The 57,671-nt window shown below is 62.6% G+C and carries 48 protein-coding genes (1 of these 48 running past the window's edge); 30 read left to right on the top strand and 18 right to left on the bottom strand.

The features are described 5' to 3' along the window. A protein-coding gene (locus N8H22_RS19365; RefSeq protein WP_264592120.1) for an AraC family transcriptional regulator crosses the window boundary here: on the bottom strand, positions 1–97 show its beginning. 905 nt of this gene lie to the left of the window's left edge; only the first 97 of its 1,002 coding nucleotides appear in the window; its start codon is at positions 95–97; the stop codon falls past the left edge of the window. Between the two features lie 136 nt (positions 98–233). Between N8H22_RS19365 and N8H22_RS19360 the strand changes: the two genes are divergently transcribed. From N8H22_RS19360 to N8H22_RS19350, 3 genes are all read left to right on the top strand, one after another. Next, positions 234–551 carry an Mpo1-like protein gene (locus N8H22_RS19360; protein WP_264592119.1) on the top strand — a complete coding sequence of 106 codons (318 nt, stop codon included), beginning with the start codon at positions 234–236 and terminating at the stop codon, positions 549–551. A 219-nt stretch (positions 552–770) separates the two neighbouring features. After that, positions 771–2,159, top strand: coding sequence for an adenylate/guanylate cyclase domain-containing protein (locus N8H22_RS19355; protein ID WP_264592118.1), 1,389 nt, complete (start codon positions 771–773; stop codon positions 2,157–2,159). A 223-nt stretch (positions 2,160–2,382) separates the two neighbouring features. After that, the gene (locus tag N8H22_RS19350; protein ID WP_264592117.1) at positions 2,383–3,270 is read left to right on the top strand and encodes a DMT family transporter; all 888 of its coding nucleotides are present in this window, start codon (positions 2,383–2,385) and stop codon (positions 3,268–3,270) included. A 127-nt stretch (positions 3,271–3,397) separates the two neighbouring features. Here the strand turns inward: N8H22_RS19350 and N8H22_RS19345 are convergent, their stop codons facing one another. Further along, positions 3,398–3,682, bottom strand: coding sequence for a SelT/SelW/SelH family protein (locus N8H22_RS19345; RefSeq protein ID WP_264592116.1), 285 nt, complete (start codon positions 3,680–3,682; stop codon positions 3,398–3,400). Between the two features lie 72 nt (positions 3,683–3,754). On the opposite strand from N8H22_RS19345, the gene N8H22_RS19340 reads away from it, so the two are divergent. Further along, entirely contained in the window at positions 3,755–5,938 is a 2,184-nt protein-coding gene (locus N8H22_RS19340; RefSeq protein WP_264592115.1) for a patatin-like phospholipase family protein, read from the top strand. A gap of 95 nt (positions 5,939–6,033) precedes the next feature. On the opposite strand, the gene N8H22_RS19335 is transcribed toward N8H22_RS19340, so the two are convergent. Both N8H22_RS19335 and recQ read right to left on the bottom strand, forming a co-directional pair. Then, a complete protein-coding gene (locus N8H22_RS19335) occupies positions 6,034–6,465 on the bottom strand; it encodes a MarR family transcriptional regulator (RefSeq protein WP_264592114.1) in 432 nt (143 codons plus the stop codon). A gap of 172 nt (positions 6,466–6,637) precedes the next feature. Then, the gene (gene recQ, locus N8H22_RS19330) at positions 6,638–8,761 is read right to left on the bottom strand and encodes a DNA helicase RecQ (RefSeq protein ID WP_264592113.1); all 2,124 of its coding nucleotides are present in this window, start codon (positions 8,759–8,761) and stop codon (positions 6,638–6,640) included. A 200-nt stretch (positions 8,762–8,961) separates the two neighbouring features. Between recQ and N8H22_RS19325 the strand changes: the two genes are divergently transcribed. From N8H22_RS19325 to N8H22_RS19310, 4 genes are read left to right on the top strand one after another with little or no spacing between them, the layout of a single operon-like run. Next, a complete protein-coding gene (locus tag N8H22_RS19325) occupies positions 8,962–9,549 on the top strand; it encodes a YecA family protein (protein ID WP_264592112.1) in 588 nt (195 codons plus the stop codon). A 16-nt stretch (positions 9,550–9,565) separates the two neighbouring features. Next, entirely contained in the window at positions 9,566–9,985 is a 420-nt protein-coding gene (locus N8H22_RS19320) for a YbaN family protein (RefSeq protein WP_264592111.1), read from the top strand. 44 nt (positions 9,986–10,029) lie between these two features. After that, positions 10,030–10,743, top strand: coding sequence for a cysteine protease LapG (gene lapG / locus N8H22_RS19315; RefSeq protein WP_264592110.1), 714 nt, complete (start codon positions 10,030–10,032; stop codon positions 10,741–10,743). 8 nt (positions 10,744–10,751) lie between these two features. Beyond that, a complete protein-coding gene (locus N8H22_RS19310) occupies positions 10,752–12,707 on the top strand; it encodes a LapD/MoxY N-terminal periplasmic domain-containing protein (RefSeq protein WP_264592109.1) in 1,956 nt (651 codons plus the stop codon). Between the two features lie 44 nt (positions 12,708–12,751). Here the strand turns inward: N8H22_RS19310 and N8H22_RS19305 are convergent, their stop codons facing one another. Together N8H22_RS19305 and N8H22_RS19300 are read right to left on the bottom strand one after the other, a co-directional pair. After that, positions 12,752–13,096, bottom strand: a complete 345-nt coding sequence (locus tag N8H22_RS19305) for a tryptophan synthase subunit beta (protein WP_264592108.1) — start codon at positions 13,094–13,096, stop codon at positions 12,752–12,754. A gap of 61 nt (positions 13,097–13,157) precedes the next feature. After that, entirely contained in the window at positions 13,158–18,431 is a 5,274-nt protein-coding gene (locus N8H22_RS19300; RefSeq protein ID WP_264592107.1) for a retention module-containing protein, read from the bottom strand. Between the two features lie 434 nt (positions 18,432–18,865). Between N8H22_RS19300 and N8H22_RS19295 the strand changes: the two genes are divergently transcribed. From N8H22_RS19295 to N8H22_RS19285, 3 genes are read left to right on the top strand one after another with little or no spacing between them, the layout of a single operon-like run. Then, complete coding sequence (locus tag N8H22_RS19295; RefSeq protein WP_264592106.1) at positions 18,866–20,218, top strand: TolC family outer membrane protein; 1,353 nt, start codon at positions 18,866–18,868, stop codon at positions 20,216–20,218. A 27-nt stretch (positions 20,219–20,245) separates the two neighbouring features. Next, positions 20,246–22,396, top strand: coding sequence for a type I secretion system permease/ATPase (locus N8H22_RS19290; protein WP_264592151.1), 2,151 nt, complete (start codon positions 20,246–20,248; stop codon positions 22,394–22,396). Between the two features lie 49 nt (positions 22,397–22,445). Then, the gene (locus tag N8H22_RS19285) at positions 22,446–23,798 is read left to right on the top strand and encodes an HlyD family type I secretion periplasmic adaptor subunit (RefSeq protein ID WP_264592105.1); all 1,353 of its coding nucleotides are present in this window, start codon (positions 22,446–22,448) and stop codon (positions 23,796–23,798) included. On the opposite strand, the gene N8H22_RS19280 is transcribed toward N8H22_RS19285, so the two are convergent. After that, positions 23,795–24,391 carry a DTW domain-containing protein gene (locus tag N8H22_RS19280; RefSeq protein ID WP_264592104.1) on the bottom strand — a complete coding sequence of 199 codons (597 nt, stop codon included), beginning with the start codon at positions 24,389–24,391 and terminating at the stop codon, positions 23,795–23,797. The genes N8H22_RS19285 and N8H22_RS19280 overlap by 4 nt on opposite strands. A gap of 89 nt (positions 24,392–24,480) precedes the next feature. Here N8H22_RS19280 and N8H22_RS19275 point away from each other — a divergent pair, with 89 nt between their 5' ends. Beyond that, positions 24,481–25,152 (top strand): glutathione S-transferase, encoded by a 672-nt coding sequence (locus N8H22_RS19275; RefSeq protein WP_264592103.1) that lies wholly within the window; start codon positions 24,481–24,483, stop codon positions 25,150–25,152. Between the two features lie 9 nt (positions 25,153–25,161). Here the strand turns inward: N8H22_RS19275 and N8H22_RS19270 are convergent, their stop codons facing one another. Together N8H22_RS19270 and aceK are read right to left on the bottom strand one after the other, a co-directional pair. Then, positions 25,162–25,290, bottom strand: coding sequence for a PA1414 family protein (locus N8H22_RS19270; protein ID WP_264592102.1), 129 nt, complete (start codon positions 25,288–25,290; stop codon positions 25,162–25,164). Between the two features lie 221 nt (positions 25,291–25,511). Further along, complete coding sequence (gene aceK / locus N8H22_RS19265) at positions 25,512–27,233, bottom strand: bifunctional isocitrate dehydrogenase kinase/phosphatase (protein ID WP_264592101.1); 1,722 nt, start codon at positions 27,231–27,233, stop codon at positions 25,512–25,514. A gap of 159 nt (positions 27,234–27,392) precedes the next feature. Between aceK and N8H22_RS19260 the strand changes: the two genes are divergently transcribed. After that, entirely contained in the window at positions 27,393–28,307 is a 915-nt protein-coding gene (locus tag N8H22_RS19260) for a DMT family transporter (RefSeq protein WP_264592100.1), read from the top strand. Between the two features lie 70 nt (positions 28,308–28,377). Here N8H22_RS19260 and cysK read toward each other — a convergent pair whose 3' ends face one another. Beyond that, positions 28,378–29,352: a cysteine synthase A gene (cysK, locus tag N8H22_RS19255; RefSeq protein ID WP_264592099.1), complete on the bottom strand. Its 975-nt coding sequence runs from the start codon at positions 29,350–29,352 to the stop codon at positions 28,378–28,380. Between the two features lie 127 nt (positions 29,353–29,479). Here cysK and N8H22_RS19250 point away from each other — a divergent pair, with 127 nt between their 5' ends. From N8H22_RS19250 to N8H22_RS19235, 4 genes are all read left to right on the top strand, one after another. Further along, a complete protein-coding gene (locus N8H22_RS19250; protein WP_264592098.1) occupies positions 29,480–30,553 on the top strand; it encodes a DUF748 domain-containing protein in 1,074 nt (357 codons plus the stop codon). A 142-nt stretch (positions 30,554–30,695) separates the two neighbouring features. After that, complete coding sequence (locus N8H22_RS19245; protein WP_264592097.1) at positions 30,696–31,544, top strand: MoxR family ATPase; 849 nt, start codon at positions 30,696–30,698, stop codon at positions 31,542–31,544. A 52-nt stretch (positions 31,545–31,596) separates the two neighbouring features. Further along, the gene (locus N8H22_RS19240; RefSeq protein ID WP_264592096.1) at positions 31,597–31,995 is read left to right on the top strand and encodes a GFA family protein; all 399 of its coding nucleotides are present in this window, start codon (positions 31,597–31,599) and stop codon (positions 31,993–31,995) included. Between the two features lie 46 nt (positions 31,996–32,041). Continuing rightward, entirely contained in the window at positions 32,042–33,220 is a 1,179-nt protein-coding gene (locus tag N8H22_RS19235) for a VWA domain-containing protein (RefSeq protein WP_264592095.1), read from the top strand. A gap of 43 nt (positions 33,221–33,263) precedes the next feature. On the opposite strand, the gene N8H22_RS19230 is transcribed toward N8H22_RS19235, so the two are convergent. Genes N8H22_RS19230 through N8H22_RS19220 form a run of 3 tightly spaced genes read right to left on the bottom strand, consistent with a single transcriptional unit; the run spans position 33,264 to position 35,055 of the window. Then, positions 33,264–33,779, bottom strand: coding sequence for a DUF2937 family protein (locus tag N8H22_RS19230; RefSeq protein ID WP_264592094.1), 516 nt, complete (start codon positions 33,777–33,779; stop codon positions 33,264–33,266). Further along, positions 33,773–34,555 carry a class II glutamine amidotransferase gene (locus N8H22_RS19225; RefSeq protein ID WP_264592093.1) on the bottom strand — a complete coding sequence of 261 codons (783 nt, stop codon included), beginning with the start codon at positions 34,553–34,555 and terminating at the stop codon, positions 33,773–33,775. The genes N8H22_RS19230 and N8H22_RS19225 overlap by 7 nt, the downstream gene beginning before the upstream one ends. Before the next feature lie 29 nt (positions 34,556–34,584). Then, complete coding sequence (locus tag N8H22_RS19220; RefSeq protein WP_264592092.1) at positions 34,585–35,055, bottom strand: MFS transporter; 471 nt, start codon at positions 35,053–35,055, stop codon at positions 34,585–34,587. Between the two features lie 210 nt (positions 35,056–35,265). Here N8H22_RS19220 and N8H22_RS19215 point away from each other — a divergent pair, with 210 nt between their 5' ends. Further along, on the top strand, positions 35,266–35,706 hold the full coding sequence (locus tag N8H22_RS19215) for a universal stress protein (protein ID WP_264592091.1): 441 nt from the start codon (positions 35,266–35,268) through the stop codon (positions 35,704–35,706). 90 nt (positions 35,707–35,796) lie between these two features. On the opposite strand, the gene N8H22_RS19210 is transcribed toward N8H22_RS19215, so the two are convergent. Beyond that, positions 35,797–36,489, bottom strand: coding sequence for a hypothetical protein (locus N8H22_RS19210; protein ID WP_264592090.1), 693 nt, complete (start codon positions 36,487–36,489; stop codon positions 35,797–35,799). Positions 36,490–36,670: 181 nt separating this feature from the next. Further along, positions 36,671–38,584 (bottom strand): ATP-binding cassette domain-containing protein, encoded by a 1,914-nt coding sequence (locus N8H22_RS19205; RefSeq protein ID WP_264592089.1) that lies wholly within the window; start codon positions 38,582–38,584, stop codon positions 36,671–36,673. Between the two features lie 216 nt (positions 38,585–38,800). Between N8H22_RS19205 and N8H22_RS19200 the strand changes: the two genes are divergently transcribed. Beyond that, a complete protein-coding gene (locus N8H22_RS19200; RefSeq protein WP_264592088.1) occupies positions 38,801–40,723 on the top strand; it encodes a transglycosylase SLT domain-containing protein in 1,923 nt (640 codons plus the stop codon). Between the two features lie 40 nt (positions 40,724–40,763). Here N8H22_RS19200 and N8H22_RS19195 read toward each other — a convergent pair whose 3' ends face one another. The 3 genes from N8H22_RS19195 to yegS form a co-directional block, all read right to left on the bottom strand. Next, a complete protein-coding gene (locus N8H22_RS19195; RefSeq protein ID WP_264592087.1) occupies positions 40,764–41,564 on the bottom strand; it encodes an MOSC domain-containing protein in 801 nt (266 codons plus the stop codon). A gap of 47 nt (positions 41,565–41,611) precedes the next feature. Further along, a complete protein-coding gene (locus N8H22_RS19190; RefSeq protein ID WP_264592086.1) occupies positions 41,612–42,544 on the bottom strand; it encodes a chemotaxis protein CheV in 933 nt (310 codons plus the stop codon). Between the two features lie 104 nt (positions 42,545–42,648). After that, positions 42,649–43,548 (bottom strand): lipid kinase YegS, encoded by a 900-nt coding sequence (gene yegS / locus N8H22_RS19185; RefSeq protein ID WP_264592085.1) that lies wholly within the window; start codon positions 43,546–43,548, stop codon positions 42,649–42,651. 378 nt (positions 43,549–43,926) lie between these two features. Here yegS and N8H22_RS19180 point away from each other — a divergent pair, with 378 nt between their 5' ends. From N8H22_RS19180 to N8H22_RS19130, 11 genes are all read left to right on the top strand, one after another. Beyond that, entirely contained in the window at positions 43,927–45,360 is a 1,434-nt protein-coding gene (locus tag N8H22_RS19180; RefSeq protein WP_264592084.1) for an undecaprenyl-phosphate glucose phosphotransferase, read from the top strand. A gap of 160 nt (positions 45,361–45,520) precedes the next feature. Further along, on the top strand, positions 45,521–45,958 hold the full coding sequence (locus N8H22_RS19175) for a low molecular weight protein-tyrosine-phosphatase (RefSeq protein WP_264592083.1): 438 nt from the start codon (positions 45,521–45,523) through the stop codon (positions 45,956–45,958). A gap of 14 nt (positions 45,959–45,972) precedes the next feature. Beyond that, positions 45,973–48,189 (top strand): polysaccharide biosynthesis tyrosine autokinase, encoded by a 2,217-nt coding sequence (locus N8H22_RS19170; RefSeq protein ID WP_264592082.1) that lies wholly within the window; start codon positions 45,973–45,975, stop codon positions 48,187–48,189. Positions 48,190–48,317: 128 nt separating this feature from the next. Then, complete coding sequence (locus N8H22_RS19165; RefSeq protein ID WP_264592081.1) at positions 48,318–49,394, top strand: glycoside hydrolase family 5 protein; 1,077 nt, start codon at positions 48,318–48,320, stop codon at positions 49,392–49,394. Positions 49,395–49,420: 26 nt separating this feature from the next. Beyond that, complete coding sequence (locus N8H22_RS19160) at positions 49,421–50,608, top strand: polysaccharide pyruvyl transferase family protein (protein ID WP_264592080.1); 1,188 nt, start codon at positions 49,421–49,423, stop codon at positions 50,606–50,608. 2 nt (positions 50,609–50,610) lie between these two features. Beyond that, complete coding sequence (locus N8H22_RS19155; RefSeq protein ID WP_264592079.1) at positions 50,611–51,840, top strand: oligosaccharide flippase family protein; 1,230 nt, start codon at positions 50,611–50,613, stop codon at positions 51,838–51,840. Positions 51,841–51,901: 61 nt separating this feature from the next. Next, positions 51,902–53,152: a Coenzyme F420 hydrogenase/dehydrogenase, beta subunit C-terminal domain gene (locus tag N8H22_RS19150; protein ID WP_264592078.1), complete on the top strand. Its 1,251-nt coding sequence runs from the start codon at positions 51,902–51,904 to the stop codon at positions 53,150–53,152. Between the two features lie 44 nt (positions 53,153–53,196). Then, entirely contained in the window at positions 53,197–54,450 is a 1,254-nt protein-coding gene (locus N8H22_RS19145) for a hypothetical protein (RefSeq protein ID WP_264592077.1), read from the top strand. Beyond that, entirely contained in the window at positions 54,410–55,288 is an 879-nt protein-coding gene (locus N8H22_RS19140) for a glycosyltransferase family 2 protein (protein WP_264592076.1), read from the top strand. Before N8H22_RS19145 ends, N8H22_RS19140 begins: the two co-directional genes overlap by 41 nt. After that, positions 55,278–56,045 (top strand): WecB/TagA/CpsF family glycosyltransferase, encoded by a 768-nt coding sequence (locus N8H22_RS19135; RefSeq protein WP_264592075.1) that lies wholly within the window; start codon positions 55,278–55,280, stop codon positions 56,043–56,045. The genes N8H22_RS19140 and N8H22_RS19135 overlap by 11 nt, the downstream gene beginning before the upstream one ends. Before the next feature lie 377 nt (positions 56,046–56,422). After that, a complete protein-coding gene (locus tag N8H22_RS19130) occupies positions 56,423–57,523 on the top strand; it encodes a polysaccharide biosynthesis/export family protein (protein WP_264592074.1) in 1,101 nt (366 codons plus the stop codon). Positions 57,524–57,671: the final 148 nt, after the last annotated feature.

The following is a 57,671-nucleotide window of genomic DNA, read 5'->3' as shown; positions in this document are numbered from 1 at the left end:
CCAATTCCGCGAACAGCGCCGCGCAATCGACGCCATCGACTTCCATCGCTCGAACGATCGCCTGCGCCCAGCTCGAGGATGTGGTGCGTTGATTCATGCTGCTCCGTCCATGACCTACTTTTACCGGTGCAGCAGGCCGCCGCACCCAAGGCTACTAAACTGGCACTCACGGTCACTGGCCGGCAAGTGCAGCGCTTCTAGACTGCCGCAACCAAAACAACAGGAGGTACGCCATGCGCACGCAAACCGCCGCCCGTTTCAGCTACTTTGCCGAGTTCTATCCGTTCTATCTGCAGGAGCACCGCAACCGCACCTGTCGTCGACTGCACTTCATCGGCAGTTCGCTGGTGCTGGCGATCCTCGCCTATGTGCTGTTCAGCCAGCAATGGCTGTGGCTGCTCGCCTTGCCAGTGGTGGGCTACGGCTTCGCCTGGATCGGCCACTTCGTCTTCGAGAAGAACCGGCCGGCGACCTTTCGCTACCCGCTGTACAGCTTTCTCGGTGACTGGGTGATGTTCAAGGAAATGCTCACAGGCCGCCTCCCGCTCTGACCGGACAGGCCATGCAACGGGTGTATGAAGTTTTTACCGTCTACGATTTGGCGGCGAGGCAACGCTTGGTTATGATCAGCCGGCCCGGAGCGCGCGCGAGCCAATCGCGGCGCGGGGTATAGCCGCCCACAAGGACCGTCAAGAGTCCGGCGAAGGGGCGCTTCAGTCAGCAAGGCGCATAGAAAAGGCGTCGACCATTATCAGGGATCGTAAGCACACATGACTTCCGCCATGGTTGAGCGCCGCAACGGCCTGGCCAACCGCACCTTGCGCGATTACTACTCCCGCGTGCTCGCCTACCTGGCCGGTGCCGCTACTCTCGCGGCAGGAACCTACACCCAGTTCTTTTCCCTCGACCTGTTATGGATGGTGCCCTACGCACTGCTCTATCCGCACGTCGCCTATCACCTGGGGTACCGTTTCAAGCGCGACCATCCGCAGCGTACCTCGCAGGTACTACTCAGTCTGGATGCTTTCAATGCCGGCTGCAGCATCGTCCTGTTCGGCTTCGCCGTGGTGCCGAGCCTGATGTTCCTGCTGACACTCTGTTTCAGCGCGCTGGTCATCGGCAGCCTGCGCCACCTGCTACTGGCATTGCTTGGCGTGGCGGTCGGTATCGGTCTGTGCAGCCTGGTAGTACCGCTCGAGTTCAGAGGCGCCACACCACCGCTGGTTTCGCTGGCGAGCATTCTGTTCACCTCGCTGTATGTCTGCGCCACGGCTTACTTCGTGCACCAGCAGGGTTTGCGCCTGGCGCAGGCGCGCCGCGACGTCGAAGCGGAACAAGCCAAAGCCGCCCGACTGGCGCGTAACCTGGCCAAGTACCTGTCCCCGCAAGTATGGGAATCGATCTTCTCCGGCAAGCGCAGCGTGCGCCTGGAAACCCAGCGCAAGAAACTCTCGGTGTTTTTCTCCGACATCAAGGGTTTTACCGAACTGTCCGAAGAGCTCGAAGCCGAAGCGCTGACCGACCTGCTCAACAACTACCTCAACGAGATGTCGAAGATCGCCCTGAAGTACGGTGGCACCATCGACAAGTTCGTAGGCGATTGCGTCATGGTGTTCTTCGGCGATCCGTCCAGCCAGGGCGCCAAGAAGGATGCGGTGGCCGCCGTGTCGATGGCCATCGCCATGCGCAAGCATATGAAAGTGCTGCGCCAGCAGTGGCGTGCGCAGGGCATCACCAAGCCGATGGAGATTCGCATGGGGGTCAATACCGGTTATTGCACCGTCGGCAACTTCGGCGCCGATACCCGCATGGACTACACCATCATCGGACGCGAAGTGAACCTTGCCAGCCGGCTGGAAAGCGCGGCCGAGGCCAGCGAGATCTTGATCTCCCACGAGACCTACTCGCTGGTCAAAGACGTGATCATGTGCCGCGACAAGGGTCAGATCGCCGTCAAGGGCTTCTCTCGCCCGGTGCAGATCTATCAGGTAGTCGATTTCCGCCGCGATCTGGGCGCCACCTGCAGCTTCGTCGAAGCCGAACTGCCGGGTTTCTCCATGTACCTGGACACCAACGGCGTGCAGAACTTCGACAAGGAACGGGTCATTCAGGCCTTGCAGCAGGCCGCGGAGAAGCTGCGCGACAAGGTCATTCTCTGACCTCGTCGGCTAGCCGGACGCAGGACAGATCCCGCGCTCGATCCGGCGACGATCGTTTGCATGATTGCACGCTTTCGAAATTCGACAGGTAGCACACCAAGGCTGGGCTGACGCAAAGACCGCTTCTCTGCGGTCCGAGCATGATCGCCAACCATAGATGCCCAGGTAACCGCATGCTTGCCCCGCAACACCCTTTCAGTCTGAGCCCGGCCGATCGCACCGCATGACGCCACGCAACGCTTTGCTAGCCATCCATCTCGGCGCGCTGATGTTCGGCCTTTCCGGAGTGCTCGGGAAACTTGCCGAGAGCTCGCCGCTGACAATCACCTTCGGTCGTGCGCTGTTCGCCGTGCTCGCCCTGCTTATAGTCGCGCTACTCCTGCCGAGCAGCGGCGCACGCCCCGACTGGCGCCGGCGTTGCGGCCTGATGGTCGGCGGCATGCTGCTGGGGGCGCACTGGCTGACATTCTTCATTGCGGTAAAAGTCGCCGGCGTCGGCATCGCCACGCTGGGGTTCGCCAGCTTCCCGGCATTTACGCTGCTACTGGAGGGCCTCCTCTTCCGCGAACGCACGCGCCTGATCGAGTACACCATGGTTGGACTGGTCTGCCTGGGTCTACTGCTGGTGACGCCGAGCTTCGACGCAGCCAGTGCGCCGACCACCGGACTGCTCTACGGGATACTTTCGGGGCTGTTGTTTGCACTGCTGTCGCTGCTCAACCGCGCCGTCACTCGCGGAATCGATGCGGTGCAAGCCGCGCTGTGGCAGAACCTGGCGATCCTCGTCGGTCTGCTGCCGTTCGCCTGGTCCAGCATTCCCGCGATTCCTGCGCAGGATTGGCTGTGGCTGGCGCTGCTCGGCGTGCTCTGTACCGGCCTCGCCCACAGCCTGTTCGTCGCCAGCCTGCGAGTACTCAAGGCGCGCACTACCTCGGTGATCTTTGCTCTAGAGCCGGTCTATGGCATCGCCATCGCCTGGTGGCTGTTCAGCGAGCAACCGACGCTGCGAATGCTGGCCGGCGGCGTTCTGATCATCCTCGCCAGCATCATTGCCAGCCGACTGAAGAGCGAAGCGGTCGCCGCAACGACACCATCGGCCAGGCCCCGCTGAGTTGACGCTGTAGCCGCGTCCAGTGGTGAGACAGGTCTGTAACGCGCGGCGGCAGGCATCGACTCGGCGCAGCAACTATCGGGCGTGCGGCGTCAAGCTGCCGCCGGCCCCGGGTTTGGCAAAGCCTTCAGCGCCGCTCGTTGTGTCCGAGGTCGCGGGTCGGGTCGATATGGTCACGCACCCGTTGCTTGAGCTCTTTGGCCTCCGGGAAGCCACCGTCGAGCTTGCGTTCCCAGATCTGCTCACCGTCACAGGTGATGCAGAACACGCCGCCGGTGCCCGGTACCAAAGACACGCAGCCGAGATCATCGGCAAAGGTCGAGAGCAGTTCCTGGGCGAGCCAGGCGGCGCGCAGCAGCCACTGACACTGGGTGCAATAGACGATGACGATTTCCGGTTTGCTGACGGGCATGGCGGCGACTCTGACTGGTAATGGGAGCGGCCTATAATAGCGGCCCTTGCTCCCTCACCCTCCGGATCTGCCATGCGTCGCCTGCTGCTTGCCCTGTTGTTCTGCCTGCCCCTGAGCGGTCTTGCCGACGCGTCATCACCGAAGACGGGGCTGGTGCTGTCCGGAGGGGCCGCCCGTGGCCTGGCCCATATCGGCGTACTCAAGGCGCTCGAGGAACAGGGCGTACGCATCGATGCGGTGGCCGGCACCAGCATGGGCGCCGTCATTGGTGGGCTATACGCCGCCGGTTACACGGTGCCGGAACTGGAGAAGCTGGCGCTGACGTTGAATTGGCAAGAGGTGCTGTCCGACGACCCAGCGCGCCGGGATGTACCGTTTCGTCGCAAACAGGACGATCGCGACTTTCTGGTCAAGCGCAAGCTCAGCTTCCGCGACGATGGCAGCCTGGGCCTGCCGCTCGGCGTGATCCAGGGCCAGAACCTTGCGTTGCTGCTCGAGCGCCTACTGGTCCATGCCAGCGACACGCGCGACTTCGACCAACTGCCGATCCCCTTTCGCGCGGTAGCCACCGACATCGCCAACGACGAGAAGGTGATCTTCCGCAGCGGCCACTTGCCGCAAGTCATCCGTGCCAGCATGTCGATCCCGGCGGTATTCGCGCCCGTGGAAGTCGAGGGCCGGCTGCTGGTGGATGGCGGCATGGTCGACAACATTCCCATGGACGTCGCGCGTGACATGGGCGTGGACCGGCTGATCGTGGTCGATATCGGCACCCCGCTGAAACCAAGAGACCAGCTGCTCACGGTGATCGATGTGCTCAACCAGTCGATTACCATGATGACCCGGCGTAATTCCGAGGAACAGCTGGCCACCCTGCGTCCCGAAGACCTGCTGATCCAGCCACCGCTGGCGGCCTACGGCTCCACCGACTTCGGCAGCGCGCAGCAGCTGATCGATGCCGGCTACCGCGCCACCAAGGCGCATGAGGGGCGCATGCTCGAACTGGCCGCCAGCGCCGGCGGCAATCCGGCACTGAGTCTGGCGCGCTCGAGCGACCCGCGCACTCCGCTGATCACGGCGATCCGCATCGAAAACGACTCCAAGGTCGGTGACGCAGTGATCCGCCGACATATCCGTCAGCGCCTGGGCGAACCGCTGGACCTGTCTGACCTGCAGAAGGACATGGGCACACTGTACGGCCTGGACTACTTCGACCGCGTCGAATACCGCGTGGCCCATGGCAAGCTAGGCAACACCCTGGTGATCAGGACCCGCGAGAAACGCTCCGGTACCGACTACCTGCGCCTGGGACTGAACCTGTCGGATGATTTCCAGGGCGACAGTGCCTTTAACATCGGCGCCAGCTACCGCAAGAACGGCATCAACGAACTGGGCGCCGAATGGCTCACTCGCCTGCAACTGGGCGACCGTCAGGAGCTGTTCAGCGAGTTCTACCAGCCGCTGGACGCCGGCTCACGCTGGTTCGTCGCGCCCAACGCCTTTCTCGAGGCACAGAACGTCGAAGCGATCCTCGAGCACGACCCCATCGCCGAATACCGCCTGCGCCGCTATGGCTACGGTCTGAATCTGGGCCGGCAGATCGCCAACAACGGCGAAATCCGCTTCGGGGTCGGTCAGGCGTGGGGCGAGGCGGACGTGCGCGTCGGCGAGCGCGACCTGCCCGACTTCAGCTTCAGTGAGGGCTACTACGAGCTGCAGTATTCGTTCGACACGCTGGACGACGTCGACTTTCCCCACGTGGGCGAAGACCTGGGCCTGACGCTACGCCAGTACACCCCGGGGCTCGGCTCGGACCAGCGCTACCGGCAATGGAACATTCACTTGGACAAGGCGCTCAGCCATGGGCCAAACACCTGGGTGCTGGGCGGACGTTACGGGCGCACCCTCGATGACACCGAAGTGGTGACCTCGAGCTACCTGCTTGGCGGCGCGCGCCAACTCTCGGGCTTCCGCCAGGACGCCCTGTCCGGGCAGAACATCAGCCTCGGCCGGGTGGTGTACTACCGCCGTATGACGCCGCGCGGGTTCCTGCCGCTGGATTTCCCGCTGTACCTCGGCGCCTCGCTGGAGCGCGGACGTGCCTGGAACAACGACAACGAGTTCGACAGCGGTTATATCAACGCCGCGAGCATATTCGTCGGCTACGACACGCCGCTGGGACCACTGAATCTAGGCTACGGCACCAACGACGAGGACGAGCAGGCGCTGTACCTGAATCTTGGTCGCAGCTTCTAGCGACCGGCGCGACAGCTGGAAATCGCAGCGCAGTACCGGAACCCTGCGCATCGAGGCTGGCTAATCCCGAATAGCCTGAAGGCCGCTGGCTGCCTTCAGCCCTTGTTCAGGTTGGCGAGAATGCGCGCATGCACCTGCTGGCATTTGCGCAGATCTTCCTCGGGAATGCCGGCGAATAGCTCCTCGCGCACCTGTGTCGAAATCGCTTCGATGCGTTCGATCAGCGGCAGCGCCGGAGCGCCGAGCGAGATACGTTTGGCCCGTCGATCCTCCAGAGAAGCCTGTCGATGGACCAGGCCCTGAGCTTCGAGACTGTCGAGCAGGCGGGCCAGCGTCGGTCCTTCCACTGCAACGCTCTGTGCCAGTTCCCGCTGCGTCGGTGCGTGATCGAACCGGGCCAGGTGCAGGAGCACCAGCCAGCGGGCTTGCGATAACCCAAGATCGGCCAGCCGCCGATCCAGTTCGGCGCGCCAGCCACGCGAGAGTTGCGCCAACTGCATGGCGAAGCGATGTTGCTCGGCGTACATGAAACTTGCATTCCTGCAAAAACTAATTATTAGCGAGCTAATCACAGCTTCTGTGTGCAGGCAAGCCTACCAAGGGCGAGCAACCCGCACCCGCAGCGCGCCGCAGCGACCCATACCCGCCACGGTACCGGGCACCGCGGCAGGCAATGGCGCTGCGACACGACGCAGTTGGTTACAACTCGAATTCGGCCTGCAGCGCCGCGCGCACGCAGTACAGCACCGACTCCGGCACCCGGCCGGTGAATTGTGCGGCGATCTCGGCCACCGATGGCAGCTCACCCTCGCCATCAAGAAAGGCTTCCTGGATTTCCCCAAGCAGCGCCTCCGGCAAGTCCAGTGCCTGCTCAAGGCTCAGCTGCTGCTGGCCGATCGCCTCGGCAAGCAGCGCGTACACGTTCTTCTCGCTGCAATCGAGCTGGCGAGCGATCTGCGCCGGCGTCATGCCGGCGCGCGCGAGGGTTACCAGTTCGTGGCGCAGATCACTGGGCGACTTCACAGCCACCGCGGTGCCCTGCAGCACCTCAAGGAAAGCTTCGCCGTAGCGTTCGAGTTTCCGAGCGCCGACGCCACTGACCCGTGCCATGTCCGACAGCGACCGCGGGCTGCTGCGCAACATTTCCAGCAAGGTGGCATCCGGGAAAATCACATACGGCGGCACGCCATGCTCCTCCGCCAGCCGGCGCCGCAACGCACGCAGGGCCTCCCAGGTGTCGCGCTCCTCGCTGCGCACCAGCTGGCTGGCGGCACTGGCGGTCGGTTTCGACGCCTTGCTCGCCAGCTCCCGGCGCAACTCCAGGCTGACCTCGCCGCGCAACAGCGGTCGACAGCGGTCGCTCAGCCGCAAACCACCGAAGCCTTCCAGATCGACATCGACCAGGCCACGCGCCACCAGTTGGCGGAACAGCGAGCGCCAGTCGCCTTCGGCAAGGCCCTTGCCGACGCCGAACACCGAAAGATGCTGATGACCGAGGCTGCGTACCTTGTCGTTGTCACGACCGAGCAGAACGTCCACCAGGTGGCCGACGCCATAGCGCTGACCGCTGCGGTAGATCGCCGAGAGCGCTTGGCGGGCCGGCTCGGTGGCATCCCAGGTCTGCACGCCGTCGACACAGTTGTCGCAATGCCCGCAAGGCTGCGGCAACTCCTCATCGAAATAGGCCAGCAGCACCTGGCGCCGGCAACGTGTTTCCTCGCACAGCGCCAGCATGGCATCGAGCTTGTGCTGCTCGACCCGCTTGTGACGCTCGTCGCCCTCGGAGTTGTTGAGCATCTGCTTGAGGAAGATCACGTCCTGCAGGCCGTAGGCCATCCAGGCATCCGCCGGCAGGCCATCGCGCCCTGCTCGCCCGGTCTCCTGGTAATAGGCCTCGAGCGACTTGGGCAGGTCCAGGTGAGCGACGAAGCGCACGTTGGGCTTGTCGATGCCCATGCCGAAGGCGATGGTCGCCACCATGATCAGCCCTTCCTCGTTGAGGAAGCGCTTCTGATGATAGGCGCGCAGGTCGTTGGGCAGGCCGGCATGATAGGGCAGCGCCGGGAAGCCCTGCTCGGTCAGGAAGGCGGCCATGTCATCGACCTTCTTGCGCGACATGCAATAGACGATACCGGCATCGCCACGGCGCTCGGCGAGAAAACCGAGCAACTGCTTGCGCGGCTGCTCCTTCGGCACGATGCGATAGAAGATGTTGGGGCGGTCGAAGCTGGAGAGAAAACGCTCGGCATTTTCCAGATGCAGTCGCTGGACGATCTCCTCGCGGGTGCGCTTGTCCGCCGTGGCGGTCAGGGCGATGCGCGGCACCTGCGGGAAATACTCGGCAAGCTGGCCGAGCTGGAGGTACTCGGGACGGAAATCGTGGCCCCACTGCGATACGCAATGCGCCTCGTCGATGGCGAACAAACCGATCTGCAGACGCTGCAGGAACGCCAGCATGCGCGGCTGCACCAGGCGCTCGGGCGCCAGGTAGAGCAGCTTGATCTCGTTGCGACGGATGCGTTCAGCAATGTCGCGTTGTTCCTCGGCGCTCAGCGTTGAGTTGAGCGCCACCGCCGAGATACCCAGTTCGTCCAGTGTCGCGACCTGATCGTCCATCAGCGCGATCAGCGGCGACACCACGACCGCCAGCCCCTCGCGCAGCAACGCAGGCACCTGATAGCACAGCGACTTGCCGCCACCAGTCGGCATCAGTACCAGCGCATCGCCGCCACTGGCTACCCGCTCGATGATCGCGCCCTGGTTGCCGCGAAACGCGTCGTAACCGAATACGTCTTTGAGGATGCGCTGTGCCTGGTCGAGCATGCCGGTCTCCGAAACAAGGCGCGCAGTATACGCGAGCAGTCGCCAGAGTTCAGGACGCAGCGGTCGGCCTTCGGCGTCCCTCGGCCGATTCACGAGCCACCCGGCGCGCCGGGTTTATCGTCGCATGTGGCCGCCGAAGTAGCTTGCATCCCGCGCCTCGTCTAGAATCCCGCTTGTCTTCCCCCCCAAGGTAGTTCCCGATGTCTTTCGCCGAGCAACTCACCCGCCTGCAAGTTTTTCTGGATGCCGATGACTTGCATGAAGAGGCGTTGGATTACATCGCCGCACATGGCTACCTGACGGCGCTGTGCATCTGCTCCGAACAGGTGCCGGAGCGCGAGTGGATCGACGCCCTGTTCTCCGAACCACCGAAGTACAAGGACGATACCGAGCGCGAAGCCATCGAGGCGACGCTGATTCAGCTCAAGGCGCATATTGCCCGGCAGCTGGCCAGCGACGAAGACATGGAATTGCCCTGCGAGCTGGACTTGGGCGAGGAGCCGGATGAATCCGACCTGCGCGGCTGGTGCATCGGCTTCATGGAAGGCGTATTCATGCGCGAAGAGGTCTGGTTCGAGGACTCCGAAGAGGAAGTCAGCGAGCTGCTGCTGCCCATCATGGTCGGCTCCGGCCTGTTCGACGAGCAGCCGGAGTTCGCCGAGATCGCCGACAGTCCCGAGCTGGTAGATGAAATGGTCGCGCAGATTCCGGAACTGCTCACCGCCCTTTATCTGATCTGCCACGCCCCCGAGGAAAAGCCGGCGCTGCTCAAGCCGCGCCGCCACTGATAACTGGGTAGCCGCCGTGGCGCACCGCGATATTCAGCAGCACCGCAATCCCATGGTGCGCTACGTGCTGCTGACGATCGGCTGGCTTGCGGTAACACTAGGGGTGATCGGCATCTTCCTGCCGGTGCTGCCCACCACGCCCTTCATGCTGCTCGCTGCCGCCTGTTTTGTACGCAGCTCGGAGCGCTTTTATGTCTGGCTGGTCGAGCATCCGCGGCTAGGTCCCTGGTTCCGCGATTACCTGGAAGGCAACGGCATCCCGCTCAAAGGCAAGGCCTACACCATCCTCACCATGTGGGTGAGCATCGGTATTTCTTGCTGGCTGGTGCCAATCCTCTGGGCGCGGATCGGCATGCTGCTCAGCGCGGCCTTGGTCACGCTGTACATCATCAAACAGAAAACCCTGCGCACGGTCCAAGCCAAACCACGCCAGTGAGCACGATCCTGCCACTCGGCCGGATTCGCTATGGAGAGCAGCCAATGCAGCCTTTGCAGCCTGGTCCTGCAAGCCGCCACCGCCCGCTGGTGATGTTCCTCGTGCTCGTCTTGCTGAGCACCCCGATATGGAGCCTGGCCCGCTCGGCGAGCTGGCAGCCGTGGGACTTCGAACGCATCTACCGCAGCCTCGAAAAACGCTACGGCGCGCTCGACGATGCGCTTCCGCGAATCGAAGCCTGGCAAGCATTACTGCAGCAGAGTGGTGAGCTCCCCGAGCTGCAGCAGTTGGCCGAAGTCAATCGCTTCTTCAATCGGCACATCCGCTTCAGTGACGATGTCTGGGTCTGGGAACAGGACGACTACTGGGCCACGCCCGTGGAATCGCTGATCCGCGGCGCGGGTGACTGCGAAGACTACGCATTGGCCAAGTACTTCACGCTGCGCCGGCTAGGCGTGCCGAGCGACAGGCTGCGTATCACCTACGTCAAGGCGCTGCGGCTGAATCAGGCGCACATGGTGCTGACCTACTACGCGACGCCCACCGCCGATCCGCTGGTGCTGGATAACATCGACGGCGCCATCCGCCCCGCCTCGCAGCGCCAGGATCTTCTGCCGGTTTACGCCTTCAATGCTGAAGGACTGTACGTACCGGGTGCCGGTGGCGGCAAACGTAGCGGAGATAGCAAAAGGCTGTCACGCTGGCAGGACGTCCTGCTCAGGATGCGGGCCGAAGGATTTGTTGTAGGTGAGGGCTAGGGGGAAGTATGTCGTTACTCAAGCAGCTGTTTCTCGCCATCTGCCTGTTTCTGGTGGTGGCTTTCGCGGGTAGCTTCATCGCCAGCGTCGAACATTCCCGCGAACAGTCGATCAGCCAGCTTCGCTCTCACGCTCAGGACGCGGCCACCGCACTAGCGCTGTCGATGACGCCGCACGTCGACGACCCGGTCATGCTCGAACTCATGGTCAACTCGATCTTCGACAGCGGTTATTTCAGCAGCATCCGCGTCGTCTCGCTCGACGACGGCAACGCGATCATCGAACGCACCAGCAACATCGCCAGCGAGCAGGTGCCGGCCTGGTTCGCCCGGCTGGTCAACCTGCCAGCCCAAGGCGGCGACGCGCTGATCATGCGCGGCTGGGAACAGGCGGCGCGGGTGGAAGTGATCAGCCATCCAGAGTTCGCTCTGGCCAAGGTCTGGGACAGCACCATTGCCACACTCTACTGGCTGCTCGGCTGCGGACTGGTCAGCGCCCTGCTCGGTGGCTGGCTGCTGCGTCGCCAGCTTAGACCGCTGGATCGCATGGTCGAGCAGGCACATGCCATTACCCAGCGCGAATTCGTCGCCTTGCCCGAGTTGCCGCGAACGCCAGAACTGCGCCGCGTGGTGCAGGCAATGAACCAGATGGTCGCCAAGTTGCAGATGCTCTTCGCCGAGGAAGCGGCACGCAGCGAACAACTTCATCAACAGGCCTATCAGGACGAGCTGACCGGCCTGGCCAACCGCCGCTTGCTGGACCAGCGTCTGGCAACCCAGCTTGCGCCCGCAGAGCATCATGGCACCGGCTACCTGCTGCTACTGCGTATCCATGACCTGAACGGGCTCAACCAGCGACTCGGCAGCCAGCACAGCGACCAGTTGATCATGGCGATTGGCGAACTGCTCAAGCGCGTCAAAAGCGAACGTGGACACCCCAACTGGCTGGCCGGCCGCAGCCGCGGTAGCGACTTCGTCCTGCTCGCCCCGGGACTGCACGAAGCGGAAGCCAGCCAGCTCGCCGAAACGCTGAGCGTCGATCTGGAAACCCTGCGCCCCACCGGCGCGAGCGACAGCGAACCCGTCGCCCACATCGGTTTAACCGAATTCCGTGTCGGCGACACACCCGGTGAAGTACTGGAACGAGCCGATCAGGCGTTGGCGTTGGCGCAGAGCGACAGTGCGCCGAACTGGCACGAATTCAGTCACCAGGCCCCTGTCGTACACAGTGAACACGGCTGGTATCAGCTCCTCGATGAAGCACTTGAACGGCGCACTCTGGCCATCTTCGTGCAACCCGTGGTGCTGGCCTCCAGCCCGAGCCAGCAGCTTCATCACAAGTTGCTGGCACGCCTACCGATCGCCAATGGCGAAATCCTTACGGCCGGCAGCTTCCTGCCATGGGTCGAACGACTGGGTTGGTCGGCACGCTTCGACCTGGTGATGCTCGAGCGTGCCATCGAGCATCTGCGGATTACCCCGGCAGCGCTGGCTATCAGCCTTTCCAGCACGACGCTGCGGGACGCCCTCAGCCTTGGACGAATCGTCCAGTTGCTACGCAACAACCGCGAACAGGCCAGTTGCCTGTACCTGGAGCTGGACGCGCGTCATCTGCCCGCAGCCACCGTCCTGCAACAATGCAGCCAGATGCTACGCGCGACGGGCGCCCATGTCGGTCTGCAGCACTTCGGCGGCGATTTCAGCAAACTCGCCAACCTGGCGCACCTGGGGTTGGTCTATCTGAAGATCGACGGGACCTATGTCCGCGGCATTGAGCGGGACGAGGACAAGCGTTTGTTCATCGAGGCGATTAACCGAACCACCCACAGCATCGACTTGCCGCTGATTGCCGAGATGGTCGAGACCGAGGAGGAGCGCATAACGCTAGCGGCGCTGGGCGTGCATGGTGTCATGGGGCATGCCGTGGGCGTGCCACACCCGTGGCCGGAGCAATCGGGATACTGATTGGCACCGATGGAGCCAGCCTTGCCGCGGCTGCGCAGTGAACGTTAGAGCAACGGCTGCTCGTCATCGTCGCCGAGCAGGCCGCCCAAGCCGCCGAGCCTAGCCCGCGTCTGCTGACGCGCACGTAGCTTGCGCTGGGCCGCCTCCGGCAGATCCGTGAAACGGATAACGCCACGATCGATCAGCACACTGATGAGGTCTTCCAGCACCCGCACCATCTCCAGGTCGGAGGCCTGCAGGCCGACCCGCTGTGCGTGCTCATCATTCTGCGCCGCGAGCCAGCTCAGCGCCTCGTCGCTGTCGGCCAGCATCGTTCCGGTCATGCCTTCGAAAGGCTCCGCTTCGACACGCTGGAGCTGTCCGCCGCGGTCTCGCTCGATATAGAGCATACAAATTCCTCAAATAAGCGAGCCCGCCACCCTCGCGAGTGGCGGGCTTGAGCAGTCAGGCTCAGGTATTGTCGACCTTGAGGGCATTGTCGGCGATCAGGCTGTCGATCACCGCGGCCTCGTCGGTCGTACCGTACAACACGGACAGATCCACACCGGCCAAGGTGATGTCCTGCACGGGTTCGCCACCGGGTGTCAGGCTAACCGAGATGGTCGTACTGTCACCGAAAGCAAAGGTGAGGTAGCTGTCCAGCGTCGCGCCATCGGAATCCACCCCCGCCAGCAATTCCGACAGATCGAGCACGTCAGATGTGGCGCCGGATGGATCGATATGGAAGTCGCTGATGGTATCGCTGCCGTTGTCACCCATACGCCAGACGAAGCTGTCACGACCGGCACCGCCAGTCATCGAGTCGTCACCCAGGCCACCGAACAGGATGTCCTCGCCATCGCCGCCAACCAGAATATCGTCTCCGGCGCCGCCACCGAGAATGTCGTCGCCCGCGCCGCCCTCCAGGTAATTCGCCTGCGCATTGCCGGTCAGCTGGTCGTTACCACTGCCCCCTACCACGCCCTCGATGTCGATATAGGTATCGCCGGCCGCCAGGCCGCCAGCGCCCGTGCCAGTTGCGAGGTTCACGGTGACGCCGATCTCGTCGGCACTGTAGTCGGCGATATCCATGCCGGCGCCGCCATCCAGCTCATCCGCGCCGGCTCCGCCGATCAGCACATCATTGCCAAGACCACCAATGAGTGAATCATCACCGCTACCGCCTACCAGGACATCGTTGCCGCTGCCGCCAACCAGAGAGTCGTTGCCCGCATTGCCGGCCAGGTAGTTGTTGGATGTGTCGCCGGTCAGCGTGTCATCACCGGAACCACCGATGAGACCCTCGATACCTGTGTAGCTGTCGCCAGCCGCAGTGCCATATGCGCCAGTCCCGGCCGCCAGGCTGGCCACGACACCTGCGGTATCGTCGCTGTAATCGACGACATCAAACCCCGCACCGCCAACGATGGAGTCACTCAGACTGCTTGCGGCAATGACATCGTCGACGGCCGAGCCGTTGAGCAGGAAGCTGGTCGTCGTTTCCTCGCCAACCACGTGCACATTGAGCGTCGATGACGAGCTGGGATCACCATCGCCGTCGACGGCAACGATGTCGAATGCCAGATCCTGATCTTGCGGAAGCACGGTTGTGCTGATCGTCGTGGTCGAGAAGCGCACCTTGCCATTGCCGGACACTCCGAACAGGTTCAGCTGGTTGAAGCTGATGGTCGGGTTGATAACCGTCTCCACATCCCCCGCTGCTATCACCACAGAGCCGTTTTCAGTCTGGCCAGTCAGCGAGTTGTAGGCAGTCCAGGCCACATTCAGGGAGCCCTTGACCGAGTTGTTTTCCAGCACTACCTGATCGACCAGCCGAATATTGGTCGTCGGCCAGTCATTGCCCGCTGTCCCGCTGGAGTGGAACTCCATCATGAACTGCTCGCCACGCGCGAAGAACTGGTCGTTGATCCCGAAACCCGGCGTCGATGAGTTGATTGCACCGGTGGTGCTGCTGAACTCGATCAAACCATCCGAGGTCTCGGCGAAGTACGGATTGTGGCCGGACGTCAGATCATTCAGCGCATACGTCTGCTCGGTGGAAGCCTCCGGCTGAAGAAGCGCGAACGTATAGGTGCCGTCCGCATTGACCGTCAGCGTGAAGACCGTCTCGTTCGTGCTCGTAAGCGCTGTAATGGTGGAGCTGACGAACTGCCCTGAGCCGTCGTAGTTGTGCACGACGGGCGAATAGGTCAAGCCCGAGATCGCCGGGCCGGTGATCTGGAATTCGCCCACCCCGTCTGCCCCGGGCACGACGGCGAAGGTGCCGTTGACCGTGCCGACCTCGTTGGGGATCGTCGCGGCGACGAAGGCTCCGAGCGCAGGGAGATCATCGACGACACCGATCACCAGATCGCTCGATGCGCTGGCAAGACCATCCGAAACGCTGACCGAGAACGTATCAGCCTCCTGCCCCGCCAGATCCTGCGTGGCATCGGTCAGTTGATACTGATAGCTGGCCACCCCGGTGTCACTGTCATAGCCAATGACCGTCAGGGTGCCATAAGCACCCGCGAAGCTGCTGCCAAGCAGATTCGCGATGTTCACGGTCTTGCCGTTGATGGTCACGCTCTGCAGGTCGTCCAGGCCATCGGTGTCGGCCAGGGTGAAGCTGCCGGAGGCGAACTCGCCAGCATCGCCGGCGGCCGAGCCGCTGCTCAGCCCGGCTTCTTCGACGAGGCTGTCGGTGGCCACCAGGCTCAGGGTCGGGCCGTCGTTGTTGCCGGTGATGGTGATGGTCAGCGTCGCGCTGGACGGATCGCCGTCGGCATCCTGCATGGTGTAGCTGAAGGTTTCGGTGAGGGTTTCGCCGTCGTCCAGGCCTTGCACCGCGGCATCGTTCGGGTTGATCAGGTAGCTGTAGTTGCCGCCGCCCAGGTCGGTGAAGGTGCCGTGTGCCGCCGTGGTGCTGGTCCAGTTGACGAAGCTGTTCGGGGTGTCGGCGCCCGGTTGGTCGTTGGCGTGCAGGTCGTTGCTCAGCACGTTGCCGGTGATGGCAGCGACGCTGTCCTCGCCCACGCTGGCGCTGTCGGCCACGGCCTGCGGGACGTCGTCGACGATTTCGATGACCAGGCTGGCCGGGGTCGAGCTGCCGGTGCCGTCGGTCACGCTGAGGCTGAAGCTGTCGGTCTCGGTACCGGCGCCATCGGTGGTCGCTTCGGTCAGTTCGTAGGTGTAGTTCGCCACGCCGGTGGCGGCGTTGTAGGCGGTGATGGTCAGGGTGCCGTGGGCGCCGGCGAAGGTCTCGTCCTGCAGGTCACCAATCGCCACGGTCTTGCCGTTGATGGTCACGCTCTGCAGGTCGTCCAGGCCATCGGTGTCGGCCAGGGTGAAGCTGCCGGAGGCGAACTCGCCAGCATCGCCGGCGGCCGAGCCGCTGCTCAGCCCGGCTTCTTCGACGAGGCTGTCGGTGGCGGCCAGGCTCAGGGTCGGGCCGTCGTTGCTGCCGGTGATGGTGATGGTCAGCGTCGCGCTGGACGGATCGCCGTCGGCATCCTGCATGGTGTAGGTGAAGGTTTCGGTGAGGGTTTCGCCGTCATCCAGACCTTGCACCGCGGCATCGTTCGGGTTGATCAGGTAGCTGTAGTTGCCGCCGCCCAGGTCGGTGAAGGTGCCGTGCGCCGCCGTGGTGCTGGTCCAGTTGACGAAGCTGTTCGGGGTGTCGGCACCCGGTTGGTCGTTGGCGTGCAGGTCGTTGGTCAGCACGTTGCCGGTGATGGCAGCGACGCTGTCCTCGCCCACGCTGGCGCTGTCGGCCACGGCCTGCGGGACGTCGTCGACGATTTCGATGACCAGGCTGGCCGGGGTCGAGCTGCCGGTGCCGTCGGTCACGCTGAGGCTGAAGCTGTCGGTCTCGGTACCGGCGCCATCGGTGGTCGCTTCGGTCAGTTCGTAGGTGTAGTTCGCCACGCCGGTGGCGGCGTTGTAGGCGGTGATGGTCAGGGTGCCGTGGGCGCCGGCGAAGGTCTCGTCCTGCAGGTCACCAATCGCCACGGTCTTGCCGTTGATGGTCACGCTCTGCAGGTCGTCCAGGCCATCGGTGTCGGCCAGGGTGAAGCTGCCGGAGGCGAACTCGCCAGCATCGCCGGCGGCCGAGCCGCTGCTCAGCCCGGCTTCTTCGACGAGGCTGTCGGTGGCCACCAGGCTCAGGGTCGGGCCGTCGTTGTTGCCGGTGATGGTGATGGTCAGCGTCGCGCTGGACGGATCGCCGTCGGCATCCTGCATGGTGTAGCTGAAGGTTTCGGTGAGGGTTTCGCCGTCGTCCAGGCCTTGCACCGCGGCATCGTTCGGGTTGATCAGGTAGCTGTAGTTGCCGCCGCCCAGGTCGGTGAAGGTGCCGTGTGCCGCCGTGGTGCTGGTCCAGTTGACGAAGCTGTTCGGGGTGTCGGCGCCCGGTTGGTCGTTGGCGTGCAGGTCGTTGCTCAGCACGTTGCCGGTGATGGCAGCGACGCTGTCCTCGCCCACGCTGGCGCTGTCGGCCACGGCCTGTGGGACGTCGTCGACGATTTCGATGACCAGGCTGGCCGGGGTCGAGCTGCCGGTGCCGTCGGTCACGCTGAGGCTGAAGCTGTCGGTCTCGGTACCGGCGCCATCGGTGGTCGCTTCGGTCAGTTCGTAGGTGTAGTTCGCCACGCCGGTGGCGGCGTTGTAGGCGGTGATGGTCAGGGTGCCGTGGGCGCCGGCGAAGGTCTCGTCCTGCAGGTCACCAATCGCCACGGTCTTGCCGTTGATGGTCACGCTCTGCAGGTCGTCCAGGCCATCGGTGTCGGCCAGGGTGAAGCTGCCGGAGGCGAACTCGCCAGCATCGCCGGCGGCCGAGCCGCTGCTCAGCCCGGCTTCTTCGACGAGGCTGTCGGTGGCCACCAGGCTCAGGGTCGGGCCGTCGTTGCTGCCGGTGATGGTGATGGTCAGCGTCGCGCTGGAAGGATCGCCGTCGGCATCCTGCATGGTGTAGCTGAAGGTTTCGGTGAGGGTTTCGCCGTCGTCCAGGCCCTGTACCGCGGGCAGCTCGTTGTCGAGCGTGTAACTGAAGCTACCATCGGCATTGAGCGTCAACTGACCGTAGGTGCCGGCGCTGGTACCGGCCGTAACGACACGGATTCCACCGTCCGCGCCTGGTTGGTCATTGCTCAACACATTTCCTTCCACGCTCGGCGCGTCCTCATCAATGCCAAACAGGTCATCGATGGCCAGTGGAACGCCGTCCACTGGCGCGGATGTCTCCTCCGCGCGCGCCACTTCCGGCTCGGGAAACTCCGGAACGCCGGCCAGCCCCTGGGTCGGGAAACCGATGCTCGGATCGATCGCTCCCCCGACCTCGTTCAGCAGCACGAAGGAATTGCCACCACCCGCCGCGCCACCACCACCGGCAGCCGGACCCGCTGCAGTGGCAGGCGCGACAAGGGTGGGGTCCTCGCCGGCGGCGATGGCGCGTTGCAACGCTTCGACATCAGCCAGTTCGGCGGCTGACGCTACGGCAGGTGCCGCCTCCGTACCACCCTCGGCGGCCACCAGCAGCTGCTCGTCCAGCAGCAGATCGGATTCGCGCCCGAGCATCAGCTCGCCGCTGCCGACCAGATCGACATCCACCGCACCACCGGCACCGGTGATCACACGGTCGCCGGCATACAGGCGATCCCCTTCGATTAGCAGCCGCCGCACGCCGTTCTCGCCGATAACGAACGCCTCGCCCACAACCTGCCTGACGGTACCGATCAACTTGGCCATGTTTCCTCCGAATCGCCTTTGCGGCTAACAGCACGAGCCGCCGTCACCGCGGACAGCTAGTGGCACTTTGCTTTCAAGATTCAGTTTCTTATATACAAAAACTATTATTCAGCTCATCGGGCGATCCCGTTCGTCAGCCAGTATTCGCTGCATCTAATTAATACCGTAGCACTGATTCTTTCACCTTCACGCTAGCCGATAAAAAAATTCATACACTGACCATGATCAATAAAACGCCCTGTTCATGCGGGATACACTAGATATCAATTCGCTATCAACGAAACTTTGGTAGGAGAATTTTTTATATCGGAAGCCTGAAAGGTTCTGCTTATACTCATTAAGAGCACGGCAGGATTAATTACGTGACAGACGCGCTAGTTATTAACTTTATATATGACTGACACCTTAACCAGACAAACAGGTAGGGCACGAAAATGCGAAAACTGACCCCCCTCTGGAGCGCGATGCTGATCGCCATGGCCTGTTCCGAAGCCCAGGCCATGAACCTTACCGAAGCCATTCAGAGCACCCTTACCAACCACCCGGAGCTGCGTGCGGATATCAACAGCCGGTTGACTGCCGATGAGCAGGCCAAGATGGCCAAGGGCGGGTATCTGCCGACCGTGGACATGCTGCTGGCCTATGGGCGGGAAAATACGGACAGCCCAAGCACTCGCGTCGGTGACAGCCACTCCGAGACGCTCAATGCGCGCAACGCGGAGCTGCGCCTGCGTCAGATGCTGTTCGATGGGTTCAACACGCCCAACGAAGTCGATCGCACCGAAGCCGTCGTCAATGCTCGCGCCTATCAGGTGCTCGGCACGACGGAAAGTCTCGCGCTGCGTACTGCGCAGGTTTATCTGGAGGTTTTGAAGCGTCGCGAGATGGTCGCCCTGGCCGAAAACAACCTGAAGGCTCACCTGCGGATCAATGACCAGATCGGCCTGCGCCGCCAGCGTGGCGTCGGCAGCGCCGCCGATGCAGATCAGTCCGAGGCGCGTCGCGCCCTCGCCGAGAACAACCTGTACACCGAGCAGGTGAACCTGGCGGATGCCGAGGCCAATTTTGTCAGCGTGGTGGGTCGCATGCCCGACGAGCTGGAAACACCCGCGTCACTCAAGGGCGAGATGCCGGGAGACTTGCTGGAAGCCCGCCAGCGGGTAGTCGCGAACAACCCGTACCTGAAATCCGCGCAGGCGGATGTCAACGCCGCCGAGAAGCAGTACGAGATCGCCAAGTCGCCGTTCTACCCGCGCTTCGATGTCGAGCTCGCCACCATGGCCAATGACAACATCAGCGGCGAAGAAGGCCACTACAACAAGTGGCGTGCGGCGGTGGTGATGAATTACAACCTGTTCAACGGCAATCGTGACAAGGCCCGGCTGCGCGCCACCTCACACCAGATCAACCAGGCCATGGACATTCGCAACAATGCCCTGCGTCAGCTGAACGAGAACCTCTCGCTGGCCTGGAACGCCATGGAAAATGCGCGGCTGCAGACGCCAAAGGCACGTGAGTACGCCGATTACACCAACAACGTCCGCCAGGCCTACCAGCAGCAGTTCGGCCTGGGCCAACGCACCCTGCTCGACCTGCTGGACAGTGAGAACGAGCTGTTCACCGCAAACCGTCGCTACACCGACGTGCGCTACACCGAGGAATACTCGATGTACCGCGTGGTAGCCGCGATGGGCGATCTGCTGCGCATGAAGAACGTCGTGATTCCAGCCGAGGCCACCGCGCTTACGGAAGTGAAGAGCGAAGCGCAGCTGCCCGATCTTCGCTAATCGCCTGGAGCACGCAATTTGACGACGATGGAGCGGGTAGCACCTTCGAGTGACCCGAGGCTCAGCCACGACGATCCGCTGCTGGATGGTCTGCTGATCCTGTGCAAGCAGCACGGCTGCGTGGCCAGCCGCGCCAGCCTGAGCGCCGGTCTGCCGATGCCCGAGCAGCGACTGTCGGCGGCGCTGCTTCCCCGTGCGGCAGCGCGCGCGGGGCTGCAGGGGCGCGTGCTCAAGCGCAAGCTGGGCTCGATCTCCGCGCTCAACCTGCCGGTACTGTTGCTGCTGAAGGACGGCCGTAGTGCCGTGCTCAGCAAGTGGGGGAACGAGCACAAGGCGCTGATCCTGCCCTGTGAAGCAGACGGTGGCGAACAATGGGTCGACATTGCTGCGCTGGACGCGGAATACAGCGGCCAGGCCTTCTTCGCGCGCCCGCGTCATGAACTGGAGGAAGCGCGCAACCCGCTGCTGCCGCGAGTCCACGCCTGGTTTCGCGATACGCTGAAGCTGTCGCGCTGGCTGTACGCCGACGCGATGCTGGCGTCGCTGCTGGTCAACATCCTCGGGCTGATGGTGCCGCTGTTCGTCATGCAGACCTACGACCGGGTGGTGCCCAATCAGGCCACCGCCACGCTCTGGGTGCTCGCCATCGGCCTGTTCATCGGCACCTCGTTCGAATTGCTGCTGCGCATCCTGCGTGCCCACTTGCTGGACACCGCCGGAAAAAAGACCGACATGGTGCTCTCTGCCACGTTGTTCGAACGCATCACCGGCATGAACATGAGCGCTCGACCGGCCACCGTCGGGGGATTCGCCCAGAGCATTCATGACTTTCAGGGCCTGCGCGACTTTCTCACCGCCGTCACGCTCACCAGCCTGATCGATCTGCCCTTCGCTCTGCTGATCATCATGGTGATCGGCCTGATCGGTGGCTGGCTGGTAGTGATTCCACTACTCGCCTTCCCGATCACCGCCCTCTTCGCCTTCATCATCCAGACGCGTCTTCGCGACACCGTGCAGAAGAGTCTGGCCCTGGCCGCCGAGCGTCAGGCACTGCTGGTGGAAACCCTCGGCGGACTGGAGACGCTGAAGGTCTGCGGCGCCGAAAGCGAGCGCCAGCATCGCTGGGAAAGCACCCACGGCGCCCTCACCCGCCTGGACAGCCATGCGCGGCTGCTCTCGGCCATCGCCATCAACGGCACGCTGTTCCTGCAGCAGTTCGCCGGCATGGCGACCATCGTCGGCGGCGTTTACCTGATCATCGCCGGCCAGCTCAGCGTCGGTGCCCTGGTGGCCTGCTACATGCTCGGCAGTCGCGTGCTCTCGCCGCTGGGGCAGATCGCCAGCCTGATCACCCGCCTGCAGCAGGCGCGACTGACCATGAAGAGCACCGATGCGCTGATGGCATTGCCGCAAGAACGCCGAGAGCGTCAGCGCCCGCTGGAGCGCACGCGCTTGAAAGGCGCGCTGGACATCAGCCAGCTCAGCTTCACCTATCCCGGCCTCAGCACACCATCACTGCGCGGGATCAACCTGCACATCGCCCCCGGCGAGCGGGTCGCGATCATCGGTCGCAGCGGCTCGGGCAAGAGCACACTGGCCCGGCTGATCATGGGGCTGCACACGCCCAACGAAGGGCAGATTCTGCTCGACGGCCTGGATCTGCGGCAGATCGACGTCGCCGACCTGCGCAGCCAGGTCGGCTATGTCTCCCACGACATGCCGCTACTGGCCGGCAGTCTGCGCGACAACCTGACCCTCGGTGCCCGCTACGTCACCGATGAACGCATGCTGGAAGTCGCGACGCTCACCGGCGCACATGAACTGGCGCGCCAGCATCCGCTGGGTTTCGACCGGCCCCTGGGCGAACGTGGCCAGCTCCTGTCTGGCGGCCAGCGTCAGCTGGTGCTGATGGCCCGTGCGCTACTGCTCGACCCGCCGATCCTGCTGCTCGATGAGCCGACCAGCGCCATGGACAACAGCACCGAGGATGCCCTGCGCCTGCACCTGCAAAGCTGGACGCAGGGCAAGACAGTACTGCTGATCACCCACCGCATGTCGATGCTCAGTCTGGTCGAACGGCTGATCGTTCTGGACAACGGCCATGTCGTCGCCGATGGGCCGAAGGCCGCGGTGATCGAAGCGCTGCGCAGAGGCCATATCGGCCAGGCTTCGGTATGAGCGAAAGACACATGAAGTTTCGTCACCCGTTGGTTTCCGGAGTCCCGGCATGACATTTCTCCCCTGGGTCTACTTCGCCAGAACTGCCCGCGCCAAAGAAGACATCGAGTACATGCCCACCATCCAGGGCGCGATCCTCGAGGATTCGCCCTGGCCCACCCGGCTGACGGTCTGGCTGGTGGCACTGCTGCTCGCCGCCGGCCTCACTTGGGCGCATTTCGCCGTGCTCGACGAGGTCACCACCGGTGAAGGCAAGGCGATTCCCTCGAGCAAGATCCAGACGATCCAGAATCTGGAGGGCGGAATCGTCGCGGAAATCTTCGTTCGTGAAGGCCAGGTGGTGAACAAGGGCGACATGCTGCTGCGTCTGGACGACACCCGTTTCCTCTCCAATCAGGAGGAGTCGGAAGTCGAGCGCCTCGCCCTGCAGGCCCACGTCGAGCGGCTCACCGCGGAGGCAGAAGGCACGCCACTGGTGCTCTCGGAGGCAATCACGCGCGCCCAGCCGCAGCTGGCCGAGGATCAGATGGCGCTCTATCAGTCGCGCCAGCAGCGCCTGCAGAGCGAGCAGAGCATCCTGCGCGAGCAACTGGCGCAGAAGCAGCAGGAAGTGGCGGAATTTCGCTCCAAGCAGCAGCAGTATCGTTCCAGCCTCGGGCTGATCCAGCAGGAGCTGAACATGTCCAGCCCGCTGGTGGCCGCCGGCGCGGTATCGGAAGTGGAGATCCTGCGCCTGCGCCGCAGCATGGTGGACGTACGCGGCGCGCTGGATGCAACCACCCTCGCCCTGCCGCGCGCCGAGGCCGCCGCGAAGGAAATCCAGAGCCGCATCGAGCAGTCCGAGCTGGCCTTCCGCGCCGAGGCCTTCAAGGAACTGAATGAGGCCCGCACGCACCTGCAGAAGATCACCGCCACCAGCGTGGCAATTCAGGACCGCGTCAGCCGCACCTCCGTCGTCTCGCCGGTGCATGGCGTGATCAAGCAGCTGAACGTGAATACCATCGGCGGCGTGGTGCAGCCGGGCAGCAACCTGCTGGAGATCGTCCCGCTAGAAGACAACCTGCTGATCGAGGCGCGCGTGCGCCCGCAGGACATTGCCTTCCTGCATCCTGGCCAGCGCGCCATGGTGAAATTCAGCGCCTACGACTACACCATCTACGGCGGCCTGGCAGCGAACCTGGAGCTGATCAGCGCCGACACCATCACCGACCGCGAAGGCCGCAGCTTCTATCTGATCCAGGTTCGCACCGACAAGAACTACCTGGGCTCCAAGGAGCATCCCCTGGTGATCATCCCCGGCATGGTCGCCACCGTGGACATCATCACCGGCCACAAGAGTGTGCTCGACTATATGCTCAAGCCGGTACTCAAGGCCCGTTACGAGGCACTGCGCGAACGCTAGCGCAGCGCCTCGCCTTCACCGTGATTGCGCCGATAGACCTCCTCGCCCATTGCCGCAATCTGCCCCTCGATCAACGCCTCGAAAGGTTTGAGCAAGGCGTCGAAGCGCTGCGTGCTTTCCAGCAGGTTCAGCGCGGTGACCACGGCTTCGATAGTCGACAGCGCACCAGCCGCAGGGGCCTTGCGCAGGCGGTAACGCGAGACCAGCCCCGGCGGCAGTGCCACCCTTGGCAGCGCCGCCAGCCACGGATTCACGTGCAGCAGCTTGCGCGCCTTGCGCCAGGTGCCGTCCGGAACGATCAGACGTAGCGGCTGTTGCGTCTCAGCCAGTTCGGTCAGCGAGATCGCGCCCTCTCCCGGAAACAACAGAAAGTTGCAGAGCGACTCGTCGCCAGGTTCGGCAAAGATCTCGCCGATGCGCAGCTCGGCGTGGCGCAGCCCCAGCGCAACCAACCGCGCGGTGTTCAAGGCATGCTGTGCCTCGCTCGGGTGCTGCAGGATCAGCACCTGCGTGCGACTTTCGAGCGACGGGATCAACGGGCACAGACACTGGGCTTGCGGGCGCTGGCAACGGGAGCAGAACGGACGCGACATGGTTCACCTCGGCGGCGGAGTCTGCCACAAGCGGGCGGACATCGGCAGAGCGACTATGCTTGCTGCCGCCAATCCCACAAGGAAATCTCATGGTCACGGTGCATCATCTGGAGCATTCGCGCTCCCACCGGGTGCTCTGGCTGCTCGAAGAGCTGGACGTTCCCTACGAACTCAAACGCTATGCACGCGATCCGAAGACACTACTCGCACCGGCAGAATTGAAGACTGTTCATCCGCTGGGCAAATCGCCGGTGATTACCGACGGCGAGCAGACCGTCGCCGAGTCCGCTGCAATTCTCGAATACCTGCTCGATGCCCATGGCGATGGCCAACTGCGTCCGGCTGCGGGATCGCCCGCCCACCTGCGCTACCGCTACTGGATGCACTACGCCGAGGGCTCGGCAATGCCACCGCTGTTACTCAAGCTCGTCTTCGATCGGGTCGCCAATGCGCCCATGCCTTTCTTCGCGCGGCCCATAGCACGTGCGATAGCGAGCCAGGCCAACAAGGCGTTCATCGGACCGCAGCTCAAGCTGCATCTGGACTATCTGGAAGATGAACTGGGCAAAAGTCACTGGTTCGCCGGCGACACGTTCAGCGCCGCGGATATCCAACTGAGCTATCCCATCGAGGCCGCAGCGGCTCGGGCGGGGTTGGATGGAAGCCGGCCCCGGCTGATGGACTATCTAGAGCGAATCCGCACGCGTCCTGCATACCAGCGGGCAGTAGAGCGCGGCGGACCACCAATACCCGGGCGGTGACGCCTGAGCTCAGCGCCGGCGCGGTCGCGATGCGTCCGTACGCTCGGTAGGCACCCGGATCGGCTGCATGCGTGGTGCTTCGATCAGCCCGAGGGCAACCGCCAGCCTCCACATCACGTAATTGAGCCGTGCTTTCATGGTCGAACCCTCCTGCTTATCAACGGGTCACAGCGCAGCCATGCTGGGCTTCATGGTTGAGCATAAGCCAAGTTGCCCGCCGGCGCCCGGACTCGCTGCGCTCATGGGCCAACACGACGCCGATATTGTTTTACCGGCCTTTTCAATTGCGACCAGCGGTAGCGTGGACCGTTCATCCTTCCCCGTGCCACGCGTCCGCCGCAGGTGCTGCTGTGGCGAGTTCAGTGGCTGGCTTCGCCCTTGCGCCGGTAAGGGAATACGTCGATGACTTTGCCGGTACGAATGGCGTCCTGCAGGCTCTTCCAGTAGTCGGCGTCATACAGCTCGCCGTGCAAACGGGCGAACTGACGACGCAGGTTGAGATCGGCGAAGAGAAAACGCGGAAACTCTTCCGGGAACACGTCGTTGGGCCCCACCGAATACCACGGTTCGGACGCCATCTCGTCCTCCGGATAACGCGGCGGCGGGATGTGGCGGAAGTTCACCTCGGTGAGGAAGCAGATCTCGTCGTAGTCATAGAACACCACCCGGCCGTGGCGGGTGACGCCGAAATTCTTCAGCAGCATGTCGCCAGGAAAGATATTGGCCGCCGCCAGCTGCTTGATCGCCAGGCCATAATCCTCCAGCGCTTCGAGCCGCTGCTGCTCGCTGGCATTTTCCAGGTAGATGTTCAGCGGCATCATACGCCGCTCTGTCCAGCAATGGCGCACCAGCACGGTGTCGCCCTGGACCTCGACAGTCGAGGGCGCGACCTCCAGCAGTTCGGCCAGGCAATCGGGATCGAACTTGGAGGTGGGAAAGCGGAAATCGGCGAACTCCTGAGTGTCGGCCATGCGCCCCACCCGGTCGACGCTCTTCACCAGACGGTACTTCTCCACCACCGTGGAATGATCGACGTTCTTGGTCGGCGAGAAGCGGTCCTTGATGATCTTGAACACGGTGTTGAAGCCAGGCAGCGTGAACACGCTCATCACCATCCCGCGCACACCCGGCGCCATGATGAAACGGTCGTCCGTGCTGGCCAGGTGGTTGATCAGCGCACGGTAGAACTCCGACTTGCCGTGCTTGTAGAAGCCGATCGAGGTATAGAGTTCGGCGATGTGCTTGCCCGGCAGGATGCGTTTGAGAAAGCCGATGAACTCCGCGGGGATCGGCACTTCCACCATGAAATACGAACGGGTGAAGGAGAAGATGATCGAGACTTCCGCCTCGTCGGTGATCAACGCATCGGCGACGATGCCCTCGCCTTCGCGGTGCAGCAGCGGAATCGCCAGCGGCCACTGCTCGTCGCGGGTGAAGATGCGGCCGATCAGATAGGCGCCCTTGTTGCGATAGAGCACCGAGGCGAACAGTTCGATGGTCAGTTCAGGATCCTTGCAGACCCAGTCCGGCAGGGAGTCGTTGAGCTGCGTCAGCAGGCGGCGCAGATCGCCGACACGATCGACGTAGGGCACGCTGAAGGCGAAGTCATCGAGTATCTGCTCCAGCACTCCGGCAAGATCCCCCCTGGGCAGGTAGCTTCGGGTTTGCGCGACCCGTTCGCGGGCACGAGCCGACGGTCGGGTGGTGTGGATGAACATGGTGCCGTCACTGATGCAGTCATGACTGAACAGCCCACAGAAGATCGAGTTGTACCAGGTTTCCGACAACTCATCGTCGAAGCGCGGGTTGATCTGCTCGATGTAGGCGCTCTTGATCTGCGGCCAGTATTCGACCTGCAGCAGCGGCGCCTTGTCGAAGGTCGCCAACAGATGATTGCGGGTTTCGCTGACCTTTTCCTCGTACAGGTTAATCCGTGCTGCCGAGGCACGCTGGGCTTCCTGCCATTGCGCCTGTTCGAAGCGCGCACGAGCGCCTTCGGTGATCAGGCGGAACTGCTCGCGGTAATCGTCGAAGCCGAGAAGAATCTGCCGGGCGATTTCGGCAGCCGGTTGCTGCTCCATGAGGGAATCTCTGCGGCAAGGGAGGAACGGCGAGCTTAGCCAGTGCCCCCGCGCAAGGAAAGTCGGCCGATGGTCAAGCCGCCAGTTTGAAAGTCGTTTCCGGCTTGCCGGTTGCCGGAGCACCGACAACACTTGTCGCTCCGCGATAGGAGCACCGGCATGCGCGCCCTCGACCTGTTCCGCCTCATCAGTCTGGCCGCCATCTGGGGCGCCAGTTTTCTCTTCATGCGAGTGATCGCCCCGGTGCTCGGGACCTTCCCCACCGCCTTCTTCCGCGTACTGCTGGCCACTCTCGGGCTGCTCATGATCCTGCTGATCCTGCGGGCACGCTGGGATTTTCGCGGCAAGCTCGGCCTGTGTCTGCTGCTGGGGACCATCAACTCGGGCATCCCGTTCGCCTTCTACGCACTCGCCGCCCAGCTGCTGCCGGCTGGCTATTCGGCGATATTCAATGCGACGACCCCGCTGATGGGCGTGCTGATCGGCGCGCTGTTCTTCGCCGAGGAGCTGACGCTGTCCAAGGTGATCGGTGTGCTCTGCGGCTTGGCCGGCGTGATCGTGCTGACGCGCACCGGGCCGGTGTCGTTCGATGCCGATCTGCTGATTGGCGCCCTCGCCTGCCTCGGTGCAACCGCGTGCTACGGACTCGGCGGGTTTCTCACGCGACGCTGGATCAACCAGCATGGAGGCCTCAGCAGCGAGCTGGTGGCCTTCGGCAGTCAGGCCGGCGCGGCGCTCTGCCTGTTGCCACTGTTCGGCCTCTCGGTGCTGCATGCGCCACCTGCCAGCTGGGGCGGCAGCCCGGTGTGGCTCAGCCTGATCGGACTTGGCGTACTCTGCACCGCCTTCGCCTACATCCTGTACTTCCGCCTGCTCGCCGATATCGGCCCGGTCAAGACGCTGACCGTCACCTTCATCATTCCGCCATTCGGCGTTTTCTGGGGCGCGTTGTTGCTTGGCGAGCCGCTGTCCTGGGCCTATGTCTACGGTGGTGCGCTGATTGCGCTGGCCCTGTGGCTGGTCCTGAAACAGGCGCCGGCCACACCGGTACCTGCAACGGGTGGACGGACATGAGCGCCCGTCGCGAGGGAAGCGGGCGGGTATCCGGCTGCAAGCGCGTGCACCCTAAGCCCGCCGCCGGGGATTACTGCACCAGTTCCTGCTCGCTGAACATGTCGGCGAACAGCATGGTCGACAGGTAGCGCTCGCCGGAGTCCGGCAGGATCACCACGATATTCTTGCCCTGCATTTCCGGCCGCTCGGCCATACGCACCGCCGCCGCCATCGCCGCGCCGCAGGAGATGCCACAGAGGATGCCTTCCTCACGCATCAGACGCAGGGCCATGTTCTTGGCCTCCTCGTCATCCACCAGTTCGACGCGGTCGATCAGCGACAGATCGAGGTTCTTCGGCACGAAACCGGCGCCGATGCCCTGAATCTTGTGCGGGCTGGGCTTGATCTCTTCCCCGGCCAGCGCCTGAGTGATCACCGGCGAGCTGGTCGGCTCGACCGCCACGCTGAGGATCTGCTTGCCCTTGGTGTTCTTGATGAACCGCGACACCCCGGTGATGGTGCCGCCGGTGCCGACACCGGCGACCAGCACGTCCACGCCGCCGTCGGTGTCGTTCCAGATTTCCGGACCGGTGGTCTTTTCGTGGATCGCCGGATTCGACGGATTCTCGAACTGCTGCGGCAGGAAATAGCGTTCAGGATCGGAGGCGGCGATCTCGGTCGCCTTGTCGATTGCACCCTTCATGCCCTTGGCCGGCTCGGTCAGGACCAGCTCGGCACCGAGTGCCTTGAGCACCTTGCGCCGCTCCAGGCTCATCGACGCGGGCATGGTCAGCATCAGCTTGTAGCCACGGGCGGCTGCCACGAAGGCCAGGCCGATGCCGGTATTGCCGGAGGTCGGCTCGACGATGGTCATGCCGGGCTTGAGCCGGCCACTCTCCTCGGCATCCCAGATCATGCCGGCGCCGATGCGGCATTTCACCGAATAAGCGGGATTGCGGCCTTCGATCTTGGCCAGAATGCTGACGCCCTTGGGGCCCAGACGGTTGATCATCACCAGCGGCGTGTTGCCGATGGAACGTGCGTTGTCGGCGTAGATGCGGCTCATCAGTGTGTCCCTGCGCGGAAGAAAACCAGGGCAGAAAGCCTATGCGCAGACCCCGCCGACGTCCAGCCGAACTCACCGTGCTGGCCGAAGGTCCATCCAAGACCTCCCCGAGCCATTCCGGATCGCCATGAAACGCCGCTACCTGCCCCTGTGGCTCCTGCTCATCCTCGCTGCGCTGCTGGTGCTGCTGCACCTGGCCCTGCCCGTGCTGGTGCGCAACTACCTCAACCAGTCCATGGCCGACATGGGCGACTACCAGGGGCACGTGGATGACGTCGACCTTGCCTGGTGGCGCGGCGCCTACCGGGTCGAAGGGCTGAACATCGAGAAGAAGGACAAACGGGTACAGGCGCCGCTGTTCAAGGCCCCGGGTATCGATATCGCCATCAGCTGGCGCGCGCTCTGGCAGGACCGCGCGGTAGTTGGCGAGGTGGAGTTCGAGCAACCGCAGCTGAACCTCGTCGATGGTGGCGACCAGGGCGAATCGCAGACCGGTGAGGGTGTCGACTGGCGCGATCAGCTCGACGCGCTGCTGCCGATCACGCTCAACGAGATCCGCGTGGTCGATGGCCAGCTGTCATTTCGCAACTTCACCGCGCAACCGCCCGTACACGTCTACGCCAGCGACATCCAGGCCAGTCTGTACAACCTGACCAATACGGCCGATGCGCAAGGCAGCCGGGTGGCCACCTTCGAGGGTACCGGCAAGCTGTTCAATCGCTCGCCCATCGAAGCCAGCGCGCGCTTCGACCCGTTCACCGACTGGGAGGATTTCGAACTCAGCCTGCGCGCCACGGATATCGCGCTCAAGCAACTGAACGACTTCAGTCGTGCCTATGGCAAGTTCGACTTTGCCGGCGGTAGCGGCGATCTGGTGCTGGAAGTCGAAGCCACCGACAGCCAGCTGGACGGTTACATCAAGCCCTTGCTGCGCAACGTCGACGTCTTCAATTTCCAACAGGACGTCGAGAACGAAGACAAGGGCTTGCTGCGTGGCCTCTGGGAAGCCGTGGTCGGCGGCGGCCAGGAAGTGCTGCAGAACCAGCAGAAGGATCAGTTCGCCACGCGCATCGAACTCTCCGGCAGCACCCGCAACGCCGATGTCAGCCCGTTCCAGGCGTTCATCGCCATCCTGCGCAACGCCTTCGTTGAAGCGTTCACGGCCCGCTTCGAGCGATCGCTGGAAGATAACGACCGCTGAATCTGGCCGAAACATCCAACGGCGATCATTCAGTGACTGAATGATCGCCTCGCGTTCACAGTCAGGTGTGCATCACTTATAGTCGGCCTCCTAAATTCCAACACGAAGCGCCTGCGTGCCAGGCCCGCCCAAGGAATCCGCAATGAAATTCGAAGGCACCCAGTCCTACGTCGCCACCGACGACCTCAAGCTTGCCGTCAACGCCGCTATCACCCTGCAGCGTCCGCTGCTGGTCAAGGGTGAGCCCGGCACCGGCAAGACCATGCTGGCCGAACAGCTGGCCGAATCGTTCGGCGCCAAGCTGATCACCTGGCACATCAAATCCACCACCAAGGCGCACCAGGGCCTCTACGAATACGATGCGGTGAGCCGCCTGCGTGACTCGCAGCTGGGCGTGGACAAGGTCCACGATGTGAAGAACTACATCAAGAAAGGCAAGCTGTGGGAGGCGTTCGAGAGCGACGAGCGGGTGATCCTGCTGATCGACGAGATCGACAAGGCCGACATCGAGTTCCCCAACGACCTGTTGCAGGAACTCGACAAGATGGAGTTCTACGTCTACGAGACCAACGAAACCATCAAGGCCACCCAGCGGCCGATCATCATCATCACCTCGAACAACGAGAAGGAACTACCGGACGCCTTCCTGCGCCGCTGCTTCTTCCATTACATCGCCTTCCCCGATCGCGAGACGCTGCAGCGCATCGTCGACGTGCACTACCCGAACATCAAGAAGGACCTGGTCAGCGAGGCGCTGGACGTGTTCTTCGATGTGCGCAAGGTACCGGGCCTGAAGAAGAAACCCTCGACCTCCGAACTGGTCGATTGGCTGAAGCTGCTGATGGCGGACAACATCGGCGAGGCCGTGCTGCGCGAGCGCGATCCGACCCGGGCGATTCCGCCACTGGCCGGTGCGCTGGTGAAGAACGAACAGGACGTGATGCTGCTGGAACGTCTAGCCTTCATGAGTCGCCGCGCCAGCAGCCGCTGACCCGCCGGTGTCTCGTGGGAGAGCCGGCCGCTCACTCACTGGAGGAACAACCATGCAAACGCATACCGGTAGTTGTCTGTGCGGCGTCGTGCGCTACCGCATCGACGCCCCCATCACCGAGCTGACCCATTGCCACTGCAAGATGTGTCGCAAGGCTCACGGCGCCGCCTTCGCCACCTACGCGAGCGTGCCGCTGGAAGCCTTCCACTTCATGTCCGGCAAGGACCAGCTGGGCGTCTACCACTCCTCCGAACACGTGACGCGTACCTTCTGCATCCGCTGCGGCTCCAACCTGTTGTTCGTCGACAACCGCGAGCATGAGGTCGGCGTCGCCGCCGGCACGCTCGACTCGCCGCTGCCGGTACCTGCGCAATCGCACATCTTCGTCGGCTCCAAGGCCGACTGGTACGAGATTCGCGACGGGCTACCCCAGCACGACCGTGATCTTTAACCCCATCGCCATCGCGCACCGCCAAGTGCGCGCCTGAGGTTCTGCCATGCTGCTTGGCCTGTTCAACGAAATGCGTGCCGCCAAGGTTCCCGTCTCGGTACGTGAACTGCTCGATCTGATCGACGCCCTCAAACACCGCGTGGTGTTCGCCGACATGGACGAGTTCTACTTCCTCGCGCGCACCGTGATGGTCAAGGACGAGCGCCACTTCGACAAATTCGACCGGGCCTTCGGCGCCTACTTCAACGGCCTGCAGAGCCTCGACCAGCATCTGGAAGCGCTGATTCCGGAAGACTGGCTGCGCAAGGAATTCGAGCGCAGCCTGACCGACGAGGAGCGCGCACAGATCCAGTCGCTCGGCGGCCTGGACAAGCTGATCGAGGAGTTCAAGAAGCGCCTCGAGGAACAGAAGGAACGCCACGCCGGCGGCAACAAGTGGATCGGCACAGGCGGCACCAGCCCGTTCGGCTCCGGTGGCTACAACCCGGAAGGCATCCGCATCGGCGATGCCGGCAAGCGCCAGGGCCGCGCGGTGAAGGTCTGGGACCAGCGCGAGTACAAGAACCTCGACGATCAGGTCGAACTGGGCACGCGCAACATCAAGATCGCCCTGCGCCGTCTGCGCAAGTTCGCCCGCCAGGGTGCGGCGGACGAGTTGGACATCGACGGCACCATCGACCACACCGCCCGCGATGCCGGTCTGCTCAACATCCAGATGCGCCCGGAACGGCGCAATGCAGTGAAGCTGCTGATCCTGTTCGACATCGGCGGCTCGATGGACGCCCACGTGAAGGTCTGCGAAGAGCTGTTCTCGGCCTGCAAAACCGAGTTCAAGCACCTGGAGTACTTCTACTTCCACAACTTCATCTACGAGTCGGTGTGGAAGAACAACTTCCGCCGCACTTCGGAGCGCACTTCGACGCTGGATGTGCTGCACAAATACGGCGCCGACTACAAAGTCGTGTTCGTCGGCGACGCGGCGATGGCGCCCTACGAGGTCACCCAACCCGGCGGCAGTGTCGAACACTGGAACGAGGAAGCCGGCTACGTGTGGATGCAGCGCTTCATGGAGAAGTACAAGAAGCTCATTTGGATCAACCCCTACCCCAAGGACACCTGGGGCTACACCACCTCAACCGGCATCATCCGCGAGCTGGTGGAGGATCGGATGTATCCGCTGACCCTGAGCGGGCTGGAAGAAGGCATGAAATTCCTCGCCAAATGATCGAGCCAGGACGCGTGGTGCGTCCTGACGTGTGTTCGACCGCTCAGCGATAAATCCGCGAGCGCCGGCGCTTCGAGCGAAACGGATAGCTGAGGGCGAGCAGCAGGCTTTCCACCAGCCAGGCCAGCAGCAGCGCACAGCTCAGCCCCCAGGCAATCGCCTCGGGCGCCAGCAGCACCTGATAGCGGTAGCCGGCGACGGTCTCCTGACGCAGCTCGGCATCGGCGCCGAACAGTACGTGCCAGCTGCGCACGTACCAGGGTTGCTGCATGGCCTGCCACTCACGTTCCAGCAACCGTACACGCTGCACCAGTGCCTCCAGACTGCGCGCATCGCTCTGGATCACCGCATCGTCACTGGCCCGGTAATGCGCCACCAGCGCGTCCAGATCGCCCTCGAAAAATCGCTGCGCCGTGTCGCGAAACCCCTGCAGTCCGCGCTGCGCTTCCTGCCGATGAGCCTCGACGCGCTGCCCATACGCATCGATGAACCCCGGCACCTGCACACCCACCAGCAAGCCGAGGGCGAACAGGGCCAGCCGCAGATAACTTCTCAGCATGTGCCTTCCCGGCCCTGGGCGACGCATTCTCCATGGCGCCACAGACTCCACTGCCCGGTTTCATGGATGGTCCAGGACTCGTTGTCGGTCAACGGCTCGGTTGCCAGCACGGTGACCACGTCCCTGGGCGTGGTCTCCGCCTGGAAATCCACCGTCAACTCGGCGTCCTTGAGCTGCGCAGGACCAAAAGGCGCACGTCGGGTGATCTGCGCCAGCTTGGTGGTGCAGAAGCTGAACAGCCATTCACCGTTGCTCAGCAGGCAGTTGAATACGCCCTTGCTGCGATAGTGCCGACAGGCGGCCAGCAGCGTCGGCAGTAGCGCTTCGGCCTCCACCCTTTCCGGAAAGTCGGAGCGAATCCGATTCAGCAGATCGCAGAATGCGGCTTCGCTGTCGGTGTCGCCGACCGCGCGATAGAACCCCTTGGGGGGAATGAACTCGGCCAGTTGCCCGTTATGCGCAAAGCACCAGTACTGCCCCCAGAGCTCGCGCATGAACGGATGGGTGTTCACCAGCGCCACCTTGCCGACGTTGGCATGGCGAATATGGCCGATCACCACCTCGCTCTTGATCAGGTACTGCTGGACCATCTTCGCCACTTCCGACTCGCAACTGGCCACCGGGTCCTGGAACAGCCGCAGGCCGTGCCCCTCATAGAAGGCGATGCCCCAGCCATCCTTGTGCGGACCGGTCTTGCCACCACGCTGCATCAGTCCGGTGAAGCTGAAAACGATATCGGTGGGAACATTGGCGCTCATGCCGAGCAATTCGCACATACGTTGGCTTCCCCTGGCTGTGCGGAAGGTTACAAACGCGGCTCGGTACGCATCTGGCGTCCCGGCTGCGGAAAATAGTCATCATCCTCGTCGGCCATCCGCTCGCTCAGGGTGCGCGGATCCTCGTCCTGAGTAGCGGCCGCTGCGGCCCGGCCACGTTTGAGACGTTGCTCGATCGGCCAGCGCACCGCCACCAGCAGCAGATAGAGCACGAAGGCAATCAGCCCGTACAGTGCGAGGTCGGCGACGGCACGCCAAGCGTTGTTGCCCACCTTGAGCAACAGGTCCATCGCGGTAATGGCCACTGCAGGGGCGAAGAGTTCCTTTGCCGGGTCGACGATGGTCGGCGTCAGCAACAGCACCGCCGCCACCAGCCGCAGCGGCTCACGCAGCCAACGCCACATCCAGCGTGTGGCACGAAACCAGACCAGCAGGCAGCCCAGCGCCGCCACACCGTAGACGGCCCAGGCAAGTGAGTAATCGGTGTCTAGCATCAACATAGGAATCTCTCGGTAAGCCAGCGCAACGGCTCGGCAGGCGCGGCCGTGCATGATAACAGCCCGCCATCGTGCCAGCAGGTGTCGGCGGCAACGGGACACTGGCGAAGCCGCCGGCAACGCCGTATAAACCCGCATAACGCAGGGTTTATCAAAAACCACCCCGTCGGCGCGACAAGCTTGTCCAGGCCGACCCGCTCAGGAGGAGTCATCATGCCCTACCAGCACATTCTGGTCGCCGTCGATCTGACCGACGAATGCCACCCGGTAGTCGCACGCGCCCAGGCACTAGCCACGACCACCGGTGCCAAGCTGACGCTGGTGCATATCATTGAGCCGATGGCGATGGCCTTCGGCGGCGATGTGCCGATGGACCTGTCGATGCTGCAACAGCAGCAGTTCGATCAGGCCCGCGAGCGGATGGCCGGCTTCGCCGATGTCTATCCGAGCCTGACCCCGGAGCAGCGCCACCTCGCTTATGGCCAGCCACGTCAGGAGGTGCATCGCCTGGCTCAGGAGCAAGGCTGCGACCTGATCGTGGTCGGCAGTCATGGTCGTCACGGTCTGGCCCTGCTGCTGGGCTCGACAGCCAACGACATTCTCCATGGTGCGCCCTGCGACGTGCTCGCGGTGCGGTTGAAGAAGCCCGAATAAGCGGCAAACTGCTTGGACGCGTTACGCGCGGGCTGGCCGAGTCAACGCGTGTAACGCAGCCTGCTTGTATCCTGCAGGCTGCGTTCGCGCTTAGAGCGCCTCTATTCCGTCACCGGCACTCATCACCAGCGGGCGGATTTTCTGCAACTGGGTTTCCAGCGAATAGGTCAGGCTCGACGCCATGGAAAAGAAGGTCAGGAACGCCTTGAGGTTGCAGTCACCTTCGCAGGTGTCGTGGATACGCTGCCAGAAAGCCTGATTGACCAGCTGCAACTGCTGGAACGACCGCACCAGCCCACGGAGTTCCCAGTCCGCATGACGCCCCTCGCGCAGGTTGAAATACTGGCGCGCCAGGTACAGCGACACCGCACGCAGCACGAACTCGCGATTGCTGGCGAACGGCAGATGCTGCTGGGCCATCGGCTTGAGCCGACCGAGCACCGGGCAGGCACTGGTGGCCATGATCACACCGAGCAGTGCCCGCAGCCCCTCCTCCAGCCCGACCAGCTTGGTGTATTCCCGCTCCGGCGTGCGCACCCAGACCAGTGCCTTCTGGATCGCCGGGAGTCCCTGGAAGTCCTCGATGACCCGATGCAGATCCACGGCAGCCGGACAATGGCTGAAGTCGTTCTGACTCAGCGGGCAGTTGCTGCAACGCTGGTGTTCAAGGCGTGTCCACTTTGGAGCCTGAGCAGCGACTTCCTTGTCATAACCACGATCCAGTTCGATCCGGTAACTGAAATCGTGTTCATCATCCAGGGTGATGCGGTATTCAATAGCCATCTATGCTCCATCGTCGTGACTGCAAACCGAAGCGAACTTAACCAGCCAACGCCCCGGTGGTATTGACCCACCTCATGGGGCTTCGCATCGAAGCGCTACGGACATCTTCAAGCACCAACCAACGCGCTCGCGAGCCCCTACCGGTGGAGAACGCTGGCCGGACGACCAGCGCCACACGCCATCACTCCTCCAGTTCGGCCCAACGCTCCAGCAGCTCGTCGAGCTCTTTCTGCAGCGCCTCGAGACGCTCGAGGGCTGCGCCGGTCACCGTAGCCGCCTGCTGATAGAAGGCCGGATCGGACACCTCCTTCTGCAAGGCCTCGATCGCTTGCTCCGCCGCATCGATCTTGCCCGGCAACGCTTCAAGCTCACGTTGCAGCTTGTAGCTGAGCTTCTTCTTGACCGGCGCCGGCTCGGCGACAGGCTGCGCGGTAGGCGCGGGACTCGGCGCGCTCTTGCCCTTGTCCTTCTGCTCGGCGCTCTCGCCCGCGCCCAGCAGCCGCGGCGAGCCTCCCTGACGCAACCAGTCCTGATAGCCGCCGACGTACTCACGCACTTCACCGTTACCCTGGAACACCAGGGTGCTAGTGACGACGTTGTCGAGAAACGCGCGGTCGTGGCTGACCATCAGTACCGTACCGGGGAAGCCCAGCAACACCTCTTCCAGCAACTCCAGAGTTTCCACATCGAGGTCGTTGGTCGGCTCGTCCAGCACCAGCAGATTGGCTGGCTTACTGAACAGCTTGGCGAGCAAAAGCCGTGCCCGCTCGCCGCCGGACAGCGCCTTGACTGGCGTGCGGGCACGCTGGGGGCTGAACAGGAAGTCGCCCAGATAGCTCAGGACGTGGCGATTCTGGCCGTCGATGGTGATGAATTCACGACCCTCGGCGAGGTTGTCGATCACCGTCTTCTCCAGCTCCAGCTGGTGACGCAATTGGTCGAAATACGCCACTTCCAGCTTGGTACCGATCTCGATGCTGCCACTGGTCGGCTGCAGTTCGCCCAGCAGCAGCTTGAGCAGGGTGGTCTTGCCGGTGCCGTTGGCACCCAGCAGACCGATACGGTCGCCGCGCTGGACGACCATGGAAAAATCACGGATCAGCGGTTCACCGCCCGGGTGAGCAAAGCCGACGTGCTCGGCGACGATCACCTGCTTGCCGGACTTGTCTGCACTTTCCAGCTGGAAAGTCGCCTTGCCTTGCCGCTCGCGGCGTTCGCTGCGCTCAACACGCAAGGCCTTGAGCTCGCGCACGCGGCCCTCGTTACGAGTCCGGCGGGCCTTGATGCCCTGACGAATCCAGACTTCTTCCTGGGCCAGCTTCTTGTCGAACAGCGCATTGGCGGTTTCCTCGGCAGCGAGCTGCTGCTCCTTGTGCACGAGGAAGCTGGCGTAATCACCATTCCAGTCGATCAGCCTGCCGCGATCCAGTTCGAGGATGCGCGTCGCCAGGTTCTGCAGAAACGCCCGGTCGTGGGTGATGAACAACACCGCGCCATTGAAACCGGTCAACGCCTCTTCCAGCCAGGCGATGGCACCGATATCCAGATGGTTGGTCGGCTCGTCGAGCAGTAACAGGTCCGGTTCGGACACCAGCGCCTGCGCCAGCAGCACACGCCGGCGCCAGCCACCGGAAAGCTCGGCCAGGGTGCGATCGGCCGGCAACTGCAGGCGGCTTAGCGTGCTCTCGACCAGCTGCTGCAGGCGCCAGCCATCCTTGGCTTCCAGCGCCTGTTGCACATGCATCAGCTTGTCGAGATCGTCCTGATCCTGAATGTTCATGCTGAGGTGGTGGTACTCGGCCAGTAGTTCGCCGACGCCTTCCAGCCCCTCGGCAACGACATCGAACACCGTACGCTCATCGGCGCGCGGCAACTCCTGCGGCAGTTCGCCGATCTTCAGTCCCGGCGCCCGCCAGATTTCGCCGTCGTCGGCAATGCGATCGCCCTTCACCAGGCGCAGCATGCTGGACTTGCCCGTGCCGTTGCGGCCGATGATGCAGACCCGCTCACCCCGCGCGATCTGCCAGGACACGCCATCCAGCAGCGGCGTCGTGCCGTAGGCCAGGGATACATCGGTGAACTTGAGCAGGGTCATGACTACCTCCGAAAAACAGGGCGCGCATTCTAGCAGATACCGGGCCTCGAGCCGGGTTTACCGCCGCCCGCTCAGCCCGAACGCAGAGGCTTTGGCACGGCATTCGTCGGAAGTGGAAATTTGTTCGGGGCGTCCGTCCAAAGCGCATTTAACTGACCGACTCGGCAGGCTAAGCTAGCGGCCGTGATCCATGCCTCATCTCTTCCCGGAAGTCTCATGCGCGGTCGACTCTCCAGCTTGCTGTTCTGCCTGTTGTTTTCTGCTTTAGCCGTTGACGTCTCTGCCGCCACTCTCACTCAGCAGCGCCAGTACTACGATGAAGCCAAGCGCGCCCTGGCCAAGGGCGACAGCGCGCCCTATCGTCGCTATGCCAGTGCCCTGCGCGACTATCCGCTGGAGCCCTATCTCGCCTATGAGGAGCTGACCGCTCGCCTGAAGAGCGCGAGCAATCAGGAGATCGAGAAGTTCCTTGCCGAACACGGCGATCTGCCGCAGATCAGCTGGATGAAACTGCGCTGGCTACGCTGGCTGGCGGCCCGCGGTGACTGGCAGACTTTCCTCAACTACTACGATCCGAAGCTGAATTTCACCGAACTGGACTGTCTGTTCGGCCAGTATCAGCTCGGTCGAGGCCTGCCCGAAGGCGATGCCACCGCCGAACGCCTCTGGCTGGTTGGAAAATCCCAGCCGGAAGCCTGCGATGTCCTGTTCGAGCAATGGGCGGCGAAGGGCAAGCTCACCGAGGAGCGCCGCTGGAAACGCATCAAGCTCGCGGTAGAGGCTGGCAACTACGGACTCGCCAGCTATCTGAGCAAGAGCCTGTCGAGCCTGCGGGGCTATGGCGAACTGATCGTCGAGGTGGCGCAGAAACCCGGGATGCTGAGCCAGACCGAGCGTTTCGGCAGCAGTCACCCGGCGATGGCCGATGTGGTCTCAATCGGGTTGCGTCGCCTCGCCCGGCAGGATCCGGAAAAGGCGCTGAAGCTGCTCGACGGCTACGCGCGCCGCCACGCCTTCTCGGCCGAAGAGAAGGTCGCGATTGCCCGGCAGATCGGTCTGACCCTCGCCAAGCGCTTCGACAGCCGCGCGCTGCAGGTGATGGCCGACTACGACCCCGAACTGCGCGACAACACCGTCAGCGAATGGCGTGCCCGCCTGCTGCTGCGCCTGGGGCGCTGGAACGACGCCTATGCGCTGACCCAGCGCTTCCCGGACGAGCTGGCCAAGAGCAACCGCTGGCGCTACTGGCAGGCACGCAGCCTGGAACTGGCAAAACCGAAGAGCAAGCAGGCCATATCACTGTATCAGCCGGTCGCCGCCGAACGCGATTTCTACGGTTTCCTCTCCGCCGACCGCATCCAGGCACCGTACAAGCTCAATCACCAGCCCCTGGCGCTACCGCCAAAGCTGGTACAGAAGGTGCGCAACACCGCGGGCATCCGTCGTGCGCTGGAGTTTCATGCCCGCGGACAGATCGTCGACGGCCGCCGCGAGTGGTATCACGTCAGCCGCCTGTTCAGCCGCGATGAGCTGGTGGCACAGGCCCGGCTGGCTTATGAGATGGGCTGGTACTTCCCGGCGATCCGCAGCATCAGCCAGGCGCAGTACTGGGATGACCTTGACATCCGCTTCCCGATGGCGCACCGCAGCACGCTGGTCAATGCGGCGAAGGCACGGGAAATCCATCCGAGCTGGGTCTTCGCCATCACCCGCCAGGAGAGTGCCTTCATGGCCGACGCCCGCTCGCATGTCGGCGCCACTGGCCTCATGCAGCTGATGCCGGCCACCGCGAAGGAAACGGCGCGGCGCTTCGGTATTCCGCTGTCCTCACCCCAGCAGGTGCTCAATCCGAACGTCAACATCCAGCTGGGTGCGGCCTATCTCAGCCAGATCTACGGGCAGTTCAACGGCAATCGCATACTCGCCTCCGCCGCCTACAACGCCGGCCCTGGGCGCGTTCGGCAATGGCTGCGCAACGCCGAGCACCTGTCGTTCGACGTCTGGGTTGAGAACATTCCGTTCGACGAGACGCGCCAGTACGTGCAGAACGTACTCACCTACTCGGTGATCTACGGACAGAAGCTCAACGCCCCGCAACCGCTGGTGGAGTGGCACGAGCGCTATTTCGAGAACCAGTAGGACTGGCTAGACGAGCGGCCGCTTAGCCGCTCCGCCCTGCTCACTCGAGAATTTCTACCGGCATGCCCACCGCCAGCGTTCCGGTCGCCTCGGCGATCAGATTCTGGCCAAAGAACACCCCACCCTCGCCCTTGCGATAGTTCAGCAGCGTGGTCAGCGGTTCGCGGTCCGCGCCGCGCTCGGCCGTCTGCGGATCGATGGTCGGAATGACACAGCGCGAACAAGGCTTCACCACCCGGAACGTCAGCTCACCGATACGAATACGCTTCCAGCTGTCTTCGGCATAGGGCGCGGCGCCAGCGATCACCAGATTCGGGCGAAAACGCAGCATTTCCAGCGACCTGCCAATCCGCGCGCAGAGATCATCCAGTGAGGCCTGACCGATCAGCAGAAACGGAAAACCGTCGCTGAAGGCGGTGCGCTCACCCGTCGCGGCATAGTCCTGATCGATCTGGATACCGCATTGCGCAGGCAGATAGACCAGCCGGCAGGCCCGCTCGAGAAACCGGCTGAGCCATACCGCGGCGGCATCGCCGGCATCCGGTACGCGCGTGCTGTTGCGCCAGATCAGCACGCCGCGCAACTCGCCGGCGGTCGGCACTGTCACAGTCAGGGTCGGCATTCCAGGCGCTTCGAGCTGCAAAGCCGAATCACCCAGCCAATGCGCGCGCAGCAGGGCCATGCGCGGCAGCACGCGCTGGGTCAGGAAGCGCCCGCTCTCGGCGTCCACTACCATCCAGCGGCGATCACCGACGAGTCCGAGCGCATCGCTGTGCGCCTGCTGCAGCGCTTCGCCGGCAGCCGACTTGAGGGGAAAACGGTAGAGCGAGGACAGATGCACGCTGCGCCTCCGGCGAGCCGAAAAGCGCAGCAGCATAGCAGAGCGCGTCAGCCCTGTTCGTCGCGCTGCAGACGCTCGCGGATGACGTCGACCAGTTTCTCCGGCTGGAACTTGGAGAGGAAATTGTCACAGCCGACCTTCTCCACCATCGCCTGGTTGAAGCTGCCCGACAGCGAGGTATGCAGTACCACGTAAAGATCGCGCAGACGCGGGTCATGGCGGATTTCGGTGGTCAAGCGATAACCGTCCATCTCCGGCATCTCGGCATCGGTGAAGACCATCAGCAACTTGTCGGTGAGCACTTCACCGGCATCGGCCCAGGCCTTGAGCTGGTTCAGCCCCTTGAGGCCATCGCTGGCGGTGTGAATCTTCAGGCCAAGCTGGGTGAGCGTGTCGCGCAGTTGCGCCAGAGCGACGCTGGAGTCGTCGACGCACAGCACTTCGCGGCCGCGCGCGCGCTCGAGAATCGGGTCAGCCAGGCGGTCGGCGGAGATGCTGGTGTTGTAGGGAACGATCTCCGCCAGCACCTTCTCGACGTCGATGACCTCCACCAGCTCGTTCTCGACCTTGGTGATCGCGGTGAGGTAATGCTGGCGACCGGCGGTGCTCGGCGGGGGCAGCACCTCTTCCCAGTTGAGGTTGAGGATGCGATCCACGCCACCCACCAGGAATGCCTGAATGGTGCGGTTGTATTCGGTGACGATGATGGTGCTGCGCTCATCCGGCACCAGCGGGCGCAAGCCGATGGCGCGCGACAGATCGATCACCGGCAGGGTCTGCCCGCGAAGATTCACCACCCCGCACACCGAGTTGTGCCGGTGCGGCATCAGGGTCATCTTCGGCAACTGGACGACTTCCTGCACCTTGAACACGTTGATGGCGAACTTCTGCCGGCCCGAAAGCCGGAACATGAGAATTTCCAGGCGATTCTGCCCCACCAACCGGGTGCGTTGATCGACTGAATCGAGAATGCCGGCCATTGCGGGCTCCTTGGAAGAGGTCTGGATATTGAGATATCGGCCACATTCCATTGCGCTTGATATCGCCGTGCAGCTTTTTCTCGCCGCAGCCGAGCGCGGGCGCGTCAGTTGCGCTGTAGCAACGGCGATTCGGGCGGCAAATGCATACGCAACGCCCGCGGCCGGACGCTGAAGTGCAGATGCGCCTGCGCTACCGGCTCGCCATCCAGATTGATATCGATCGGTTCCGGTGCCTCGACCTCCAGCCAGGCCACTCGCGCATTGACCGCAACGGCCTCGACGCCAAGCAGCCCACCGCTGAGCAACGTACCCAGCGTACCCACCGCATCCTCCGGCGCCGGCACGATACAGACATCCAGCAAACCGTCGTCGACCTGCGCCTGCGGGCAGAGCAGCTGCCCGCCGCCAGCCTGGCGACCGTTACCGATGCCCAGCGCGAGGAAATCGCCCTCCCACTCGAAATCCGGACCGCTGAAGCGGCCGTATGCCGAGTGGATCTCGGCGAAGCGCGTCAGCCCGGTCAACAGGTAGGCGCCACCACCGAGCACGCGCTTGAGATCCTCGGAAGTATTGGCCGTCACCTTCGAGCCGAAGCCCCCCGTAGCCATGTTGATGAAGACGCGCCCATTCATTTCGCCCACATCTATCGCTACCGCCGGTTCGTCGAGCAGCGCCAACGCTTCGAACGGTTGCAGGGGAATTCCGGCGGCACGGGCAAAATCGTTGGCGGTACCCAACGGCATCAGCGTCAGGCTGGCCTCGGCGCGCTGCTGCAGCATTGCCTCGGCCACCTCGCGCAACGTGCCGTCGCCACCTCCTGCGATCAGCCGCGTGTGGCCGGCAGCGAGGGCTTCATGGACCAGGCGCTCGGCATCGCCCGGCTCCCAGGTGACGCGCACCGACAGGTCCCAGCCGAGTTCCCGTTGCTGCTCGACGGCCGAGCGCACCTCATCGTTGAGGGACTGTTTGCCGTGCAGGATCAGCACGGCCCTGGGCTGGCTCATCAACGCTTCCTTCTTTGCGGTTCTGGCAGATCAGACCCGCATCTGTGATGGAAGTTGTCGCCTCCAGACACCTCTCAGGATTAATCCAAAACTTCGATAGGAAGTGCCATTGGTCGGTCGTCGAGGCAGGTCCAGCGTTTGCCATGCTGGCCGTCAGATTCACGACACACCTTAAAAATCAGTCAGTTACATGACAGAGCGGAATTTCTACAGATTTCCGTCACCACCGCTGCCACCAATGAACTCATTTCTCGGGGGACGGTCGGAGCCATTGTCCTAAATGAGGTTGCGATAGCCGCCTGCCATCAGGTTGCGCGTACCGCGGCGATTCGATTCGAGCAAATGAACAGCAGTTGTAGCTGAGGAAGGAGCCTTGTAATGCGTTTACAGTCCGTGGGAACCCTTGAGTACGCTCATCCCAGTTTCGTCGATTATTTCCTCGCCAGCGTTCGCCTGATTCATGGTCTGACGGCCATCTTGCCGGGCTTCCTGCTGCTGATGTTCCTGCAGGATCTGCCTGCCGCGGGCGGCACCTTCAGTGCGTTCCTGATGTTCTTCGGCGTTCTGAGCATCATCATCTTCCAGTCGGTCGGCATCTACAGTGAGGAAGTGTTCAGCACACTGCTGCGCTTTCGCATCATGCTATTGGCCTGGGCTGCCGCGTTCAGCCTGTTGATCTTCATGCATCAGGGCATGGGACTGTTCAGCTATCTCGATGCCAAGCACCTGGCGTTCTGGTTCATCACCAGCGCCGTGCTGTTCGGCGCCGAACGCCTGGCCATGCTGGCGTTGTTCCGTCGCCTGATGGCGCGCGGCATGTATCTGCAGAACGCGGTCATTCTCGGCGGCACCGAGAACGGTCAGCGTGTCGCGGAATACCTGCAACACAATCGCGACATCCGCACCGGCGTGCTCGGCTTCATCGATGATCGGCTGGAGCGGCTGCCGAACGAACTGGCCAATCTGCCGTTGCTTGGCAACACCCGCGATCTGGAACGCATGATCCGCGAGGAAAAGGTCACCCAGGTGCTGGTTGCCCTGCCCTGGTTCGCCGACAGCCGCATCGGCCAGGTGATCAATGAGCTACGCAAGCTGCCGGTGAACGTGCTGCTGGTACCCGACATGGTTGCCTTCCGGCATGCCAACAAACGCATCACCGAAGTGGCCGGGCTGCCCACGCTGATCGCCTCGGACCTGCCGCTGCGTGGCTGGTCGCCGATGTTCAAGCGCCTGGAAGACATCGTCCTGTCCAGCCTGGCGCTGCTCGCGGCGGCGCCGGTGATGCTACTGATCGCGCTGGCGATCAAGCTCGATTCGCCGGGTCCGGTGCTCTTCAAGCAGAAGCGCTACGGCTACAACAACCGGCTGATCGAGGTCTTCAAGTTCCGCTCGATGTACCACGAGAAGAGCGATGCCAACGCCGATCGCCAGACCACGCGCAACGACGACCGCATCACCCGTGTGGGCCGCTTCATCCGCAAGACCAGTCTCGACGAGCTGCCACAGCTGCTCAACGTGTTCCTCGGCAGCATGTCGATGGTCGGCCCGCGCCCACACGCCACTGCCACCAAGGCCGCAGGCGTGCTGTTCGAGGATGCCGTGGCCGAGTATTCGGCACGTCACCGAGTGAAACCCGGCATCACCGGCTGGGCCCAGATCAACGGCTACCGCGGCGAAACCGACACGCTGGAAAAGATCGAGAAACGCGTCGAATTCGACCTCGACTACATCGAGCGATGGTCGGTCTGGTTCGACCTTTACATCCTCTTTCGCACCGTGCCCGCGCTGCTTTTCAACAAAGACGTCTACTGATTCCGAACACGCCACTGGATAGCGGCACGGGCGGAAACGCCCGAGCCCAGCGGCGAGCGCGGCAGGAAGGAACTAATGAACCACGCCACCATCTCACCTTTGCGCTTCACCCAGGCAGGCTGCAATGCGACCGGCATGCGGCTCGCGAGGCTGAACCGCCATGTTTAAAAACATCTTGGTTGTCTGTGTCGGAAACATCTGCAGAAGCCCCACGGCGCAGGCGTTGCTGGCAGACAGACTTAGCGGACAGGGCCTGACGATCAGCTCGGCAGGCATCGGTGCATTAGTAGGTAATCCGATGGATAAGACCGCCCACGAAGTATTGCAGGAGCACGGGCTGGACCTTTCAGCTCACCGCGCCCGGCAGGTCGACAGCCACATGCTGCATGAGGCCGACCTGATCCTTGCAATGGAGCATAGCCATATCCAGCACATCCGCCAGATCGCGCCGGAAGTGCATGGCAAGACGTTCCTTATCGGCAAATGGCAGGACGAGCTGGAAATTCCAGATCCGTACCGCCAGGCCAAACCCGCACACGAGCACGTACACACTCTTTTGACGCAATCCGTTGAAAGCTGGCTTCCTTACCTGAGATAGAAGAAGGAACTTCGATGACAACCATGCCCCGCCCAATCTATGAAACCAAAGAGGACAAGGACATCGACCTGGCCCACCTCTTTGACACGTTCCTGAACAACCGCGCGCTCATCATGAGCATCACCGGCTTCTTCGCAGCCCTGGGCATTGCCTATGCGCTGCTGTCGACGCCGGTCTATCTCGCCAGCGCCATGATCCAGATCGAACCAAAGAACGGCTTGCCCAGCCTGACCGACGTGGTCAACACCAACCCACCGGTGTCGCCCGCGCAGACCGAGATCGCGCTGCTGAAATCGCGCTCGGTGGTCGGTGGCGCGGTGCAGAGTCTGAACCTGGACATCATCATCGAGCCGCATCATTTCCCGATCATCGGCGGCTTCATGGCGCGTCGCTTCGAACCGAAAGAGGAAGGCGAACTGGGCTGGTATCCGGCCGGTTTCGATTCCTACGCCTGGGGTGGCGAAGAGCTGAAGATCACCCAGCTGGACGTACCGGACAAGCTGCACGGTGAGGAACTGGTACTGGAAGCAGCCGAGAACAACGGCTTCATCCTGCGTGACCCGGATGACGAAGTCGTGGTTCAGGGCGTCGTTGGCGAGCCGGTGGAAACCGAAGAGTTCCGCGTCAACGTCGAGAAGCTGATCGCCCGTCCCGGCACCACCTTCACGGTAATCAAGAACCGCACGTACAACACCACCGAGAGCTATCAGCAGCGTCTCTCCGCCGGGGAGCACGGCAAGCAGTCGGGCATCGTCAACGTGACGCTGGAAGACACCGATCCGCAGGAAGCCGTGCGCGTTCTCGAAGAAGTGGCGCAGCGCTACGTAGAGCAGAACGTCGCCCGCAACGCCGCCGAAGCCACCCAGAGCCTGGAGTTCCTCAACGAGCAGGTGCCGGCTGTGCGCAAGCAGCTGGAAGCTGCGCAGACCGCACTGAACAAGTACCAGACCGGCTCCAAGACCGTCGACATCACCGCCGAAACCCAGTCGGTACTGGACCGCATCGTCGATCTGGAAGCGCAGATCTCCGAGCAGAACCTCAAGCGTACCGAGATGGAGCGCCGCTTCACGCGCCAGCACCCGAACTTCCAGGCGCTGATCAACCAGATCAACCAGCTGCAGACGCAGAAGGCCGAGCTGGAGAAGCAGATTGGCACCCTGCCGTCGACCCAGCAGGAACTGCTGCGCCTGAACCGTGACGTCGAGGTTTCCTCGGAAACCTACTCGATGTTGCTGAACAAGACCCAGGAGCTGGACATCATCCGCGCCGGCACCGTAGGTAACGTGCGCATCATCGACCACGCCGCAGCGGACCTGGAAAATCCGGTCAAGCCGAACAAGCCGCTGGTGGTCATCGTCGCCACCCTGCTGGGTGGACTGCTCGCCGTCGCCTTCGTCTACGTTCGCGAAGCGCTCAAGCGTGGCGTGGAGAACCCGGAGGACATCGAGCGCTCGGGCACGCCGGTCTATGCTGCGATTCCGTTCAGCGAGAAGCAGGCCGGCCTGGAAAAACGCCTGGCCAACTTCAAGCGTGACAAGAGCACGGCCTCGTATCTGCTGACCGTCAACGATCCCGCCGATCTCGCTACCGAGGCCATGCGCAGCCTGCGTACCAGCCTGCACTTCGCGATGATCGAGGCGAAGAACAACGTGCTGATGATCACCGGTCCGAGCCCGGCAGTCGGCAAGTCGTTCGTCACCACCAACCTCGCGGCAGTCATCGCCCAGTCAGGCAAGCGAGTCCTGCTGATCGACGCCGACATGCGCAAGGGCTATCTGCACAAGGTCATGCGTGCCGACGGCGGCAAGGGCCTGTCGGACATCCTCTCCGGCCGCATCACCCTGTTCGATGCCATTCAGAAGACTCAGCTGAACAACCTGCACGTGATCACCCACGGGCAGTTGCCGCCGAACCCATCGGAACTGCTGATGCACGAGAACTTCTCGCGCTTCGTCAACGAAGTCAGCGGCATGTACGACCTGGTCATCTTCGATACTCCACCGATCCTCGCCGTCACTGACGCGGCGCTGGTCGGCAGCCAGGCCGGGACCACACTGATGGTCACCCGCTACGCGATGAACGGCATCAAGGAGATCGAAGCCGCCAAGCGTCGCCTCGAACAGAACGGCCTGCTGGTTAAGGGCGTGATCTTCAACGCGGTGGTGCGCAAGGCGTCCACTTACGGCGAGTACGGCTACTACCAGTACGAGTACGTGAGCAGCAACAAGTAAGCGACCAGGCACTGCAGCCCCGATGGCTGCAGTGCCCTGGCCTTCGCACCGACGCCTTTTCTTTTTTCATTCGTCTCTGAGCATCACGCTCAGCGGACTTTCTTTTGCCGATCGACAGGTGCAACGCAATGAACGATCACCCCCATCAGCGCCCCGCCCGGGTGGCACGACTAGCCGCAGTGCTGGCAGCCGCGCTGCTCGCCCCTGCCCTGCAGGCGCAGGATGCAGCCGATGCGGGCAGCGGGCTGGATCTGATCGGCGTCAATCTGTCCGGCGCAGGCTTCGCTCCGCATGTGCTGCCGGGCAAGAACGGCACGAACTACTTCTATCCGGAGAAAAAGCACTTCAAGTACTACGCCGACAAGGGCATTCGCCTGATCCGCTTTCCATTCATCTGGGAGCGTGTCCAGCACCGTCAAGGTGAAGGACTGAACTTCGATCAGGTGCGCCTGCTGAAGAAAACCCTCGACCTGGCCATGCAGCACGGCCAGAAAGTGATCCTCGACATGCACAACTATGGGCGCTACCACGGCGAGCTGATCGGTTCGGCGAGCGTGCCCTATGCGGCGTATGCCGATGTCTGGCGCAAGCTCGCCGAGCGGTTCAAGGATCACCCCGCCCTGTATGGCTACGACATCATGAACGAGCCGCACGGCACTGTCGGCCTGTGGCCGGGTGCTGCCCAAGCGGCCGTCGATGCGATCCGCAGGGTGGATGATCAGACGCTGATCTTTGTCGAAGGCGAGCGTTGGTCGAGCGCCTATCACTGGCCGCTGGTGAACGCCAACTTCCTGATCAAGGACCCGGCGGACCGGCTCATCTACGAAGCACATCTGTATTTCGATGCCGATTTCTCCGGCAAATACATGGCGCAGACCAGCCGCAACATCGACCCGATGGTGGGCGTCGAACGCGCCCGGCCGTTCATCGAGTGGCTCAAGCAGCATGGTCAGAAAGGCTTCATCGGCGAGTACGGCATTCCCGACGACATTCCCGAGGCGCAGGTCGCGATGGACAACCTGCTCGCCTACCTGAACGACAACTGCGTCCCCAGCGCGTACTGGGCCGGCGGCCCCGGCTGGGGCACCTACAAGCTGGCGGTGGAGCCGCGCAACGGCAAGGACCGTCCGCAGATGGACATCATGCGCAAGCACCTCGCCAACGAATGCACGGCCATCGGCCCGACGCCTGCACGCCAGCCCTGACGACCAATTCTGGAGTTATTACCAACATGAAATTCGGACTGCTATGGCACTCGTTCTCTTCCGGCAACCTCGGCGTTGGCGCGCTGAGCATCTCCAACATGCTGCTGATCGACGAGGCTGCGCGCAAATGCGGTATCACCCCTGAATTTCTGATCATCGGCTCGTCCGGTCCCTGCGACTACCCGCCATCGACCGAACGCTTCAAGTACGAATTCATCGAGTTCAATGAAAAGAACCTGCTGAAGAACCCACACGGGCTATACCGGGCAATCGCCTCGTGCGACGCCATCTTCGATATCGGCGAGGGCGACAGCTTCTCCGACATCTATGGAGCCAAGCGGCTGATCAAGCTGCTGGTGAGCAAAGGCATGGCACTGGGCGCGCGCGTCCCGCTGATCCTGTCGCCGCAGACCATCGGTCCGTTCAAGTCGGACTGGGGTACGCGCGCCTCGGCCTGGGTGATGAAGAAAAGCACCATGGTGTTCGCCCGCGATCACCAGTCGTTCGACGTACTCAAGCAGCTGGGCATCCCGAACCGGGACGAGGTGATCGACGTCGCCTTCCACCTGCCCTTCGAGCGTCAGCTGCAGGAACGCGCCCCGAACAAGCTGGCGGTCGGCATCAGCGTGTCCGCTCTGCTGCACCACGGCGGCTATGAGGGCAGCGCCAACCAGTTCGGTCTGCGTGCCGATTACAAGCAGCTCACCGACGAGCTGATCCGCGCGCTGCTGGCCCGCGGCCACGAGGTGCATCTGGTGCCACACGTGATCCCCATCGGCTTCCCCGCCGAGGACGATTACACCGTGTCCCAACAGCTGCAACAGCGCTACCCGGAGCTGAAACTGGCGCCGCGCTTCAAGGGACCGATCGAGGCGAAGTCCTATATCAGTGGGCTGGACTTCTTCGTCGGCGCGCGGATGCATGCCACCATCGGCGCCTTCTCCGCTGGCGTGCCGGTGGTTCCGCTGGCCTATAGCCGCAAGTTCTCCGGGCTCTACCAGTCGCTGGACTATCACCGCGTGGTCGATCTGAAGACCGAGACCGCCGCCAGCGCGCTGGAAGCCGTGCTTGAGCATCTGGACAACCGTGAACAGCTGAAGGCGGAAGTCGCCGCCAGCGGCGCGATCATCCGCCGCAAGCTCGACGCGTACAGCCTGGGGCTGGAACAAGTTCTGGTTTCGCTGAACCAGGGCCAGCCGGCGTACCAGAGATAACCATGCGCGACCACGCCCTCATGGGGGTAACCACCGCGGCGCGCACCGCCGTGCAGCTGGGCACCTTGCTGATCCTCGCGCGCACCCTCGGGCCGCGCGATTTCGGCTTCATCTCGATCGTCATCACCTGGTCAACCATCGTTGCGCTGGTGACCGACTACGGCTTCGGCATGCGTGCGCTGCGCGACATCGGTGCCGAGCGCGAGCGTGCCGGTGAGATCATGTCGGCCAGCCTGGCGGCGAAGACGCTGCTGGTGCTGCCGGCCTGCGTGATCCTGCTGCCGGTGATCCTCTTCATCCTCGATCTCCGCGGCGCCGAACGCGTCGCCTCGGTGCTGTTTCTGCTTGGCACGCTCGCCTCGTCCTACGGCGATCTTGGCCTGACGGTATTTCGCAGCATCGGCCAGTTCCAGCGTGAAACCCGCATCGTGGTGGTCACTGCACTGATCCATTTCGTGCTGATCGGACTGGCCATCTTCCTGCGTAACGACGTGGTGGCCATCGGCCTGGCATTCCTCGTGTCTCGCCTGATCTATGCCGCAGGCGCACTGCGCGCACTGGCGAAGATCGTCCACCTGGCCGGCATCCTGCGTAATTCCTGGCAAGTCCTGGCCGAGCGTTTCAAGAGCTCGACCAGCTTCGCGGTAGACAGCGGCGCGACCAACATCTTTGCGCAGCTGGATGTCATTCTGGTCAACCACCTGGCGGGGCGCGAAGCGGCAGGCATCTACTTCGCCGGCTCGCGCCTGCTGCAGGGCGCGGTGCCGTTCAGCGTGCTGCTGGCCAGCGTGCATATCCCGCGCTTCGCCTACCAGTTGCACAACCAGAGCCGCGAACTGTTCCGCTATGGCGTACGCATTCTCGGCGAATACGTGGCGATGGGACTCATTTTCGCCCTGGCGTTCTACTTCATCGGCCCGCTGTTCACCGATCACTTTCTCGGCGCGGACTACGCCGAACTCAACACGCTGTGGCTGGCCTTCGCCTGCTTCACTGCCGCCCGCTTCGTCGCTGCCGGTCTCGGCGTGCAGTTGATGGCGATGGGCACCGGCTTTCTGCGCACCTTCGGAATCATCTTCTCCGGAGTCGTCACGGTCGCCTGTTACTGGATTTTCATCCCGAGTCACGGGATACAAGCAGCACCTTGGGTGTCCACTCTGGGCATGGCGGTGCTGACCCTCATTTACGGTTATGCGGTGCTGAACATCTACCGCAGGCAGCGCAGCGCATGACCGGCATCGTCCAACACCGGGTCCGCGCCAGGCGCGGCCCGCAGCTCAAGGGAAGGCTGGTATGAAAGCACTTTTGAATCGCGTCCTGAAGAACGACCTGTGCAGCGGCTGCGGCATGTGCAGCTCGGTAGCATCGGACGATGCCGTACAGATCCGGCTGAACGCCGACGGCTACCACCGCCCGGTGCTGAACAAGGCCTATCAGGGCAAGACGATCGCCAGCGAGCAGGCCAGCAGCGCCTTCGCCAAATCCTGCCCGGCGCTCAATCTCGATATCCGCCCCTACAAGTCGGCTAACTATCATCCGATCTGGGGCGAGATTCTCGACACGCTCAAAGGCCACGCAGTGGACAACGAAGTGCGTCAGGCCGGCTCGTCCGGTGGCGTCATCTCGGCGCTGGCGCAGTACTGCCTGGACCGCCAGCTCGTCGACGGGGTGATCCAGATTCAGGCCTCGCAAACCGATCCGCTAGAAAACACCGCTACCATCAGCCGCTCGCGCCAGAACATCATCGCGTCGTCGGGCTCGCGTTACGCCCCGGCATCGCCGGCCCAGGCCTTGAAATGGGTAGCGATGTCCACCGAGAAGTACCTGTTCATCGGCAAACCCTGTGACGTTGCCGCGGTTCGCCAGATGCAGGCGCACGATCCGCGCCTGCAGCAGAACATCCCCTATGTGGTGTCCTTCATGTGCGCCGGCACGCCGAGCCTGCACGGCACCGAACAGGTGTTGGATCAGCTCGGCGTACAACGCGACGACGTCTCCACCTTCCGCTATCGCGGCGACGGCTGGCCGGGACTGACCAAGGCGACGCTGAAGAACGGCGACGCCCGCACCATGACCTACAACGACTCCTGGGGAAAGGTCCTCAATCGGCATCTGCAAACCCGCTGCAAGATCTGCCCGGACGGCATCGGCGAGTTCGCGGACATCGTCTGCGCCGATGGCTGGGAAGGCGACGAGAAAGGCTATCCGTCCTTCGAGGAACGCGAAGGCAACTCGCTGATTCTGCTGCGCACTGAAAAAGGTCGGTCACTCTTTCGCAACGCGGAGGCCGATGGCGTTGTCAAAGCGGAGGCTTTCGATACGGCCAGCATTTTCACCATCCAGCCGTTCCAGTACTACCGGCGCACCACGATCCTGCCGCGGCTGTGGGCAATGAAACTGCTGATGCTCAAGACGCCCAGTTACAAGGGCTTCGAGCTCGGCAAAGGGATGAAGGAAATCGGCCTCTACCAGAGTTTCAAAGCGTTCACCGGGCTGCTCGTGCGTCGCAAGAAGATCAAGCGGCGAGCACTGGAAACGGCATGAGGCAGTACCGCGGACAGGGAACCCAAACCTAAGGATTCAGGTTGATGACAACATTCACTTCGCGCTTCTTCTTTTTTCCCCTGCTGTTTCTGGTGATCGTGCTGCATTTCTCCGTGTTCGGAGATAGCCCGCACAATCCCTACGGCATCAAGGGTGTGAACGAGCTGTTTCTGGCGGTCTGCATGATCTTCGCCTTCCTGCTGATATTGGCCTCGGCAGAGGAGTCTTCGCGCGAGTTTCGCGTCCTCATGTACTACTGCCTGTACAGCATGGTGGTGTTCTGGGTCTTGCCCGCGATCTTCGCCTACTTCACCTACGGGCAGCCCGTCGTCTACGGCCTCATCGAGGAACGTCGCGTACTGTTCTGCCTGGGCTTCGCCCCTGTGCTGTTCCTCTCCAAACGCGTCAGCACACTGCAGTTCGAACGGGCCTTCATCTATGCAGCGCTGTTCGCCGCCTTTCTTTCCTGGTGCTTCAAGTTCGGTGTAATTCCCGACATGCGGCCAGAAGTGCGCTCGGACGATCGCCCGGATCGTTCGTCTATCGGCCCTTTCCTGATTTGCTTCGGCTATTTCTACTGCATTCAGATCTGGTCCAAAGCGGCATCGCCCATCAGCGGTGCCGCGCGCAACAAGACGTTTTACTTGGTACTCGCGGCGCTACTGCTGCTGACACTGGTGTTCGCGACGCAGACGCGACAGCTGATCGTGCTGTGCCTGGCTTTCACGCTGTTCTGCCTGCGGGCGAAGGCGATCATCTGGGCGGCCTCGCTCGCCATCCTGCTTTCGCCGTTCTACTTCTATCCGAGCCTGCTCGAAGTGCTGGGGCTCAACGTCGAGTTCTATGACAGTTCGCTGGAAAGCGTCGAGGACGGGGCGCGATCCGTCACCATCAATTCGATCATGAACCATTTGGACATCGTCAACTGGTTGCCCAGTGGCTCGCTGTCACTGATGTGGCAGGACGGATTCATTCCCTATTTCGGGGAACACTTCTTCCTTTCTGACGTCGGAATCATCGGCACGCTGTTCCGTTTCGGCTTTCTGACGTTCCTGCTGGTTCCGCTGACGCTGTTCGTCTATCGCCGAATCGCCAAGAACATCAATCCGGACATGACATTCATCTACCCCGTCATGCTCGCGTACTTCGTCATCTGGCCGCTCAACGGCCTGATGGAATACGGACAGCCGGTCATTGCCATGCTGTTTGTCATCCACGCCTTGAAAGCTCGCCACCTCCGCAGTCAGGAACGAATCCATGAACGTCGCACTTATTCTCAACTACAAAGCTGCTACTGAAACCATCAGTTGCGTGGAGAGTCTGCTCGCGCACTGTCCTGCGGTCGACCATGTGGTAGTCATCGACAACGACTCACAGGACGGCTCCTTCGCAGCCTTCAACCAGTGGCGCGATGAGCGCGGCATGCAGAATGTCACCGTGCTCGCAAACCCGGAGAACAATGGCTACGCGGGTGGCAACAACTACGGCCTGCGCTGGGCGCTGGAAAATCTGCAGCCGGAATATTTCTGGATCGTCAACAACGACACCTATGTCGACTCCGATGCCTTCGCCCCGCTTCTGGCGGCACTGAAGCAGAACGACAGGCAGTTCGTCGGCTCAGTGATCCTCAGCGCCGATACCGGCCGGCTGGAATGCTACGGCGGCGGCAAGCTCTACCCGTTGCTGGGCAAGGCGAAGCTGTTGGGCAAAGACCAGCCGCTGGAAGCCATGCAACAAACGCAGGAGAAGCCCGACTACCTGATGGGCTGCAGCCTGGCATTTTCCGCGGCCCTGCTCGAGCGGATCGGGATGATGGACGAGGCGTACTTCATGTACTCCGAAGAGGTGGACTGGCAGTACCACGCCAAGAAGTTTGGCGTTTCCATTCAGGTGGTGCCGCAGAGCCGCCTCTTTCACTACGGATCACTCAGCTCAGGCGGCCGTTCTGCGTTCTACCACTACTACCGAAACCGCGCGGCAACCCGCTTCAACAAGCGCTTCTACGGTCCGTCGTTCGCGCTGGCCTCAGCATGTTTTCTTTCGGCGATCACAGTGATGAAGGAATTCAACCATCCCGGCCTCGCGTGGTCGGGTATCAAAGGCGCTTTCAAGGGAGTAACGATGAGTGTCGAGTGATACGAACCATGCATTCGGTGTGACGTTCTATACCGGCAGCAAGGCGGCGCTGCTCGCCTGTATCCGTGAGGGCGTCAAGCAGCCCTACTCGTTCGTGGTGACGCCAAACGTGGATCATCTTGCCCAGCTGCAGCGCAATGCTGCCCTGCGTGCAGCCTACTCGAAGGCGCGCCTGCGGCTGTGCGATAGCCGAATCCTGATGCCGCTGCTCCATCGGCTGGGGGTGGCCGTAGAGGAAGTCATCCCCGGCAGCGACCTAACCGTCGACCTGCTCCAATGGGCTGATCGCGAACAGTTGCGCGTCGTACTGATCGGTGCATCGAAAGAGGAATGCGCCAAGCTGCAGACGCTGTATCCGGGCATCACGATCTACCACCACAACCCGCCAATGGGCTTCATCGACAAGCCGGACGAGGTCCGACGCTGCCTCGAGTTCGTCCGAGAGCACCCTTCGGAACTGGTCTTTTATGCAGTCGGTGCACCCCGCCAGGAGATTCTTGCCAGCTCCATCGAGAGCCATGAGCGGACCGGCATGGGCTTCTGCATTGGTGCCTCGATCTCTTTCGCCACAGGCAGCATCAAACGCGCTCCGCGCTGGATGCAGAACTGCAAACTCGAATGGCTGCATCGCATGCTTTCCGAGCCGCGTCGGCTGGTTAAACGTTACGTGCACGACGCGCTCTATATCGTCCCAGCCTATCGCCGGGAAAAAAATAGCCGTACGCACAAAGCCGCGCCCATAAATCAGGATTTGTAGCTAAAAGATCGAAAATTCGGAGCTAAAGACCGGAAATTGGTTTGAACCCCGTAAAAGCGAGACGGTCTATCCGTACTGGAAGCGAACGGCAAGCTGGCAATCCGACATGTCGTTCGAGGACGCGGGCAGGACATATCGTCCCAGCACCGCAGGAATCGCGCTCGTGCCTTGCAGGACAGGAAGTAGGTGGCTCGGCGATCAACAGAAAAGACGCCTTTTCCGCTCCGCGCGGAGTGGGAACAGGACGTCAGATAAGGAGAGAAAACTTTGGCTGTCTTCTTTGATAGGCAGAACGAACTCGATGCCTTACCCAGAAAAGTGAAACACGCCGTCTCACTCTTTGAAAAAAAACCACTCCGTCAAGGATGAACACACCCATGAAACCATTCATCGCACTTGCCTTCACCTCCGCCCTGACCCTCCAGGGCTGTGTATTCGCGCCGGGCCAATACCTCGACCCAGATGAGTTCAAGGAAGGCGCCGAGGCCGAGCACGGTACCGTGCAACTGGTACGCATCACTCCTGAGATGCTCAAGGGCGACCTGGCGTCCGATATGGGTACGTCGAGCAAACAGGAACTGTTGAACTTCAAGCCATCCGCTTACCGCATTGGCCCGAACGACCTGCTCTACATTACCGTATGGGACCATCCCGAGCTGACCGCACCATCCGGACCGCAGCAGCAACTTGACGCCAACGGACGTCTGGTACGCCCGGACGGCACTTTGTTCTACCCCTATATCGGCAATGTGGAAGCAGCAGGCAAGACCATCGAAGAGCTGCGCTCGACGATCGCTCGCCGTCTGACCAACTACATCGACAGCCCACAGGTCGACGTTTCCATTCTGCGTTTTGGTAGCCAGCGTGTAGTCATTTCCGGCGCATTCGATACGGCAGGAGAAGTTCCGGTAACCACCGCTCCGATGACTATTGTCCAGGCCATCGGCCAGGCCGGTGTCGACACTGAAACAGCCGACCTTACCGGGCTGACGCTGAAGCGTGACGGCCGCGAGTACATGCTCGATGTCGACTCGCTCAACCGTCCGGACTCCTGGCTGCATCAGGTTTACCTGAAAGATGGCGACCAGCTGCACCTGCCCTACAACGATCAACGCAAGATCTATGTGCTGGGAGAGGTCAATCAGCCTCAAGCGCTGTCCTTTAAGGCCACCAGCATGAATCTGATGGATGCCATCGGCACCGCCGGAGGGATCGCCCAGGAGACCGCTGATGGTGAAGCTCTGTATGTAATCCGGGGCGCAGAGGACATGGCCAAAGAGCCAGCCAAGGTGTTTCAGCTGAACGCGAAGTCCCCGACAGCTTTCGCCCTAGCCAAGCACTTCCCGCTTCAGCCGCAAGACGTGGTATTTGTCGGGCCGGCCAACATCACCCGTTGGAACCGCTTCATCAGCCAGCTGCTCCCATCGGCTAGCGTGATTGGAACCGGTGCCGCAGCGGAATACAACCTGTCCAAATAAACTAAAACGAACGCAGAAGGCCACAGACGAACTAGGTTCGGCTGTGGCCTTTTTGTATCTGGGAGTTGAATTGGACTACCCCCGCTCCGGTAGACATTTTCCGACCTCATAATGAGGCACGTTCAAATGCCTCAGGACTGACACCGCC

The organism is Stutzerimonas sp. S1 (assembly GCF_025966695.1).
GTDB lineage: Bacteria > Pseudomonadota > Gammaproteobacteria > Pseudomonadales > Pseudomonadaceae > Stutzerimonas.
Note: the sequence above shows the minus strand (reverse complement) of the source record. Positions and strands in the feature narration are given on the sequence as shown.

Bases quoted from the DNA above. Each gene is read 5' to 3' on its own strand.
- N8H22_RS19360 (WP_264592119.1), top strand. From the start codon at position 234: ATGCGCACGCAAACCGCCGCCCGTTTCAGCTACTTTGCCGAGTTCTAT.
- N8H22_RS19355 (WP_264592118.1), top strand. From the start codon at position 771: ATGACTTCCGCCATGGTTGAGCGCCGCAACGGCCTGGCCAACCGCACC.
- N8H22_RS19350 (WP_264592117.1), top strand. From the start codon at position 2,383: ATGACGCCACGCAACGCTTTGCTAGCCATCCATCTCGGCGCGCTGATG.
- N8H22_RS19345 (WP_264592116.1), bottom strand. From the start codon at position 3,682: ATGCCCGTCAGCAAACCGGAAATCGTCATCGTCTATTGCACCCAGTGT.
- N8H22_RS19340 (WP_264592115.1), top strand. From the start codon at position 3,755: ATGCGTCGCCTGCTGCTTGCCCTGTTGTTCTGCCTGCCCCTGAGCGGT.
- N8H22_RS19335 (WP_264592114.1), bottom strand. From the start codon at position 6,465: ATGTACGCCGAGCAACATCGCTTCGCCATGCAGTTGGCGCAACTCTCG.
- recQ (WP_264592113.1), bottom strand. From the start codon at position 8,761: ATGCTCGACCAGGCACAGCGCATCCTCAAAGACGTATTCGGTTACGAC.
- N8H22_RS19325 (WP_264592112.1), top strand. From the start codon at position 8,962: ATGTCTTTCGCCGAGCAACTCACCCGCCTGCAAGTTTTTCTGGATGCC.
- lapG (WP_264592110.1), top strand. From the start codon at position 10,030: ATGCAGCCTTTGCAGCCTGGTCCTGCAAGCCGCCACCGCCCGCTGGTG.
- N8H22_RS19310 (WP_264592109.1), top strand. From the start codon at position 10,752: ATGTCGTTACTCAAGCAGCTGTTTCTCGCCATCTGCCTGTTTCTGGTG.
- N8H22_RS19305 (WP_264592108.1), bottom strand. From the start codon at position 13,096: ATGCTCTATATCGAGCGAGACCGCGGCGGACAGCTCCAGCGTGTCGAA.
- N8H22_RS19300 (WP_264592107.1), bottom strand. From the start codon at position 18,431: ATGGCCAAGTTGATCGGTACCGTCAGGCAGGTTGTGGGCGAGGCGTTC.
- N8H22_RS19295 (WP_264592106.1), top strand. From the start codon at position 18,866: ATGCGAAAACTGACCCCCCTCTGGAGCGCGATGCTGATCGCCATGGCC.
- N8H22_RS19290 (WP_264592151.1), top strand. From the start codon at position 20,246: ATGGAGCGGGTAGCACCTTCGAGTGACCCGAGGCTCAGCCACGACGAT.
- N8H22_RS19285 (WP_264592105.1), top strand. From the start codon at position 22,446: ATGACATTTCTCCCCTGGGTCTACTTCGCCAGAACTGCCCGCGCCAAA.
- N8H22_RS19280 (WP_264592104.1), bottom strand. From the start codon at position 24,391: ATGTCGCGTCCGTTCTGCTCCCGTTGCCAGCGCCCGCAAGCCCAGTGT.
- N8H22_RS19275 (WP_264592103.1), top strand. From the start codon at position 24,481: ATGGTCACGGTGCATCATCTGGAGCATTCGCGCTCCCACCGGGTGCTC.
- N8H22_RS19270 (WP_264592102.1), bottom strand. From the start codon at position 25,290: ATGAAAGCACGGCTCAATTACGTGATGTGGAGGCTGGCGGTTGCCCTC.
- aceK (WP_264592101.1), bottom strand. From the start codon at position 27,233: ATGGAGCAGCAACCGGCTGCCGAAATCGCCCGGCAGATTCTTCTCGGC.
- N8H22_RS19260 (WP_264592100.1), top strand. From the start codon at position 27,393: ATGCGCGCCCTCGACCTGTTCCGCCTCATCAGTCTGGCCGCCATCTGG.
- cysK (WP_264592099.1), bottom strand. From the start codon at position 29,352: ATGAGCCGCATCTACGCCGACAACGCACGTTCCATCGGCAACACGCCG.
- N8H22_RS19250 (WP_264592098.1), top strand. From the start codon at position 29,480: ATGAAACGCCGCTACCTGCCCCTGTGGCTCCTGCTCATCCTCGCTGCG.
- N8H22_RS19245 (WP_264592097.1), top strand. From the start codon at position 30,696: ATGAAATTCGAAGGCACCCAGTCCTACGTCGCCACCGACGACCTCAAG.
- N8H22_RS19240 (WP_264592096.1), top strand. From the start codon at position 31,597: ATGCAAACGCATACCGGTAGTTGTCTGTGCGGCGTCGTGCGCTACCGC.
- N8H22_RS19235 (WP_264592095.1), top strand. From the start codon at position 32,042: ATGCTGCTTGGCCTGTTCAACGAAATGCGTGCCGCCAAGGTTCCCGTC.
- N8H22_RS19230 (WP_264592094.1), bottom strand. From the start codon at position 33,779: ATGCTGAGAAGTTATCTGCGGCTGGCCCTGTTCGCCCTCGGCTTGCTG.
- N8H22_RS19225 (WP_264592093.1), bottom strand. From the start codon at position 34,555: ATGTGCGAATTGCTCGGCATGAGCGCCAATGTTCCCACCGATATCGTT.
- N8H22_RS19220 (WP_264592092.1), bottom strand. From the start codon at position 35,055: ATGTTGATGCTAGACACCGATTACTCACTTGCCTGGGCCGTCTACGGT.
- N8H22_RS19215 (WP_264592091.1), top strand. From the start codon at position 35,266: ATGCCCTACCAGCACATTCTGGTCGCCGTCGATCTGACCGACGAATGC.
- N8H22_RS19210 (WP_264592090.1), bottom strand. From the start codon at position 36,489: ATGGCTATTGAATACCGCATCACCCTGGATGATGAACACGATTTCAGT.
- N8H22_RS19205 (WP_264592089.1), bottom strand. From the start codon at position 38,584: ATGACCCTGCTCAAGTTCACCGATGTATCCCTGGCCTACGGCACGACG.
- N8H22_RS19200 (WP_264592088.1), top strand. From the start codon at position 38,801: ATGCGCGGTCGACTCTCCAGCTTGCTGTTCTGCCTGTTGTTTTCTGCT.
- N8H22_RS19190 (WP_264592086.1), bottom strand. From the start codon at position 42,544: ATGGCCGGCATTCTCGATTCAGTCGATCAACGCACCCGGTTGGTGGGG.
- yegS (WP_264592085.1), bottom strand. From the start codon at position 43,548: ATGAGCCAGCCCAGGGCCGTGCTGATCCTGCACGGCAAACAGTCCCTC.
- N8H22_RS19180 (WP_264592084.1), top strand. From the start codon at position 43,927: ATGCGTTTACAGTCCGTGGGAACCCTTGAGTACGCTCATCCCAGTTTC.
- N8H22_RS19175 (WP_264592083.1), top strand. From the start codon at position 45,521: ATGTTTAAAAACATCTTGGTTGTCTGTGTCGGAAACATCTGCAGAAGC.
- N8H22_RS19170 (WP_264592082.1), top strand. From the start codon at position 45,973: ATGACAACCATGCCCCGCCCAATCTATGAAACCAAAGAGGACAAGGAC.
- N8H22_RS19165 (WP_264592081.1), top strand. From the start codon at position 48,318: ATGAACGATCACCCCCATCAGCGCCCCGCCCGGGTGGCACGACTAGCC.
- N8H22_RS19160 (WP_264592080.1), top strand. From the start codon at position 49,421: ATGAAATTCGGACTGCTATGGCACTCGTTCTCTTCCGGCAACCTCGGC.
- N8H22_RS19155 (WP_264592079.1), top strand. From the start codon at position 50,611: ATGCGCGACCACGCCCTCATGGGGGTAACCACCGCGGCGCGCACCGCC.
- N8H22_RS19150 (WP_264592078.1), top strand. From the start codon at position 51,902: ATGAAAGCACTTTTGAATCGCGTCCTGAAGAACGACCTGTGCAGCGGC.
- N8H22_RS19145 (WP_264592077.1), top strand. From the start codon at position 53,197: ATGACAACATTCACTTCGCGCTTCTTCTTTTTTCCCCTGCTGTTTCTG.
- N8H22_RS19140 (WP_264592076.1), top strand. From the start codon at position 54,410: ATGAACGTCGCACTTATTCTCAACTACAAAGCTGCTACTGAAACCATC.
- N8H22_RS19130 (WP_264592074.1), top strand. From the start codon at position 56,423: ATGAAACCATTCATCGCACTTGCCTTCACCTCCGCCCTGACCCTCCAG.